Annotated in this window: 60 protein-coding genes (1 of these 60 cut by a window edge); 24 read left to right on the top strand and 36 right to left on the bottom strand. The window is 68.4% G+C overall.

Annotation, left to right across the window (positions count from 1 at the left end):
* Window positions 1-498: 498 nt before the first annotated feature.
* From GZH52_RS05290 to GZH52_RS05315, 6 genes are all read right to left on the bottom strand, one after another.
* Window positions 499-1,584, bottom strand: coding sequence for a TRAP transporter substrate-binding protein (locus tag GZH52_RS05290; RefSeq protein ID WP_163315449.1), 1,086 nt, complete (start codon window positions 1,582-1,584; stop codon window positions 499-501).
* Window positions 1,585-1,707: 123 nt separating this feature from the next.
* Entirely contained in the window at window positions 1,708-2,796 is a 1,089-nt protein-coding gene (locus GZH52_RS05295) for a TRAP transporter substrate-binding protein (protein ID WP_163315450.1), read from the bottom strand.
* Window positions 2,797-2,856: 60 nt separating this feature from the next.
* Window positions 2,857-4,386, bottom strand: coding sequence for a TRAP transporter large permease (locus GZH52_RS05300; protein WP_163315451.1), 1,530 nt, complete (start codon window positions 4,384-4,386; stop codon window positions 2,857-2,859).
* Window positions 4,383-4,937 carry a TRAP transporter small permease subunit gene (locus GZH52_RS05305; protein ID WP_163315452.1) on the bottom strand — a complete coding sequence of 185 codons (555 nt, stop codon included), beginning with the start codon at window positions 4,935-4,937 and terminating at the stop codon, window positions 4,383-4,385. The genes GZH52_RS05300 and GZH52_RS05305 overlap by 4 nt, the downstream gene beginning before the upstream one ends.
* A gap of 264 nt (window positions 4,938-5,201) precedes the next feature.
* On the bottom strand, window positions 5,202-5,702 hold the full coding sequence (locus GZH52_RS05310) for a C40 family peptidase (protein ID WP_163315453.1): 501 nt from the start codon (window positions 5,700-5,702) through the stop codon (window positions 5,202-5,204).
* A gap of 3 nt (window positions 5,703-5,705) precedes the next feature.
* Window positions 5,706-7,610 carry an ATP-binding cassette domain-containing protein gene (locus GZH52_RS05315; RefSeq protein ID WP_163315454.1) on the bottom strand — a complete coding sequence of 635 codons (1,905 nt, stop codon included), beginning with the start codon at window positions 7,608-7,610 and terminating at the stop codon, window positions 5,706-5,708.
* Between the two features lie 304 nt (window positions 7,611-7,914).
* On the opposite strand from GZH52_RS05315, the gene GZH52_RS05320 reads away from it, so the two are divergent.
* The 10 genes from GZH52_RS05320 (at window position 7,915) to ompA (ending at window position 18,748) form a co-directional block, all read left to right on the top strand.
* Window positions 7,915-8,271 (top strand): hypothetical protein, encoded by a 357-nt coding sequence (locus tag GZH52_RS05320; protein ID WP_163315455.1) that lies wholly within the window; start codon window positions 7,915-7,917, stop codon window positions 8,269-8,271.
* Between the two features lie 17 nt (window positions 8,272-8,288).
* The gene (locus GZH52_RS05325; protein WP_163315456.1) at window positions 8,289-8,726 is read left to right on the top strand and encodes a protein YgfX; all 438 of its coding nucleotides are present in this window, start codon (window positions 8,289-8,291) and stop codon (window positions 8,724-8,726) included.
* On the top strand, window positions 8,713-9,987 hold the full coding sequence (gene folC, locus GZH52_RS05330) for a bifunctional tetrahydrofolate synthase/dihydrofolate synthase (RefSeq protein WP_163315457.1): 1,275 nt from the start codon (window positions 8,713-8,715) through the stop codon (window positions 9,985-9,987). The genes GZH52_RS05325 and folC overlap by 14 nt, the downstream gene beginning before the upstream one ends.
* A 7-nt stretch (window positions 9,988-9,994) precedes the next feature.
* Window positions 9,995-10,810, top strand: coding sequence for an SPOR domain-containing protein (locus GZH52_RS05335; RefSeq protein ID WP_163315458.1), 816 nt, complete (start codon window positions 9,995-9,997; stop codon window positions 10,808-10,810).
* 1 nt (window position 10,811) lies between these two features.
* Window positions 10,812-11,297, top strand: coding sequence for a CvpA family protein (locus GZH52_RS05340; RefSeq protein ID WP_163315459.1), 486 nt, complete (start codon window positions 10,812-10,814; stop codon window positions 11,295-11,297).
* A 57-nt stretch (window positions 11,298-11,354) separates the two neighbouring features.
* On the top strand, window positions 11,355-12,881 hold the full coding sequence (gene purF / locus GZH52_RS05345) for an amidophosphoribosyltransferase (RefSeq protein WP_163315460.1): 1,527 nt from the start codon (window positions 11,355-11,357) through the stop codon (window positions 12,879-12,881).
* A gap of 109 nt (window positions 12,882-12,990) precedes the next feature.
* Window positions 12,991-14,163 (top strand): O-succinylhomoserine sulfhydrylase, encoded by a 1,173-nt coding sequence (locus tag GZH52_RS05350; RefSeq protein WP_163315461.1) that lies wholly within the window; start codon window positions 12,991-12,993, stop codon window positions 14,161-14,163.
* Window positions 14,164-14,343: 180 nt separating this feature from the next.
* Window positions 14,344-14,976: a TetR/AcrR family transcriptional regulator gene (locus GZH52_RS05355; RefSeq protein WP_163315462.1), complete on the top strand. Its 633-nt coding sequence runs from the start codon at window positions 14,344-14,346 to the stop codon at window positions 14,974-14,976.
* Between the two features lie 38 nt (window positions 14,977-15,014).
* A complete protein-coding gene (locus tag GZH52_RS05360; RefSeq protein ID WP_163315463.1) occupies window positions 15,015-17,468 on the top strand; it encodes an acyl-CoA dehydrogenase in 2,454 nt (817 codons plus the stop codon).
* A gap of 251 nt (window positions 17,469-17,719) precedes the next feature.
* Window positions 17,720-18,748 (top strand): porin OmpA, encoded by a 1,029-nt coding sequence (gene ompA / locus GZH52_RS05365; protein ID WP_163315464.1) that lies wholly within the window; start codon window positions 17,720-17,722, stop codon window positions 18,746-18,748.
* Window positions 18,749-18,803: 55 nt separating this feature from the next.
* On the opposite strand, the gene GZH52_RS05370 is transcribed toward ompA, so the two are convergent.
* A complete protein-coding gene (locus GZH52_RS05370; RefSeq protein ID WP_163315465.1) occupies window positions 18,804-19,103 on the bottom strand; it encodes a hypothetical protein in 300 nt (99 codons plus the stop codon).
* A gap of 213 nt (window positions 19,104-19,316) precedes the next feature.
* Here GZH52_RS05370 and GZH52_RS05375 point away from each other — a divergent pair, with 213 nt between their 5' ends.
* Entirely contained in the window at window positions 19,317-20,594 is a 1,278-nt protein-coding gene (locus GZH52_RS05375; RefSeq protein ID WP_163315466.1) for a ferredoxin reductase family protein, read from the top strand.
* A gap of 4 nt (window positions 20,595-20,598) precedes the next feature.
* Here GZH52_RS05375 and GZH52_RS05380 read toward each other — a convergent pair whose 3' ends face one another.
* From GZH52_RS05380 to GZH52_RS05455, 16 genes are all read right to left on the bottom strand, one after another.
* Entirely contained in the window at window positions 20,599-21,513 is a 915-nt protein-coding gene (locus tag GZH52_RS05380; protein WP_163315467.1) for a MerR family transcriptional regulator, read from the bottom strand.
* A gap of 10 nt (window positions 21,514-21,523) precedes the next feature.
* Window positions 21,524-21,934 carry a nuclear transport factor 2 family protein gene (locus GZH52_RS05385; RefSeq protein ID WP_163315468.1) on the bottom strand — a complete coding sequence of 137 codons (411 nt, stop codon included), beginning with the start codon at window positions 21,932-21,934 and terminating at the stop codon, window positions 21,524-21,526.
* Window positions 21,931-22,704, bottom strand: a complete 774-nt coding sequence (locus GZH52_RS05390; protein WP_163315469.1) for an SDR family NAD(P)-dependent oxidoreductase — start codon at window positions 22,702-22,704, stop codon at window positions 21,931-21,933. The genes GZH52_RS05385 and GZH52_RS05390 overlap by 4 nt, the downstream gene beginning before the upstream one ends.
* The gene (locus tag GZH52_RS05395; protein ID WP_203525635.1) at window positions 22,701-23,246 is read right to left on the bottom strand and encodes a DUF3833 domain-containing protein; all 546 of its coding nucleotides are present in this window, start codon (window positions 23,244-23,246) and stop codon (window positions 22,701-22,703) included. Before GZH52_RS05395 ends, GZH52_RS05390 begins: the two co-directional genes overlap by 4 nt.
* The gene (locus GZH52_RS05400) at window positions 23,243-24,478 is read right to left on the bottom strand and encodes an MFS transporter (RefSeq protein ID WP_163315470.1); all 1,236 of its coding nucleotides are present in this window, start codon (window positions 24,476-24,478) and stop codon (window positions 23,243-23,245) included. Before GZH52_RS05400 ends, GZH52_RS05395 begins: the two co-directional genes overlap by 4 nt.
* Before the next feature lies 1 nt (window position 24,479).
* Complete coding sequence (locus GZH52_RS05405) at window positions 24,480-25,007, bottom strand: chalcone isomerase family protein (RefSeq protein WP_163315471.1); 528 nt, start codon at window positions 25,005-25,007, stop codon at window positions 24,480-24,482.
* On the bottom strand, window positions 24,976-26,190 hold the full coding sequence (locus GZH52_RS05410) for an SAM-dependent methyltransferase (RefSeq protein ID WP_163315472.1): 1,215 nt from the start codon (window positions 26,188-26,190) through the stop codon (window positions 24,976-24,978). Before GZH52_RS05410 ends, GZH52_RS05405 begins: the two co-directional genes overlap by 32 nt.
* Entirely contained in the window at window positions 26,187-26,924 is a 738-nt protein-coding gene (locus GZH52_RS05415; RefSeq protein WP_163315473.1) for a DUF1365 domain-containing protein, read from the bottom strand. The genes GZH52_RS05410 and GZH52_RS05415 overlap by 4 nt, the downstream gene beginning before the upstream one ends.
* Window positions 26,921-28,234, bottom strand: coding sequence for an NAD(P)/FAD-dependent oxidoreductase (locus GZH52_RS05420; protein WP_163315474.1), 1,314 nt, complete (start codon window positions 28,232-28,234; stop codon window positions 26,921-26,923). The genes GZH52_RS05415 and GZH52_RS05420 overlap by 4 nt, the downstream gene beginning before the upstream one ends.
* A gap of 159 nt (window positions 28,235-28,393) precedes the next feature.
* Window positions 28,394-29,581 carry a DegT/DnrJ/EryC1/StrS family aminotransferase gene (locus GZH52_RS05425; RefSeq protein ID WP_163315475.1) on the bottom strand — a complete coding sequence of 396 codons (1,188 nt, stop codon included), beginning with the start codon at window positions 29,579-29,581 and terminating at the stop codon, window positions 28,394-28,396.
* A gap of 11 nt (window positions 29,582-29,592) precedes the next feature.
* Window positions 29,593-30,345: an SDR family NAD(P)-dependent oxidoreductase gene (locus GZH52_RS05430; protein ID WP_163315476.1), complete on the bottom strand. Its 753-nt coding sequence runs from the start codon at window positions 30,343-30,345 to the stop codon at window positions 29,593-29,595.
* Entirely contained in the window at window positions 30,342-31,379 is a 1,038-nt protein-coding gene (locus tag GZH52_RS05435; protein ID WP_163315477.1) for a ketopantoate reductase family protein, read from the bottom strand. The genes GZH52_RS05430 and GZH52_RS05435 overlap by 4 nt, the downstream gene beginning before the upstream one ends.
* Window positions 31,376-32,077 carry a creatininase family protein gene (locus GZH52_RS05440; RefSeq protein ID WP_163315478.1) on the bottom strand — a complete coding sequence of 234 codons (702 nt, stop codon included), beginning with the start codon at window positions 32,075-32,077 and terminating at the stop codon, window positions 31,376-31,378. Before GZH52_RS05440 ends, GZH52_RS05435 begins: the two co-directional genes overlap by 4 nt.
* A gap of 10 nt (window positions 32,078-32,087) precedes the next feature.
* On the bottom strand, window positions 32,088-33,035 hold the full coding sequence (locus GZH52_RS05445; protein WP_163315479.1) for an isoaspartyl peptidase/L-asparaginase family protein: 948 nt from the start codon (window positions 33,033-33,035) through the stop codon (window positions 32,088-32,090).
* Window positions 33,036-33,098: 63 nt separating this feature from the next.
* Window positions 33,099-34,586 carry a sodium:solute symporter family protein gene (locus GZH52_RS05450; RefSeq protein WP_163315480.1) on the bottom strand — a complete coding sequence of 496 codons (1,488 nt, stop codon included), beginning with the start codon at window positions 34,584-34,586 and terminating at the stop codon, window positions 33,099-33,101.
* On the bottom strand, window positions 34,583-34,834 hold the full coding sequence (locus tag GZH52_RS05455) for a hypothetical protein (protein WP_163315481.1): 252 nt from the start codon (window positions 34,832-34,834) through the stop codon (window positions 34,583-34,585). The genes GZH52_RS05450 and GZH52_RS05455 overlap by 4 nt, the downstream gene beginning before the upstream one ends.
* A gap of 380 nt (window positions 34,835-35,214) precedes the next feature.
* On the opposite strand from GZH52_RS05455, the gene GZH52_RS05460 reads away from it, so the two are divergent.
* Window positions 35,215-35,745, top strand: coding sequence for a Dps family protein (locus tag GZH52_RS05460; protein WP_163315482.1), 531 nt, complete (start codon window positions 35,215-35,217; stop codon window positions 35,743-35,745).
* A 59-nt stretch (window positions 35,746-35,804) separates the two neighbouring features.
* Here GZH52_RS05460 and GZH52_RS05465 read toward each other — a convergent pair whose 3' ends face one another.
* Window positions 35,805-35,966, bottom strand: a complete 162-nt coding sequence (locus tag GZH52_RS05465; RefSeq protein ID WP_163315483.1) for a hypothetical protein — start codon at window positions 35,964-35,966, stop codon at window positions 35,805-35,807.
* 15 nt (window positions 35,967-35,981) lie between these two features.
* Window positions 35,982-36,272 carry a hypothetical protein gene (locus tag GZH52_RS05470; RefSeq protein WP_163315484.1) on the bottom strand — a complete coding sequence of 97 codons (291 nt, stop codon included), beginning with the start codon at window positions 36,270-36,272 and terminating at the stop codon, window positions 35,982-35,984.
* A gap of 122 nt (window positions 36,273-36,394) precedes the next feature.
* On the opposite strand from GZH52_RS05470, the gene GZH52_RS05475 reads away from it, so the two are divergent.
* A complete protein-coding gene (locus GZH52_RS05475; protein WP_163315485.1) occupies window positions 36,395-38,371 on the top strand; it encodes a methyl-accepting chemotaxis protein in 1,977 nt (658 codons plus the stop codon).
* A 98-nt stretch (window positions 38,372-38,469) separates the two neighbouring features.
* Window positions 38,470-39,234 (top strand): HesA/MoeB/ThiF family protein, encoded by a 765-nt coding sequence (locus tag GZH52_RS05480; protein ID WP_163315486.1) that lies wholly within the window; start codon window positions 38,470-38,472, stop codon window positions 39,232-39,234.
* Here the strand turns inward: GZH52_RS05480 and GZH52_RS05485 are convergent.
* Window positions 39,210-39,971, bottom strand: a complete 762-nt coding sequence (locus GZH52_RS05485) for a sulfite exporter TauE/SafE family protein (protein WP_163315487.1) — start codon at window positions 39,969-39,971, stop codon at window positions 39,210-39,212. The two genes, GZH52_RS05480 and GZH52_RS05485, sit on opposite strands and share 25 nt — an antisense overlap.
* Window positions 39,972-40,044: 73 nt before the next feature.
* Here GZH52_RS05485 and mobB point away from each other — a divergent pair, with 73 nt between their 5' ends.
* The 6 genes from mobB to mog are packed head-to-tail and all read left to right on the top strand — an operon-like array spanning window position 40,045 to window position 43,663.
* A complete protein-coding gene (gene mobB / locus GZH52_RS05490) occupies window positions 40,045-40,566 on the top strand; it encodes a molybdopterin-guanine dinucleotide biosynthesis protein B (protein ID WP_163315488.1) in 522 nt (173 codons plus the stop codon).
* Entirely contained in the window at window positions 40,563-40,811 is a 249-nt protein-coding gene (locus GZH52_RS05495; RefSeq protein WP_163315489.1) for a MoaD/ThiS family protein, read from the top strand. Before mobB ends, GZH52_RS05495 begins: the two co-directional genes overlap by 4 nt.
* A gap of 4 nt (window positions 40,812-40,815) precedes the next feature.
* Window positions 40,816-41,283 carry a molybdenum cofactor biosynthesis protein MoaE gene (locus tag GZH52_RS05500; RefSeq protein WP_163315490.1) on the top strand — a complete coding sequence of 156 codons (468 nt, stop codon included), beginning with the start codon at window positions 40,816-40,818 and terminating at the stop codon, window positions 41,281-41,283.
* Window positions 41,280-41,873 (top strand): molybdenum cofactor guanylyltransferase MobA, encoded by a 594-nt coding sequence (mobA, locus tag GZH52_RS05505; protein ID WP_163315491.1) that lies wholly within the window; start codon window positions 41,280-41,282, stop codon window positions 41,871-41,873. Before GZH52_RS05500 ends, mobA begins: the two co-directional genes overlap by 4 nt.
* Before the next feature lie 9 nt (window positions 41,874-41,882).
* Window positions 41,883-43,085, top strand: coding sequence for a molybdopterin molybdotransferase MoeA (locus GZH52_RS05510; protein ID WP_163315492.1), 1,203 nt, complete (start codon window positions 41,883-41,885; stop codon window positions 43,083-43,085).
* Window positions 43,082-43,663 carry a molybdopterin adenylyltransferase gene (mog, locus tag GZH52_RS05515; protein ID WP_163315493.1) on the top strand — a complete coding sequence of 194 codons (582 nt, stop codon included), beginning with the start codon at window positions 43,082-43,084 and terminating at the stop codon, window positions 43,661-43,663. Before GZH52_RS05510 ends, mog begins: the two co-directional genes overlap by 4 nt.
* A 3-nt stretch (window positions 43,664-43,666) precedes the next feature.
* Here the strand turns inward: mog and GZH52_RS05520 are convergent, their stop codons facing one another.
* Window positions 43,667-43,915 carry a hypothetical protein gene (locus GZH52_RS05520; RefSeq protein WP_163315494.1) on the bottom strand — a complete coding sequence of 83 codons (249 nt, stop codon included), beginning with the start codon at window positions 43,913-43,915 and terminating at the stop codon, window positions 43,667-43,669.
* A 56-nt stretch (window positions 43,916-43,971) separates the two neighbouring features.
* Window positions 43,972-44,460, bottom strand: a complete 489-nt coding sequence (locus GZH52_RS05525) for a methyltransferase family protein (RefSeq protein WP_239058031.1) — start codon at window positions 44,458-44,460, stop codon at window positions 43,972-43,974.
* 26 nt (window positions 44,461-44,486) lie between these two features.
* Between GZH52_RS05525 and GZH52_RS05530 the strand changes: the two genes are divergently transcribed.
* Window positions 44,487-45,062 carry a cysteine hydrolase family protein gene (locus tag GZH52_RS05530; protein WP_163315495.1) on the top strand — a complete coding sequence of 192 codons (576 nt, stop codon included), beginning with the start codon at window positions 44,487-44,489 and terminating at the stop codon, window positions 45,060-45,062.
* A 39-nt stretch (window positions 45,063-45,101) separates the two neighbouring features.
* On the top strand, window positions 45,102-45,461 hold the full coding sequence (locus tag GZH52_RS05535; protein WP_163315496.1) for a cupin domain-containing protein: 360 nt from the start codon (window positions 45,102-45,104) through the stop codon (window positions 45,459-45,461).
* Here GZH52_RS05535 and GZH52_RS05540 read toward each other — a convergent pair.
* From GZH52_RS05540 to GZH52_RS05560, 5 genes are read right to left on the bottom strand one after another with little or no spacing between them, the layout of a single operon-like run.
* A complete protein-coding gene (locus GZH52_RS05540) occupies window positions 45,458-46,264 on the bottom strand; it encodes a hypothetical protein (protein WP_163315497.1) in 807 nt (268 codons plus the stop codon). The two genes, GZH52_RS05535 and GZH52_RS05540, sit on opposite strands and share 4 nt — an antisense overlap.
* A gap of 56 nt (window positions 46,265-46,320) precedes the next feature.
* Window positions 46,321-46,956: a histidine phosphatase family protein gene (locus GZH52_RS05545; RefSeq protein WP_163315498.1), complete on the bottom strand. Its 636-nt coding sequence runs from the start codon at window positions 46,954-46,956 to the stop codon at window positions 46,321-46,323.
* A gap of 18 nt (window positions 46,957-46,974) precedes the next feature.
* Window positions 46,975-47,847 carry an AEC family transporter gene (locus GZH52_RS05550; RefSeq protein WP_163315499.1) on the bottom strand — a complete coding sequence of 291 codons (873 nt, stop codon included), beginning with the start codon at window positions 47,845-47,847 and terminating at the stop codon, window positions 46,975-46,977.
* A 55-nt stretch (window positions 47,848-47,902) separates the two neighbouring features.
* Window positions 47,903-49,255, bottom strand: a complete 1,353-nt coding sequence (locus GZH52_RS05555) for a deoxyguanosinetriphosphate triphosphohydrolase (RefSeq protein ID WP_239058032.1) — start codon at window positions 49,253-49,255, stop codon at window positions 47,903-47,905.
* Window positions 49,256-49,296: 41 nt separating this feature from the next.
* Window positions 49,297-50,175: a hypothetical protein gene (locus GZH52_RS05560; protein WP_163315500.1), complete on the bottom strand. Its 879-nt coding sequence runs from the start codon at window positions 50,173-50,175 to the stop codon at window positions 49,297-49,299.
* Between the two features lie 144 nt (window positions 50,176-50,319).
* On the opposite strand from GZH52_RS05560, the gene GZH52_RS05565 reads away from it, so the two are divergent.
* The gene (locus GZH52_RS05565) at window positions 50,320-50,784 is read left to right on the top strand and encodes an AtaL-like protein (protein ID WP_163315501.1); all 465 of its coding nucleotides are present in this window, start codon (window positions 50,320-50,322) and stop codon (window positions 50,782-50,784) included.
* 113 nt (window positions 50,785-50,897) lie between these two features.
* Entirely contained in the window at window positions 50,898-51,464 is a 567-nt protein-coding gene (locus tag GZH52_RS05570) for a lysophospholipid acyltransferase family protein (RefSeq protein ID WP_163315502.1), read from the top strand.
* 104 nt (window positions 51,465-51,568) lie between these two features.
* On the opposite strand, the gene GZH52_RS05575 is transcribed toward GZH52_RS05570, so the two are convergent.
* The 3 genes in view from GZH52_RS05575 to pepT are tightly spaced (at most 37 nt apart) and all read right to left on the bottom strand, a layout consistent with a single transcriptional unit that may run on beyond the window.
* Entirely contained in the window at window positions 51,569-52,300 is a 732-nt protein-coding gene (locus GZH52_RS05575) for a hypothetical protein (RefSeq protein ID WP_163315503.1), read from the bottom strand.
* Window positions 52,290-52,877: an HD domain-containing protein gene (locus GZH52_RS05580; RefSeq protein ID WP_163315504.1), complete on the bottom strand. Its 588-nt coding sequence runs from the start codon at window positions 52,875-52,877 to the stop codon at window positions 52,290-52,292. The genes GZH52_RS05575 and GZH52_RS05580 overlap by 11 nt, the downstream gene beginning before the upstream one ends.
* Window positions 52,878-52,914: 37 nt before the next feature.
* Window positions 52,915-53,110: the 3' end of a tripeptide aminopeptidase PepT gene (gene pepT, locus GZH52_RS05585; RefSeq protein WP_163315505.1), read on the bottom strand. It continues 1,040 nt past the right edge of the window; 196 of the gene's 1,236 nt are visible here — the last part of the coding sequence; its start codon lies off the right edge, out of view — the gene reads right to left on this strand; its stop codon occupies window positions 52,915-52,917.

Here is a 53,110-nt window from a genome sequence, read left to right on the forward strand (position 1 = left end):
ACTGATGACGACAACCGGCCCACGGCCTGACGGACAACCTGATATCCACAACAGTCTTCAAGACTGAGGGGCTTTTGAGGACCGTCAGGAGCGGCTCACATCATGGATCGGGCATAGCTGCCCATCAGGAATCCGGATAGATTAGAGCAAGCCTTCCCTGTCATTGTTCATCACGATTCTGTCCTTGCAAAGTTCAGGCTGACCATAGATTGTGGCGACAAGCCCCTTGCATCCCAAGCGCCCCCGAAGGCTCGCGACTTCCCCGGCAACAAAGACGCTGGCGAGGCGCTGGCCAACTCGCGATTCGCTACCGTCGAATCGCTCGGACAAGGGCCAGCTTAAGACCTCGCCAGCGCCTTTGTTGCCGGCGCGAGCCTACGCGGGAGGGTGGCTGGCGCAAGGACGTCGCATCTTGGCGGCCGTCGTATCCGTATTTAATTACGACAGCGCCAAACAAAAAGGGCCGGCGCGCGGCCGGCCCTTGGCGTGGGGCTGGATTTACTTCTTGTTGGTGTACATGAAGGTTTCCATGCCCAGCTCGGCGAGGTTGAACCAGCCGTGCTCGAGCGCGCGGAATTTCTTCCACGGCGCGTAGATCTTGGCGAACGCCGGGTTCTTGGCCGCCTCTTCCTCGTACAGCTTGAACGCCTCGGTGTGCGCGGCCTTCATGATGTCTGCCGGGTACTTCTTCAGCTTGGTGCCCTTTTGCAGCAGCGACACCAGCGCCTGTGGGTTCTTCGCGTCGTACTCGGCGAGCATCAAGAGGTTCGCCTCGGCGGCGGCGGTTTCGAACGCGAGCTGGTAGTCCTTCGGCAGCTTCGCCCATTCCTTGCTGTTCACGTAGAACGACAGGTTCGGGCCCGGTTCCCAGAAGCCCGGGTAGTAGTAGAACTTGGCGACCTTGTAAAAGCCGAGCTTCTCGTCGTCGTACGGGCCGACCCATTCGGTCGCGTCGATGGTGCCTTTTTCCAGTGCCGGGTAGATGTCGCCGCCCGGGATGGACTGCGGGATCGCGCCGAGCTTGGCCATGATCTCGCCGCCGAAGCCCGGGATGCGCATCTTCAGGCCCTTGAGGTCGGCGAGCGACTTCACTTCATTACGGAACCAGCCGCCCATCTGGCAGCCGGTGTTGCCGCCCGGGAAGTTGACGATGTTGTACTGCGCGAACAGTTCGCGCATCAGCTTCATGCCGCCGCCGTAGTAGAGCCAGGCGTTCTGCTGGCGCGCGGTCAGGCCGAACGGCAAGGACGTATCGAAGGCGAACGCCTTGTTCTTGCCGACGTAGTAGTAGCTGGCGGTATGGCCGCACTCGACGGTGCCGTTCTGCACCACGTCGAGCACCTGGTTGCCCGGGGCGATCTCGCCGCCCGGGAATACGCGGATCTGGAACTTGCCGCCGGTCAGCTCGGCAACGCGTTTGGACAGTTGTTCGGCGCCGCCGTAGATGGTGTCGAGGCTCTTGGGGAAGCTCGACGCCATGCGCCAGCGTACGGTCGGGCCGTCGGCGGCCAAGGCGGGTGCGCTGACGGCGGCAGCGGTGGCGCCGGCGACACCGGCTTTCTTCAGGAAGGAACGTCTCTCCATGGTCTTCTCCTTTGGGGCTGCGCTCTGCTGGCGCTCTTTGTTGCCCGTTTTACGTTGCTGTCGGTGGTGCGGACGGGAGTGATTGCGACAAAAAAGCGGAGCCCGAGGGCCCCGCTGCCGGGTTTACTTCACGCGGTTGCTGTACATGAACGAATCCATGCCCAGTTCTGCGAGGTTGAACCAGCCATGCTCGAGCGCGCGGAACTTCTTCCACGGGCCGTAGATCTTGGCGAAGGTCGGGTTCTTCTTCGCCTCTTCCTCGTAGAGCTGGAACGCGATGGTCTGCGCGGCCTTCATGATGTCCGCCGGGTACTTCTTCAGCTTGACGCCCTTTTGCAGCAGGCGCACCAGGGCCTGCGGGTTCTGCGCGTCGTACTGGGCGAGCATGGTCAGGTTAGCTTCGGCTGCGGCCGCCTCGAACGCTTCCTTGTACAGCTTGGGCAGCTTTTCCCACTGCGCCTTGTTGACGATGAAGGACAGCGTCGGGCCCGGCTCCCAGAAGCCCGGGTAGTAGTAGTAAGGCGCGACCTTGTAAAAGCCGAGCTTCTCGTCGTCGTACGGGCCGACCCATTCGGTCGCGTCGATGGTGCCTTTTTCCAGCGCCGGGTAGATGTCGCCGGCCGGCAGCGACTGCGGGATCGCGCCCATCTTGGCCATGATCTCGCCGCCGAAGCCCGGGATGCGCATCTTCAGGCCCTTGAGGTCGGCGAGCGACTTCACTTCCTTGCGGAACCAGCCGCCCATCTGGCAGCCGGTGTTGCCGCCCGGGAAGTTCACGCAGCCATACTGCGCGTAGAGTTCACGCGTCGCCTTCAGGCCGCCGCCGTAGTAGAGCCACGCGTTCTGCTGGCGCGAAGTCAGGCCGAACGGCATCGAGGTGTCGAAGGCGAACGCCTTGTTCTTGCCGACGTAGTAGTAGCCGGCGGTGTGGCCGCACTCGACGGTGTTGTTCTGTACGACATCCAGCACCTGGTTGCCCGGGGCGATTTCGCCGGCCGGGAACACGCGGATCTGGAACTTGCCGCCGGTCAGCTCGGCGATGCGGCGGGACATGCGCTCGGCCGCGCCGTAGATGGTGTCGAGGCTCTTGGGGAAGCTCGACGCCAGGCGCCAGCGGATGGCCGGCAGGTCGGCCGCCAGCGCGGGTGCGCTGACAGTCGCGGCGGCAGCGCCGGCGACGCCGGCTTTCTTGAGGAAGGAACGTCTTTCCATGTTTTTCTCCTGGTTATGCAAAGCAGCGCGCAGGATGGGGCTGCGCGCTTGAATCGGGGCTTACTGGCCTGTCAGCGCCTTGAGGGCGGCGTCGCTCTCGTCGGGGGTGCTGGCGGTTGCGCCGCTGGCGTCGCCGCCTTCACCGGTCAGCGACGAGAGCGCGGCGGCGCTTTCGTCGGCCGCACCGGACGCGTCGCCGTAGCTCTCGCTGTCGGTCGAGAGCTGTTCGAGCACCATTTCGGCCTTGCTCTCGTCGACGACGATTTCCTTGTCACGCAGCGCGGTGGTCAGCTGCGGGAAGGCGATCACGATGCCGATCATCACGATCTGGATCAGCACGTAGGGGATGGCGCCCTTGTAGATGTTGCCGCTGCTGACTTCCTTGGGCGCGACGCTCCTGAGGAAGAACAGCGCGAAGCCGAACGGCGGGTGCATGAACGAGGTCTGCATGTTCACCGCGAGGATCACGCCGAACCAGACCAGGTCGATGCCGAGGCTCTCTGCAACCGGCGCCAACAGCGGCACCAGGATGAAGGCGATCTCGAAGAAGTCGAGGAAGAACGCGAGGAAGAACACCAGCACGTTGACCGCGATCAGGAAGCCGACCTCACCGCCTGGCAGCGAGGTCATCAGGTGTTCGACCCACTTGTCGCCGTCGACGCCCAAGAAGGCGATGCGGAAGACGCGCGCGCCGATCAGGATGAACACCACGAAGGTGGTCAGCTTCAGCGTCGAGTCCATCGCCTGCTTGAGCAGGCCCATGTCCAGCTTGCGGTTGATCACGGCGAGGATGATGGCGCCGACCGCGCCCATCGCACCGCCCTCGGTCGGGGTCGCGATGCCGAGGAAGATGGTGCCCAGCACCAGGAAGATCAGCAGCAGCGGCGGCACCATCACCAAGAGCACGCGGGCGAACAGTGCGCCGCCGCGCAGGGTGCGCGCCTCTTCCGGCAGGGCAGGCGCCCACTGCGGCTTCACCATGGTTACGCCGAAGATGAACATCGCGTAGAGCGCGCACAGGCCCAGACCCGGCAGCAGCGCGGCCGCGTACATGTCGCCGACCGAAGTGCCCAGCTGGTCGGCCAGCACGATCAGCACCAGGCTGGGCGGGATGATCTGCGCGAGCGTGCCGGAGGCGGCGATCACGCCGGTGGCGATCTTCTGGTCGTAGCCGTAGCGCAGCATGATGGGCAGCGAGATCAGGCCCATCGAGATCACCGACGCGGCGACCACGCCGGTGGTTGCGGCGAGCAGGGCGCCGACGAAGATCACCGCGTAGGCGATGCCGCCGCGCACGCGGCCGAACAGCTGGCCGATGGTCTCGAGCATCGCCTCGGCCATGCCGGAGCGCTCGAGGATCAGGCCCATGAAGGTGAAGAAGGGGATCGCCAGCAGCGTGTCGTTACGCATGATGTCGAACACCTGGCGCGGCAGGGCCTGCAGGAGTTCGGGGCGCAGCAGTTCAAAGTGGATGCCGACCCAGCTGAAAAACAGGCCGACCGCGGCGAGCGCGAAGGCAACCGGGTAGCCGATCAGCAGGAACAGGATCAGCGACCCGAACATGATTGGGGCCATCAATTCGAGGCTCATACGTGTTCATCCTCTTTCGGGTCGATTGCCTTGTCGAGCGGGTTGGGGGCGATGCCCGCCAAGAAGCCGACGCGCTTGATGATTTCGGAGACGCCCTGCAGGGTGAGCAGCGTGAAGCCGATGGGGATCAGCACCAGCACCGGCCAGCGGATCAGGCCGCCGTTGTCGGCCGACATCTCGCCGCTGATCCACGCGTCCATGAACATTGGCCAGCCGAAGTAGACGAGCAGGGTGCTAAAGGGCAGCAGGAACAGCACGGTGCACACGATGTCGAGCAGCGCCTGGCCGCGCGCCGACAGCTTGCTGGAGAGCAGGTCGATGCGGATGTGTTCGTTCTTCTGCAGCGTGTACGCGCCGGCGAACAGGAACATCGCCGAGAACAGATACCACTGGATTTCGAGGAAGCCGTTTGAGCTGACGTGGAATATTTTGCGGACGACGGCGTTGCCGGCGCTGATGAGCACGACAATCAGCACGATCCATGATGCGGACCGGCCTATGCGCGCGTTGATCGCGTCGATCAGACGCGACAGGGCGAGCAGGGTGTGCACGATTTCTCCTGAGTGTGGAAGGCCTGAGGCTTGTTATCGTTATCCGGGTATTATTCCGGATGACAAAATACTAATCCTTTGGCATTTCAGAAGAAAGGGTGCGCCCCTCAGGGATTCCCCGCATGGGCGGTAGAGCAGGAGGGCGTGCCTGCGCTTGCCCGGGCGGGGCGGGAGGCTTGCGCGGTTGGGAAGGGCTGCGTGTGTCGGCGGCTGGCGCGCACTGCTACGCCAGCATGAATGCGGCGTAGCAGTGCGCGCAGGCCCTTACTGGAACAGGGTGCGCCCGCCCTGGTAGCGGGCCTGGAACCAGGGGTTGCTCAGCGATTCGACGCGGATCTGGCTGTTGGTGCGCGGCGCGTGAACGAACTTGCCGTCGCCGATGTAGATCCCCATGTGGGAGAACGGGCGGTCCATGGTGTTGAAGAACACGAAGTCGCCGACGCGCAGCCGCGTGTCGGATACCGGACGGCTCGCTTCGGCGATTTGCGCGGCGGTGCGCGGCAGCTCGACTCCCAGCGCCTGCCGGTAGATGTAGCCAGCCATGCCGCTGCAGTCGAGCCCGGCCTCGGGGTTGCTGCCGCCGAAGCGGTAGTCGATGCCCAACAGGCTCATCGTCACCATCAGCACTTCGCGCCCCGCGCCTTCGGCCTTGAGCGAGGAGAGCGCGAGCGAAGGCCTGGGGCGCGGCGGCTTTTTCGGCGGCGTGCTCGAGCATGCCGCGATGAGCAGGATCAGGCCGAGGGTGGCAAGACGGTGGGTCTGCATGGCTTAGCCTTGTTTGGCTTCGAGTTCTTCCCAGCGCGCGAGCTTGTCGAGCAGCTCTTCCTCGATCGCCTCGATCCTGGCCTGCCACTGGCGCGCGTCCTGCGGCTTGTCGCGATAGACCGCCGGGTCGAGCAGCTGCTGGTTGAGCGTGGCCTGCTCGGCTTCCAGCGCGGCGATCGCGTCGGGCAGTGCGGCAAGCTCGCGCGTCTCGTTGAAGCTCAGCTTCTGCGCACGGTTTTTCTGGCGGTCGGCCTTGTTCTCGCGCGCGGCGGCCGGGGCGGCGGCCTTGGCGGCGGGGGCGAGCTCGGCCATGCGGGCCCTCGCGTCGACCCAGTCCTGGTAGCCGCCCGGGTATTCTTCCAGCTTGCCGTCGCCCTCGAACGCGACCACCTGGGTGACCACGTTGTCGAGGAAGGCACGGTCGTGGCTGACCAGGAATACGGTGCCCGCGTAGTCGGCGATCAGGTTTTCCAGGAGTTCGAGGGTGTCGATGTCCAGGTCGTTGGTCGGCTCGTCGAGCACCAGCACGTTGGCCGGACGCGTGAACAGGCGCGCGAGCAGCAGGCGGTTGCGCTCGCCGCCGGAGAGCGAGCGCACCGGGCTTCGGGCGCGGGCCGGGTCGAACAGGAAGTCCTCGAGGTAGCTCATCACGTGCTTGCGCAGGCCGCCGACTTCGACGTAGTCGTTGCCTTGGCCCAGCGTGTCGAACACCGTCTCGTCTTCGTTGAGGAGCTCGCGGAACTGGTCGAAGTAGGCAATTTCCAGGCGGGTGCCCTGGCGTACCGTGCCGCTGTCCGGCTGGATTTCGCCGAGGATCAGCTTGAGCAGCGTGGTCTTGCCGGCGCCGTTCGGCCCGATCAGGCCGATCTTGTCGCCGCGCAGGATGCGCGTGGTGAAGTCGCGGATCAGCACGCGACCGTCGTAGCCTTTGCTTACGTGCTCTAGCTCGGCGACCAGCTTGCCCGAGCGCTCGCCTGCGTCGAGCTGGAAGTTGACCTGGCCCACGCGGTTGCGCCGTGCGGCGCGTTCGCGGCGGATCGCCTCCAGCCGGCGTACCCGGCCTTCGTTGCGCGTGCGACGCGCCTCGATGCCCTTGCGGATCCACACTTCTTCCTGTGCGTGGAACTTGTCGAATACCCGGTTCTGCTCGGCCTCGATCGCGAGCTCCTCGGCCTTCTTCACCTGGTAGGCACCGAAGCTGCCCGGGTAGCTGCGCAGCACGCCGCGGTCCAGTTCGACGATGCGGGTGGCGACGTTGTCGAGGAAGCGGCGATCGTGGGTGATCAGCAGTACGGCGCCGGGGAAGGCCTTGAGCAGGCCCTCCAGCCACTCGATGGCGGCGACGTCCAGGTGGTTGGTCGGCTCGTCGAGCAGCAGCACGTCGGGGCGGGCGGCCAGCGCGCGCGCCAGCGCGACGCGCTTCTTCCAGCCGCCGGAGAGGCTGTCGACGCTGACGTCGGCGTCCAGGCCCAAGTGGGTGAGGGCGGTCGAGATCAGCGCGTCGAACGCCCAGCCGTCCTGTGCCTCGATCGCGTGCTGGATCTCGGTCAGGCGTGCCATCCGTGCGCTGTCGTCGCCATGGCCCAGCTCGCGGGTGAGCTTGTGGTACTCGGCGAGCGAGTCGCGCAGTTCGCCCAGGCCCTCGGCGACCGCGTCGAACACGGTCTGCCCGGCGGCGAACTGCGGCTCCTGCGGCACCCAGCCGACCGAGAGGTCGTTCTTCATGTTGATGCGGCCGTCGTCCAGGCGGATCTCGCCGGCGACAGCCTTGATCAGCGAGGACTTGCCTGCGCCGTTGCGGCCGATCAGGCCGACGACCTCGCCCGGCTCGAGGGCAAAGTCGACTTGGTCCAGCAATGCGTGGTGTCCGAAGGCGAGCGAGGCCTTCTCGACGGTAATCAGCGCCATGGGGTCGATATCGGTGAGAGCTTACAATGGCGCGTATTGTAGCAGGGACGGCCAGCCTGCCGTGCGCCTTGGGGCCTGTCACGATCTGCTGCGCGCGGGCGCAAGGCGTTTAAAACGGCCTCGAAGTGCAGGTGTTTCCGTGTGCATGCCGGTTTCCCAGCCGTTTTTGCCTTGTCTAGCCCTTGCCCGCGAGCGCGGGAACGCGCGCTTAGCGCGCCGGGCGCGCAGCATGTACAATGCGCGCGGGCGCAGGCCGTGCCTTGGCGGCCCGCATCATTTGCATCCCAGACCTGAAGGTGAGTCCATGTATTTCGTCGACCGTTCCGTAGCCATCATCAAGCCGCGCCAGCCCTTCCTCGACTGGCTGACCAGCGTCGCCGGGGACGATATGGTCGACCTCACCCTGGACAACCTGCGCGCCGACTGCACCGCCTTGCTGGTGCCCGAGTACGACGAGCCGGAAGAGGCGGTCGCCTGGATCGACGAGCGCGCCGAGCAGCTGTTCCGCCAGGAACTCGCCAGCTGGCACGAGGACGAGGCCGCCTGGCCGGCCGACCGTTCGCTGATGGTGTTCTGGCAGTGGTTCGACGTCGAGTTCCACTCGCTGGTGCTCGACTCGGTCGACGCGCCGATCGAGAACAGCCCGGCGCTCGACGCGTAAGCGCGGGCGCGCCGCTGGTGGCGATGCGCCCCTTCGTGCTGCTGGCGCGCCCCTCGCGCCTGGCACGCTTGCTCGCCACGTTGTTCGCGGCCGCCTTTGCCTTGGCTGTCTTTTTTTACGCGCTGCCGGTCTGGTTGCTGCCGGTCCTGTTTGCCGCGTGGCTGATGGTGCTGGCGAGCGAGGGCTATTTGCCCTGGCGGCGTCCGGTCATCGGCGTGCGCGTCGACGCCGCGGGCGGCCTTTACCTGCTGCCCGGCGGTGAAGGGCCCTGTATCGTGTCGGAGGCGTCGCTCGCCAGCCGCTACCTGACCGTGCTGGTGTGCCGCACCGCGCATCGCCGTTACCGGCTGGTGCTGTGGCCGGACAGTACCGACCCCGAATCCCTGCGCCGCCTGCGCGTGCATTTGCGCTGGCAACGCCCCCTGCTAGACGGAGATCCCGATGCACAAGCCTGACCGCCACGCGCCGCTCGTAGAGTGGCTTGCCTACCTGGAAGCCATCCACCCGGTCGTGATCGATATGGGGCTTAGCCGTGTCGACGCGGTCAGGCAGGCGATGGGCCTCTCGCCGGATTTTCCCGTGGTGCTGATCGGCGGCACCAACGGCAAGGGCTCGGTCGCGGCGATGGTGTCGACCATCCTCAAGTGTGCGGGCTACAAGGTCGGCACCTATACCTCGCCGCACATCCTGCATTACAACGAGCGGGTCGCCATCGACCTCACGCCGGCGGGCGACGCGACCATCGTCGACGGTTTGGCGGCGGTCGAGGCGGCGCGCGGCGACGTCTCGCTCACTTATTTCGAATATGGCACGCTGGCGGCGATGAAGACCTTCGTCGACGCGAAGGTCGACGTCGCGGTGCTCGAGGTGGGGCTGGGCGGTAGGCTCGACGCGACCAACGTGTTCGACGCCGACGTCAGCGCCGTGGTCAGTGTCGACCTCGACCACCAGGCCTTCCTCGGCGACACCCGGGAGGCGATCGGCTTCGAGAAGGCCGGCATCTACCGCGCAGGGCGCACCGCGATCTGCGCCGACCCCAACCCGCCCGCGTCGCTGGTCGCGCAGATCGGCAAGGTCGGTGCGCGTGCCATGCTGCTGGGGCAGGACTACCGCTACGAACGCCTGGACGCACAGTGGAACTTCCGCGCAGGCGAACGCGCACGCTTCGCGCTGCCGCTGCCGGCGCTGCGCGGCGCGTACCAGCTGGGCAACGCGGCGTGTGCGCTGGCGATCATCGACGCGCTGCGCGAACGCCTGCCGGTCGACCTGGGTGCCGTCAAGCGCGGCCTGTTGGAAGTGAGCTGGCCGGGGCGCTTCCAGGTGCTGCCCGGCCGCCCGCAGGTGGTGCTCGACGTCGGCCACAACCCGCACGCGGCACGCGCGCTGTCGGCCGGTCTGCGCCAGTTGCCGTTCGCGTCCCGTCGCATCGCGGTGTTCTCGATGCTCGCCGACAAGGACATGAAGACGGTGGTCGATACCCTGCGCGACGACTTCGACGCGTGGTACGTGGCGCCGCTGGAAGGCTCGCGTGCGCTCAGTGCAGAAGAACTCTCGGCGCGGCTCGCCGACAGCGGGGTCGACGGCGTGCGCCGTTTCCCCGACATTGCAAGCGCCTGGCATGCCGCCTTATCGGAGGCGGGCGACGATGGTAGAATCTGCGTCTTCGGATCGTTCCATACCGTCGCCGCCGTGATGGCGGCGCGCAGCGAGGCTTGAAATCGACATGGCAGGACTCTCCCAGCAGCAGGAACTCGTGCAGCTCAGGAAGCGTGCGCGCCGGCGTCTGGTCGGCGCGATCGTGCTGGTGCTGGTGTCGACCGCTGTGCTGTGGAACGTGGTCGGCGCGATCCCCGACCAGAAGATGAAGCCCGAGGCGATCGAGATCGTCGGTCTCGAAACCAGCCAGCCGGCCGCCGCGCCGGTGCCGGCGCAGCCGGCGTCCGCGCCGCAGGCGGATGCAGCCTCTGCGCCCCTCGAAGCCTTGCCGCCTGCCGGTGCGACCGAACTGCCGGCCGCGCTGCCCGAGGACGGCACGGTAGTGCCGCTGCCGGCGACGCCGGCGCCCGCCCAGCCTTCTGCCGCGGCCAAGCCCGTGCTGCCGCTGCCGTCAGTCACGGCGGCGGTCGCGCCACAGCCTGCCCCCAAGCCCGCGCCGAAACCCGAACCCAAGCCGGTGCCCAAGCCCGCACCGAAGCCCGAGCCCAAACCCAAGGCAGCGCCCGAGCGCGACCCCTTGGCCATCCTCGAGGGACGCGCGTCGTTCGACGAGCACAAAGCGCCCGCCAAGGCGGCCGAGGCAAGCCCGCAGGGCACGCGCTACATGGTGCAGCTGGCGGCACTGTCCGACCCGGCCAAGGTCGACGCGCTGCGCGCGCGCCTGGCCTCCAACGGCCTGTCGGCTAGCTTCAGCAAGGTCACCACCAGCAAGGGCGAGGTGGTACGGGTGCGCATGGGGCCGTTCGCCAGCCGGCAGGAAGCCGACGCGGCGCTCGCGCGCCTGTCGCGCGCCGGGGTGAGCGGCATCGTCGTGAGCAAATGACATGACGAGTTTCGATTACGTGATGCTGGCGATCGTCGCCGGCTCGATGCTGGTCGCGCTGATGCGCGGTCTGGTCGCAGAGATCCTGTCGCTGACCTCGTGGCTGGTCGCGTTGTGGGTCGCCAAGGAGTACGCGGCCGTCGCCGCGCCCTTTTTGCCCTTGCCGGGCGAGGGTCTGCAGCTTATCGGCGGCTTCGTCGTGCTCTTCTTCGGCTGCTGGCTCGCGACCGCGCTGTTGCGCACGACGCTCACCGGGGTGCTCGGCGCGACCGGGCTCTCCGGCGTCGACCGTTTTTTCGGCGTGATCTTCGGCCTAGTGCGCGGCCTGCTGCTCGCGACGGTACTCGTGCTCGTCGGCGGCCTGTCGACGCTGCCGCAACAGCCGGTGTGGCGGGATGCGGTGTTCGCCGAGCCCCTGCAGTCGGTCGCTCTCTCTCTCAGGCCCTGGCTGCCGCAGGCGCTCGCCAGCCGCATCCGTTACGGTTAAAGGCGGCGTTGCCGCCCGGATTACAACAAGCAGTACTTCAATCGGGGAAGTTTGAATATGTGTGGAATTCTCGGCGTCGTGGCGGCCTCGCCCGTCAACCAGCTCCTGTATGACGGGCTGCAGGTGCTGCAGCACCGCGGGCAGGACGCGGCGGGCATCGCGACGGCCCACGGCAAGACCTTTCACATGCACAAGGGCAGCGGGATGGTGCGCGACGTGTTCCGCACCCGCAACATGCGCTCCTTGCAGGGCAACGCCGGGATCGCGCACGTGCGCTACCCGACCGCGGGCTCGGCGTCCAACCTGGCCGAGGCGCAGCCCTTCTACGTCAACTCCCCGTTCGGCGTGGTGCTCGCGCATAACGGCAACCTGACCAATACCGAGGCGCTGAAGGCGGAGATGATCCGCCACGACCTGCGCCACATCAACACCAACTCCGATTCCGAAGTGCTGCTCAACGTGTTCGCGCACGAATTGTCACAGCGCGTGGTCGACTTCGAGCTGTCGGTCGACGCGATCTTCGACGCGGTCGCCGCCGTGCACCGTCGCGTCAAGGGTGCGTACGCGGTGGTCGCGATGATCGCCGGTTACGGCCTGGTCGCGTTCCGCGACCCCAACGGGATCCGTCCGCTGGTGATCGGCACCGCCGAGAACCACGGTCGCACCGAATACATGTTTGCCAGCGAGTCGGTCGCGCTCGACTGCTCGGGCTTCTCCATCCTGCGCGACGTTCAGCCCGGCGAGTGCGTGTACGTCGACTTTGCCGGAGACTTCAACGCGCGGGTGGTCACCCCGGGCCACGTGCACGCGCCTTGCCTGTTCGAATACGTGTATTTCGCGCGGCCGGACAGCGTGATCGACGGCGCGTCGGTCTACCAGGCGCGCCTGGTGATGGGTGACATGCTGGCCGACAAGGTCCGCCGCGCGCTGCCCGAACTCGACATCGACGTGGTGGTGCCCATCCCGGACACCAGCCGACCGAGCGCCCTGCAACTGGCGACCAGCCTCGGCCTGCCGTACCGCGAGGGCTTCATCAAGAACCGCTATATCGGCCGCACCTTCATCATGCCGGGGCAGGCGGTGCGCAAGAAGTCGGTGCGCCAGAAGCTCAACCCGGTCGCCTGCGAGTTCAAGGGCCGCAACGTGCTCTTGGTCGACGACTCCATCGTGCGCGGTACTACCTCCAAGGAGATCGTGCAGATGGCGCGCGACGCCGGCGCCAACAAGGTGTACTTCGCGTCGGCCGCGCCGGCGGTGCGTTTCCCCAACGTGTACGGCATCGACATGCCGACCCGCGCCGAACTGCTGGCGACCGGCCGCGACGAGCGCGAGATCGCCGCCGAGATCGGCGCCGACGCGGTGTTCTATCAGGACCTCGCCGCGCTGGAAGAGGCGGTGCACACAGTCAACGCGCAGCTGACCCGCTTCGAGAACTCCTGCTTCTCCGGCGAGTACGTGACCGGCGACATCGACGACGCCTACCTCGACCGCGTCGAGGCCGCCCGCAAGGCGGGCAAGGGTGCCGACGGCAGCGAGCAGATGCTCGACCTCAACCTGAATGTCGCCGAGCAGAACCTGATGTAAGCGCAGGTATGCGCCAAAGCCGGCCGCCGTCGTATGACGGCGGCCATTTTTTTGGTAAGTTGTCAGCGGCATGCGCGTGCGTGCCGCCTAGAACGACAAAGAGACTCCCATGAGCGAAGCCCAATACCACCCCCAGACGCTGGCGATCCGTGCCGGCCGCGAGACATCTGCCTTCGGCGAACACAGCCAGGCGCTGTTTTTGACCTCCAGCTTCACCTACGCGAACGCGGCCGAGGCCGCCGCGATGTTCTCGGGCGAGCAGGACGGCTACACCTATTCGCGTTTCACCAACCCGACCGTCGCCGCGTTCCAGGCGCGGCTGGCCGCGCTCGAGGGCGGCGAGCGCGCGCAGGCCACCTCCAGCGGTATGGCGGCGATCCAGGCGGTGATGCTGACTTTCCTCAAGTCAGGCGACCATGTCGTCGCCTCGCAAAGCCTGTTCGGCTCGACCACCAACCTGCTGCTCGGGCTGGCAAAGTTCGGCATCGAGGTGAGCTTCGTCGAGGGGGGGAGCGTGGACGCCTGGCGCGCGGCGGTGCGCCCGGCCACCCGCCTCTTTTTCCTCGAGACGCCGTCCAACCCGCTGACCGAGATCGTCGACATCGCGGCGGTCGCCGCGCTCGCGCGCGAAGCCGGGGCCTTGAGCGTGGTCGACAACTGCTTCTGTACGCCGGCGTTGCAGCGTCCGCTCGAACTGGGCGCGGACCTGGTCGTGCATTCGGCGACCAAGTCGCTAGACGGGCACGGCCGCGTACTGGGCGGCGCGGTGGTCGGCGCCGACGCGCTGGTCGAGCAGGTCTACCTGCATGTGCGCACCGCGGGGCCGACGCTCTCGCCGTTTAACGCGTGGGTGCTGCTGTCGGGCCTGGAGACGCTTCATGTGCGGATGGCGCAGCAGTGCGCGAGCGCGCTTGAGCTGGCGCGCTACCTGGAGACGGTGCCGGGCGTCGAGCGCGTGTATTACCCGGGCCTCGAAAGCCACCCGCAGCACGCGCTGGCCGCGCGGCAGCAGTCGGGCGGCGGCGCGGTGGTGTCCTTCGTGGTGGCGGGCGGCCGCGCCGCGGCGTGGGCGGTGTACGACGCGTGCCGCCTGATTTCTCGTACCGCGAACCTGGGCGACGTGAAGACGACGATCACCCACCCGGCGTCGACCACGCACGCGCGCATCAGCGCCGAAGCGCGCGAGAAGGCGGGGATAGGCGAGGGTCTGCTGCGCGTCGCGGTCGGCCTCGAACACGTGGACGACCTGAAGGCCGACCTTGCGCGGGGTTTGCTGGGGTAGAACGATTGCTCGAAAAACATACGTTCTTATCAAACGGCAGCTAGAATGGCTGCCGTTTCCAGTTATGCGATGTGCAAAATGCTTGACATCATTCAAGGCAAAACGTATGTTTCAAACGCCTGTTCGAAAGCCCGCAAGGACTTCGCGGACCGGGCATCCCACAACAAAGGCCAGAAAAACATGGAAGCGAATCGCCCGGATACCGCCAGCCGCATACTCGAGGTTTCCGAACTCCTGTTCGTGGAGCACGGCTTCGAGGCGACTTCGCTGCGCATGATCACCCAGCAGGCGGGGGTCAACCTCGCGGCGGTGAACTATCACTTCGGCTCCAAGGACGCGTTGTTCGAGTCGGTGTTCATGCGGCGCTTCACGCCGCTGATCGCCGCCTGCCTGTCCGAGCTCGAAGCAGTCGAAGGCAGGGGGGAGGGCGACAAGATCGAGGCGGTGGTGATGACCTTCATCCGCCCCTGCCTTGCCTTGTCTCGCGACCCCAGCGGCGGCGGCGCGCTGTTCGTGCGGCTGCTCTCGCGCGCGCTGGTGGAAAACCACCGCCTGCTGCGCGAGGCGCTGTCGCGCGAGTACAGCCAGTTCGTCGAGCGCTACACGCGGGCGTTTTCGCGCGCGCTGCCCGGCCTCTCCGAGCAGGAGCTGTCCTGGCGGATGCACTTCGCGTTCAGCCTGATGTTCAACGCCTTCGCCGGCAACGACGTCCTCAAGATCTTCCGCAAGAGCCAGGTGGTGACTGCGCGCGACCCCGAGGCGATCGTCCGCCATCTGCTGCCCTTTGTCGTGGCGGGCCTGGTCCAGTCCTGAGACGGGCGTAAACGGGGTTAACACGAGGAAAAAACCCTATGCTATACGCCATTTCCCTGATCCTGGCCGTCGGCGTGCTCGCCTACTGGCGCGCGCCGGTGCTGCTGTGGACGATCGCGCTCGGCCTGTGGCTCGCAGCGCTTGAGTTCATCGGCGGCTGTGCCGTTCCGGTCGCCGTGTGGGCGGTGTTCGCGGCCGTCGCGGCCGTGCTCAACGTCGCGCCCTTGCGCCGCCTGGTGTTCACCGGCCCGGTGTTCGCCATCTTCAAGAAAATCACCCCGGCGATGAGCCAGACCGAGCAGGAGGCGATCAACGCCGGCACCGTCTGGTGGGACCGCGACCTGTTCTCGGGCAAGCCTGACTTCAAGCGCCTGCTGTCCTTCCCCGCGCCCAAGCTCTCGGCCGAAGAGCAGGCCTTCATCGACGGGCCGACCGAACAGCTGTGCCGGATGATCGACGACTGGAAGATCACCCACGAACTGAAGGACCTGCCGCCGGAAGTGTGGCAGTTCATCAAGGACCAGGGCTTCCTCGGCATGATCGTCAAGAAGCGCTACGGCGGCCTCGAGTTCTCCAACTACGCGCACGCCAAGGTGGTCACCAAGATCGCGACCCGCGGCGGCTCGGCGGCCGTGTCGGTGATGGTGCCCAACTCCCTGGGCCCGGGCGAGCTGTTGCAGCACTACGGCACCGAAGAACAGAAGGACTACTACCTGCCGCGCCTGGCCAAGGGCCTGGAGATTCCGTGCTTCGCGCTGACCAGCCCGTCGGCAGGGTCGGATGCGGGTTCGATCCCGGACTACGGCGTCGTCTGCCGCGGCAGCTACACCCACCCGCGCACCGGCGAGCGCCATGAGAATGTGCTGGGTATCCGTGTCAGCTGGGAGAAACGCTGGATCACGCTGGCGCCGGTGGCGACCATCCTCGGCCTCGCGTTCAAGATGTACGACCCGGACCACCTGCTGGGCGAGCAGGAAGAGCTGGGCATCACCTGCGCGCTGGTGCCGACCGAGCACGAGGGCGTTTCGATTGGCCGCCGCCACTACCCGGGCGGTGCCGTGTTCATGAACGGCCCGACCTGGGGCCGCGACGTGTTCATCCCGATGGACTGGATCATCGGCGGGCAGGCGATGGCCGGCAAGGGCTGGCGCATGCTGGTCGAATGCCTGTCGGTCGGCCGCTGCATCTCGCTGCCGGCGATGTCGGTGGCGACCGGCAAGTTCACCTCGTTCACCACCGGCGCGTTCGCCCGCGTGCGCGACCAGTTCGGCCTGCCGATCGGCAAGTTCGAGGGCGTCGACGAGGCGATGGCACGCATCGGCGGTTACACCTACCAGATGGAAGCCGCGCAGGACCTGGCGCTAGTCGGCCTCGACACCGGTGAGAAGCCATCGGTGCTGTCGGCGGTGCTGAAATACCACAATACCGAGCGCATGCGCAAAGTGCTGAACGACGCGATGGACGTGCACGGCGGCAAGGCCGTAGTGCTCGGGCCGCGCAACTACCTGGGCCGTGCCTACCAGGCGATCCCGATCGGCATCACCGTCGAGGGCGCCAACATCCTGACCCGTTCGATGATCATCTACGGCCAGGGCGCGATCCGTTGCCATCCCTTCGTGCTGCGCGAGATGAAGGCGTCGATGGCGAACGACGCGCGCGAGTTCGACGACGCGTTCACCGGCCATATCGGCTTCGTGCTGAGCAATGTGGTGCGTTCGCTGTGGCTGGGCGCGACCGGCGCCCGCTTTACCGGCAGCCCGAAGGGCCGCGAGGTGGCGGCCTACTACCGGCAGGTGACCCGCCTCTCCAGCGCGTTCGCGCTGCTCTCTGACATGGCGATGTTCAGCCTCGGCGGCACGCTCAAGTTCCGCGAGAAGCTGTCGGCCCGTCTGGGCGACATGCTCTCCGGCCTCTATATCGCCACCGCTTCGCTCAAGCACTACGAAGACCAGGGGGCGCAGAAGGACGACCTGCCGCTCGTGCGCTTTGCCGCCGGCAACGCGCTTTATGATGTGCAGCAGGCGATGGACGGCTTCCTCTCCAACCTGCCCAGCCGGCCGCTTGCCTGGGTGCTGCGTCGCGTGATCTTCCCGTGGGGCCTGACGCTTGCTCCGGCCTCCGACAAGGACGGCACCCGCATCGCCCGCTTGCTGATGACCCCGGGCGGCAGCCGCGACCGCCTGGTGCACGGCGTGTTCAAGCCCGAAGACGCGCGCGACGCGGTTGGTGTACTCGAGCCTGCGATGCGCGCGATCATCGAGACCGAGCCGCTGGAGGGCAAGCTCAAGAAGCTCGCCCGCGAGGGTCGCTTCAAGACGATCACCGCGCGCGAACGCCTCGCCGAAGCGCTCGCAGGCGGCTTGATCAGCCAGGCCGAGCACGACGAGCTCGAGACGGCACGCCGCCTCAAGCGCGAGGTGATCATGGTCGACGACTTCGACTTCCCGCTTCGCGAGCACGACGACAAGATGCTCGAGCGCGTGGTGTTCTGAGCCTCACCGCCAGCGTGTAAGCAAAAGCCGCCCTTCGGGGCGGCTTTGTTGCATTTGGGCAACGGTTTTTACGTGGAAGGCGGGGGTTGGGCAGATGTTTTGCATTTTTTTGGCATCGGCCGGCTGCTTTTCGCGGTTTGGGCAACACAAAGGCGGCAAACCCGCATGCGGTGTGCCATTACTGGTACTGAGGTGCGCGCAAATCATTTTCCGGCGCTGCCCGCGTTCCCCTTATCTTGTGGAGACTAAAAATGAAACATCCCCTGCGTTCCCTGCTTGCCGTCGCAGTCGCTGCAGCGCTGCCCGCCATCGTCCACGCGGCCAATGTCGACGAGCCGTGGTACGTCGGCGGCAAGGTGGGCTGGTCCGACTTCTACAGCAAGGACTATGCAAAAGACTTTGGTTCGGCAGACACCAGCAACGGTGACAAGGTCGGCGCCGGCGCCTTTGTCGGCTACCAGTTCAACGACTGGTTCGCGCTGGAAGGCGGCTACGACTGGCTGGGCAAGGAAGGCATCCGCAACGCCTTGGGCGAGGAAGGCAAGCAGCGCTTCCAGGGCATCCAGCTCTCCGGTAAGTTCAGCACCCCGGTCACCGACAAGCTTGATGCCTATGCGCGTCTGGGCGTGATGGGCTACCGCGCGAGCGGCTTTGGCGACAAGCACGACGGTGCCGCACCGTTGGCCGCCCTCGGCCTTGAGTACAACATCGACCGCAACTGGTCGACCCGCTTCGAATACCAGTACACCAATCACCTGGGCAAGACCGGCGACAACGGTTTGCGCGCCGACAACGGCCTGCTGTCGCTGGGTGTCGCCTACCACTTCGGCGGCGCGCCGGCACCGGTGCCGGTCGCCCAGCCCGCGCCAGCGCCGGTACCGGCTGCACCGCAGGTGATGGAGTTCAAGCTCAACGGTGACGTGCTCTTCGCGTTCAACAGCGCCAAGCTCAACGACGCGGGCCAGGCCGAGCTTGCGACCATCGTCCAGCAGATCAAGACCGCGCAGCCGCAGCAGGCCGCGATCAATATCGCCGGCTACACCGACCGCATCGGCTCGGACGCGTACAACATGAAGCTCTCCAAGGAGCGTGCGGCGTCGGTCGGCGACTTCCTGGTCAGCCAGGGCATCCCGGCTAGCATCATCACCGCCGAAGGCTTCGGCAAGGCCGACCCGGTGGTCGCATGCGACAACGTGGCACCGCGTGCCGAGCTGATCAAGTGCCTGCAGCCGAACCGCCGCGTGGTCATCCGCGCCGTTGGCCAGGCCGTGCAGCAGTAAGCCCGGGCTTGCCCGATAAAATGCCCGCCTAGGCGGGCATTTTTGTTGGTGGGCGTCAGGCCAGTTGTGCCGCGAGGTTTGCGCGCTGTTGCTGGCCTGCGAGGGTGATTTTCAGCGTCCCCCCGCACTCGGCGATCAGTCCCTGCGCGGTGAGTTCCGAGAGGAAGCGTCCGGCGTCGGGTGGGCGCAGCCCGTAAGGCGTGCACGCGTTGATGAACAGGGTGGCGGGCATGCCGTGGACGGCGCACTCGTCGAGTGCCTCGAGCAGGGCAAGGGTGAACTTCTGGCGGCGCAGCCGCGTCGCTTCGTCCGGGCGCTGTTGCCCGGCGATCAGGGTGTCAACGAAGTAGGGCATGCCAGCTTCTCCGGCAAGGATTGCGCATGTCATTGTACGCGCGCACCCAGGCGTGCGTCATCCGGCAGTCCCGAGGACCCGCGCCGACCAAATCATTAACGGATGTTAGCGACTGGGCAAAATTCAACAGATTGCAACGGCTGTGCGCTGGCGGCGCGAATTTGGAACAAGTGTCAGGTGTGTAATGGGCGGGTCGCCATCCGGGAGCCTGCCATGAAGAAATATCCGTTGACCCTCACCCTGCTGCTGGGCGTACTTGTGCCGCTTGCTTGCTGGTTTGCCGTGAAGGGGGTGCCTGCCGACTACTGGGCCTGGCGCCGCGCTATCGTGATGGTCAGCGGTGTCGGGCTCGCCGCGCTGATCGGAGTGTGTGTCTTGCTGGCGGTCAGGCCCGGCTGGCTGGAGCGCGGCCTGGGCGGTCTCGACAAGCTCTACGTGCTGCACAAGCGCTTCGGCATCGCCTGCGCGCTGATGCTCGGCGTGCACTGGCTCGCCGAACTCTCGCCCAAACTGTTTCTCGCGCTCGAGTGGGCAGCGCCCAAGGTGCGCCAAGCGGGCGGCGTGAAGGATCCGCTCGTCTCGCTGGCCAAGGACATGGGCGAATGGGCAGCGTGGGGGATGCTTGCGATGGTGCTGGTCGCGCTTTTGAGCGCCATCCCGTACCGCTGGTGGCGGCCCAGCCACCGCCTGTTCGCGCCCCTGGTGCTGATGGGCGCGTGGCACAGCCTGATGCTGTTCGACGAGCGCCTGTGGGCCGGGCCGGCCGGCGTGCTGCTTGCCGCCATCCTGGCCGTTTCCGTGTATGCCGCGCTGCTGTCCTTGTTCGGGCTGATCGGCCGCAAGCGCCGGCATCCGGGGAAGATCGTCTCGCTCGAACGCCTGCCAGGCGGCGCACTGGAGATCCTGTGCAAGGCCGAAGGCTGGCCCGGGCACGCCGCCGGCCAGTTCGCGCTGCTGACTTTCGACAGGCTCGAGGGCGCGCACCCGTTCACCATCGCCAGCGCGCCGCGCCCGGGGGGCGAGCTGCGCTTCATCGTCAAGGCGCTGGGTGACTACACCTCGACGCTGGCGGACACGCTGCAGGCAGGCGATGCGCTGCTCGTCGAGGGGCCGTACGGCGGCTTTGTCGCCGGACAGGGGCAGGGCCGGAGTGCCTGGGTCGCCGGCGGCATCGGTGTGACGCCGTTTTTGGCTTGGCTGGAAGCGCGCGAACGCGCCGGCGGCACGGGCGAGGTCGATTTCTACTATTGCGTGAAAAGCGCCGGCGAGGCGGCCACCTTGGAAGAAGTGCGCGAGCGCGCCTGCGCTTCCGGCGTGCGCCTGCACCTAGTCGAGAGTGCGCAAGGCCAGCGCTTCGACCCGGCCTGTCTGGCGGACGAGTGCGACGTGTATTTTTGCGGGCCGCAAGGGCTGGGCGACGCGATCGAAGCCGCGCTCAAGGCCCGTGGCCGCGCGGCGCACTTCCACCACGAGGCGTTCGCGATGCGCTAGCGCATCAGCCGTGTTCGGCGCGCCAGCGCGCGATGAGGGCTGGCAGTGCCGCGAGCGTCAAGCCGGTGTGGACACGAGGCGCATCAAGCGCCGCGCGGCTGCCCGCGCCGCCGACCCACAGCTCGCAGTTGCCGGGCAAGGCGGCGATCAGCGGGGGCAACTCGCGCTCGGGCGCGCCTGTGTAGGCGGCCGAGAACGACAGGCACAGCACGTCGATGCGGTGCTCGGCGCAGGCGGCGGCCATCTCGGCGAAGGGCATCGACACGCCGAAGGGGACGATCTGGCAGCCTTGCAGCCGCAGCTGTGTCTCGGCGAGCATCAGCCCCAGCGCGTGTGCTTCGCCCGGTGCGGTAGTCAGCATTACCCTCGGCGGCGCGCTCCCTTCGGGCAAGAGCGCCATCGCTTCGCGCAGCACGCGGCCGACGTGCTCGCTATAGAGGTGCTCGTGGCGCACGCCCAGCAAGCCGCGCGCCCACGCGTCGCCGACCTGGTAGCCGGTATGCGGCAGGTAGTCGCCGGCGAAGCGCGCCAGACCCAGCTCGGCCAGGCGGCGGCGCAACAGCGCGCGCAAGGCTGGCGCGTCGTGCGCGGCGAGCACGGGCAAGAGCTCGGTCTCGTCGTTCTCCTGGATGCGCGGCGCGGGCAGCGTGTCCTCGACCAGCGCGTCGAGTTCGGCGGCGGTCAGGGCGACGATGCGGCCCGGGCGCAGGCCCAGGTCGAGTAGACGGCGGATCTGGCGCAGGCGTTCGACCTGCTCGGGCGGGTAGACGCGGTCGCCGTGCGCGTCGCGCAGCGGCGAGGGGAAGCCGTAACGGCGTTCCCACATGCGCAACAAGTCGCGCGGCACGCCGGTTTCGCGTTCGACTGCGGCGATCGGCAGCCCGTGCGGAGGGAGACTCTGGCTCGTTTGCGTATTCATTGGGCGCGGATTATGCCATGCGCCGCTTGATCAGGCGCAGCAGGGAGCCGACCAGCGGCAGGGGGGCGAGCGCGTCGGCGCTGTCCCAGTAGTCTTGCTGGTGCGCGATCAGGCCGGCGTCGTCCATGTCCAGCACGCTTGCGCCGTCAAAGCCAAACGCTCGGCCGCGGTAGCGGTAGTCGAAACGCCACGCGACGAAGGCGCTGTCGCCCTCGGCGATCACGCGGTTGATGGTGAAGCGCGGTGTCTCCAGCGTGTCGAACATGCGCGCGTAGAGCACCTGAATCGCGTCGCGGCCGGTGAGCGCGTGCACCGGGTCGGCAAAGCGGGCGTTGGCCGCGTAAACCGTTTCGATGCGCGCGAGTGTCGAGAGCGTCAGGCCCGAGAACCACGCGAGGTGCTGTTCAAGTGGTGTGTTCATAGTCCGGTCGTCTTGTGCATCAGCCAGAACCAAGCGCGCCTGGGCAAGAGGGCGGCGAGTTTGAGCACCGTGGTGAAGCGGCGCGGGAAGTGGATGTCGAAGGCGCCTTGCGCGAACCCTGCGACGATGGCGTCGGCGGCCTCCTCGGGCGAGATCAGCGCGGGCATCGAAAAGTCGTTGCCGGCGGTTAGCCGGGTGCGCACGAAACCGGGGTTGATCACCCACACGCCGACGCCCAACGGCGCGAGGTCTAGGTAGAGCGTCTGCGCGAGGTGGTTGACGGCGGCCTTGGTCGCGCCGTACACGGTGGCCTTGGGCATGCCGCCGACGCCGGCGACGCTGCCGGTCAGCGCGATGCCGCCCTTGCCGCGTTGCCTGAAGATCGGCGCGCACGCGGCGACCAGGTAAAACGCCGCCATCAGGTTGACGTCGGTGAGCGCGCGCGCGGCCTCGGGCGTGACTTCCCAAGCGCGCAGCGGCCGGTAGTCGCCGGCGAGCAGCACCACCAGGTCGACGCCGCCCTGTGCGTCTAGCCGCGCTGCCACGTCTTGCCAGGCGGCGTCGTCGGTCGCGTCGAACGGCTCGCAGTGCGCTTGCCCCCCGCAGCGCGCCGCCACCGCCTGCAGCGCGTCCGCGTTGCGCCCGGACAGGGTGAGGCGCGCGCCAAGCTTGGCAAGCTTCACCGCCAGCGCTTCGCCGATGCCGTGCCCGGCGCCGACCAGCCACACATGCTTGCCCTGCCACTGCCTGATCGGCGTGTTGGCGCTCATGGCGCGCGCCCCTGTTTTTGCAAGAGCAGGGTAATGTCGCCGACGCGGACGCCGAATTTCTTCATTTCCGAGCGGTTGATCAGGTTGTTGTCGTCGACCAGATACATCCAGTCGTCGATGGTCAAATCGATTTCGCGGCCGTCGATGGGCACCTTCAGCGTGTACCCGAAGTTGAACGCGTAGCCCGCGCCGCGCCCTTGCGCTTCGCCGACCACGTCGTGCGCGCGGCCGGTATAGCTGCCGTTGGCCTCACGCGTCAGCGTCCACACCCTGCGCTGGCGCTCGCCGTCGTCGAACACGAAGTGCTCGTCCAGCGTGCCGGTGCTGCCTGCCCAGCGCGCGTCGATGTCGACGACGAAGCGGCGCAACACCTTGCCAGAGCGGTCCTGCACCGTGCCCCAGCCCTTGAGCGGCCCGTCGAAGAAGCGTTCGAGCGCGAGGGCGGGTTTGCCGCCCTGATAGGTATCGACGCCGGGGGTCGAGCAGGCGGCGAGCAGCATGGCGAGGCAGGCGACGAAAGTTCGGGTCAGGGTGCGGGTCATGGTGCGTCCTCCAGAAGCGGGCGCACGCGTGCGAGCAGCGCCCAGGCAAACAGCTTGAACAGGCAAGGCAGGCCGGCGTACATCAGGGTGAGCGCGGCCAGCCCTTCATCGCCGCCGGGCACATAGCCCGCGGCCGCCGCGAGCGGCAGGGCGACGCCGGCGCCCAGCGCCAGCGCGAGCTTGTTGACGAGGCTGACCCCGCCGAAATAGCTGCCGCCGTCTTCCTCCACGCCGTGGCCGATCACGTCGGCGATCAGCGCGGTCGAATACGCGAGGTCGGCGCCCAGTGCCGCGCCGGTGGCGACGCACACCAGATAGAACCAGTAGGCGTTGGCAGGCGAGAGCCAGGGCACCAGCACGAAGCCGGCGAGCGCGAGCGCCATGCCGGCGTACCACGCGCGCACCCGGCCCAGCCTTCGGGCAAGCACAAGCCACGCCGGCAAGGACAGCAGCGCCGCGCCGAAGTAGGCGAGCAGCCAGGGGCCGATCAGGCCCGGCGCACCCAGCGCGTCGGCGGCGAAGAAGTTGAACAGCGTCGCCGGCAGCGCCATCGCCAAGGAGTTTACGAGCACTACGGCGAGCAGCGCGAGGTAGCGGCGGTCGGCCAGGACGCGGCGCCAGTTGCCGCGCGCGATGCGGGCAGGCGGTGCTGCCGGCGCACGCGTGAACAGCAGCAGGCTTGCGACGGTGAGTGCGGCGAACAGCGCAAAAAACAGCGCGAGCCCGTGCTGCTGGCCGAGCGCGTCGGAGAGCAGCGGCGGCAGCGCGGCGGCGAGCATCACGCCGACCACGCCGAGCGCTTCGCGGCTGGCGACCACGCGGCCGCGTTCGTCGACGTCCTGGCTTAGCGCCGCGCCGTAACGCAGCAGTGCGATGCCAAGCCAGCCGTGCGCGGTGAAGATGAGCGCGAGCGTCGCGCCCAGTTGCCAGGTGAGCGGCAAGCCTTGCACGGGCAGCAGCAAGAAGTAAAACGCGGCGGCGCCGACGACAGCGAGGGCGACGCTGAGTGAGCGCAGGACGCTTGGGCTGCAGTGGTCCTGCAGGTAGCCGATGAGCGGGTCCTGCGCGGTGTCGTACAGCCTAGCAAACAGCAGGATGGCACCGACCGTCGACAGCGGCAGGCCGTAGCCGGCGGTGTAAAGCGCGGGGGTGAGCACGTAGACGGGCAGCGCGACCATCGCCAGCGGCAGGGCGGGGCTGGCGGCCAGCCATAAGGCGCGCGTGCCGGGCATGCTAGCGGCCCTCGCCGATCAGCGCGCGGCGCAGCGCGGGCTCGCGCGTGGTCGGCGCAAGCCAGATGTCGAAGAAGCGCCGCGCGAACAGCGCGTCGGCTATGCGCCCCACCGGGCGGCCGTTGTGCCAGAAACTGGCGCCGCCGTCTGCCAGGCGTGCGCCGACGATCACGTCGCCCGCCGCCACATCCGGGAACACCCCGCGCAACACTTCGACGTAGCGCTCGATATCCGCTGGCGGCACGCCCTGACGCGCCATCTCGTCGCCGCTCGAGCGCGCGAGCGCCTCGCCTTCGAAGGCGCGCGCGTAGCGCAGCTCCAGCGCGTACGGCGCGCCGGCCTGCCACGGCGCACCGGCCGGCGTAAAGAGCGCCGCGTCGTACAGCTTGAGGCCGAACCAGCGCATGGTGCCGCGGCCGAGCGCCTCGAGGGCGGGGGTTTGCGCCAGCGCCGGCGGCAGTGCGTGGGCGAGCCCGGTCATCAGCGCAAGGCAGGCACTAAGGACGAACGAATTGAATTTGGCAGACATCGGTGCGCTCCGTTTCAAAGCCGGCGATGCAGTAGTCGAGGTAAAAGCGCCAGATCCGCTGGAAGGGCGCGTCAAAACGCGCGTCCAGCATCGGCAGCGCGGCCGAAAAGCGGTGGCGCCACGCGCGCAGCGTCAACGCGTAGTCGCGGCCGAAGCGGAACACGTCGTCCATGCTAAGGCCGGCGGCGCGGCTTTCCTCTTCCAGCCTTTGCAGGCTCGGCAGCATGCCGCCGGGGAAGATGTACTGCTGGATGAAGTCGGTGCCGCGCCGGTAGCGCGCGAAGTGCGCGTCATCGATGGTGATCACCTGCACCAGCGCCTTGCCGCCGGGTTTGAGCCTGTCGCGCAGCGTCGCGAAGTAGGTCGGCCACCAGCGCTCGCCGACCGCCTCGAGCATCTCGATCGACACGATATGGTCGAACTGTCCCTTGATGTCGCGGTAGTCGGTCAGCGTGAGCGACGCTTGCCCTGCGAGGCCCGCGCGTGCGAGCCGTGCCTGTGCGTAGGCGAGCTGTTCGGTGGAGAGGGTGACGCCGGTCACGTGCACGCCGCGGGTGCGGATCGCGTATTCGGCAAAGCCGCCCCAGCCGCAGCCGATCTCGAGCAGGCGCTCGCCGCGCGCGGGGTTCAGCCTTTGCAGGATGCGTTCGTACTTGGCGGTTTGCGCGTCTTCCAGCGTGCGCGTGGCGTCTCCGTCAAACAGCGCGGCGGAGTAGGTCATGCCCTTGTCCAGCCACAGCCGGTAAAAGTCGTTGCCCAGGTCGTAGTGGGCCTGGATGTTGCGGCGGCTGCCTGCGCGGGTATTGGCGTTGAAGAGGTGGCGCAGCCAGTAAAGCAGGGTGCCGGCGACGCTGCCGTGCACCGCGCGCTCGAGCGCCGCCTCGTTGGCGAGCGCGAGCCGGATCAGCGCGACCGCGTCCTGCGTATGCGCACGCTCGTCGCGCAGCGCCTCGGCCAGCGCGATGTCGCCGCCCTTGGCGATCCTGGCGAGCACCTCCCAGTCCCGGATCGCAAGGTGGGCGCTCGGCCCGGCGGCCTGGCCGTGGAAGAGTCGCGCGCTGCCGTCCGGGCATTCGAGCAGCAGGCTGCCCGCCTGCAGCTTTTCCAGCGCGCTGATCAGCGTGCGCGCCAACAGCGGCGGGCGCGGCGCCATCAGCGTGCGGGTGGGGCTGTGTCCGTTCATGTCGTGCTCCTGTCGTCGAATCCCTGTGTGCGGGGGCGGCCGTCACGGCCAAAGAAGGGTGCGCCGCGGCGCCAGAGCCGCCACGCCTGCAAGTGGATGTGCAGCCACACGCCGAAGCCCAATAGCCAGTGGCGCGCACCGCTCGCGAGCCAGTCGGTGCTGCGTGCGCGGGCGCTTAGGCCGTCGAGCCCGGCGGTGAAAACGCGGGTGCCGTCCGGGTCCAGGTAATCGATGCGCACGGCAAAACGATCCTTGTCCGCGACGTCGAACGCGAAGCGGTAGCCGCCCTCGACCTTGAAGAACGGCGAGACGTGCAGCGCCTTGGCGATCTCGGTGTCGCTCGCAGGCGGGACGAAGTAGTCGTGCCGCTCGCCGAAGGTATTGCGCACCTCGACCCAGAAACCGAGCAGCGCGCCTTGCTCGCCGCGCACCACGTAGAAACTCGCCGGGTTGAACACCCTGCCCAGTACGCAGGGCAGGGTGTGCAGTTCGGCCGACAGCGCGCCGGTTACGCCGTGCTGGGCGAGCCTCGCTTGAAGCCACGGCAGCAGCGCGCTGCCGTCTTCGGCGCCGTGGCGCTTGCGCTGCCAGGCGACCATAGGCGCCAGGTGCACGCTGGGCCGGTCGCACTCGGGCAGTGGCAGCGCCAGCCACGCGTGCGGGTAGGCGAAGCGGTGTTCGACGGGCGCGTGCCGCGCGTGCCACACGCGGCCGACGAAGCGGCGCGCGCTCATGCCGGGCACGCCTGGGCCGGCGAGGGCGCTGGCCGCGCAACGGGGGCGACGCCATGTGCCCACGGCACCGTGGCGCCCAGCGCAAGGGCGACGCGCATGCCGGCCTTTAGGCCGTCCTCGTGGAAGCCGTAGCCGCACCACGCGCCGGCGAGCCATACGCCGCCTTGTCCCTGCACGCCGTCGAGCGCGTTTTGCGCCGCGATGGCGGCGGCGTCGAGCCGCGGGTGCGCGTAGTCAAAGCGCGCGATCAACTGGTCGGGTTCCTGCGCAGGGTTGAGGCTGACGATGACCGGCGCCTTGAACGGCAAGGGCTGCAGGCGGTTGATCAGGTAGTGCACCGATACCGGCGCCTCGCCCGCCTCGCCCGCTTCGGCACGGTAGTTCCACGCCGACCACAGCGCGCGGCGCCGGGGCAGCACGCGCGCGTCGCTGTGCAGGTAGGCGCGGTTGGGCGTGTAGCCGATCTGCCCCAGCAGCGTGCGCGCCGCGTGGTGGCACTCGCCCAGCATGGCGCGGGCTTCGTCACTATGGCAGGCGAGCACCACCTGGTCGTGCCGGCTGACCCCGTGCGCGTGATGCAGCTCGACGCCACCGCCGGCGCTCTCGCGGATGGCGTGCACCGGGCAGCCGTAGCGCACGTCGTTAAGGGTTTCCAGCATCGTGCGCACGTACTCGCGCGAGCCGCCGACAACGGTGCGCCACTGCGGACGGTCGGTGACCTGCATCAACCCGTGGTTGGCGCAGAACTCGAAGAAGGTGGCCGCCGGGAAGTCCAGCATGTCGCGGGTGGAGGTCGACCAGATCGCCGCGCCCATCGGCAGCAGGTACCAGCGCATGAGTGCCTCGCCAAAGCCGTGCCGCGCGAGCGCTCCGCCCAGCGTGTCGCCGCGGACGCGAGCTTCGGTAAGGATCGCGGGGGCGAGCCTGTGCAGGCGGTGGATGTCGGCGAGCATGCGCCAGAAGCGGGGGCGCACCAGGTTGCGTTTCTGCCCGAACAGCGTGGCGACGCTGCTGCCGGCCCACTCCAGATCATCGGCCTCGCTCGCAACCGAAAAGGTCATCTCGCTGTCGCAGGTCCTGACGCCGAGTGTTTCAAAGAGGGCGATCAGGTTGGGGTAGGTGCGTGCGTTGTGCACCAGAAAACCGGTGTCGACCGGGTGGCGCACGCCTTCGAGTTCGACGTCGACGGTATGGCTGTGCCCGCCCGCGCGGTGCGCCTTCTCGTACACGGTGACCCGGTGGCCGCTGCGCGCGAGCAACCACGCAGAGGAGAGGCCGGCGATGCCGGTGCCGACGACGGCGATGTTCATGACGTGCACTCCTGGGCAAGGTGATGTCCGTCGAACTATTGTTTATCGCAGTGAATCTGTCAACTATTTGTACAGTACAAAACATGAACGAAATGGCGGCCTTTCCGGGACGGTCCGGCCGAAGGGGCGGGGTGCAGGCGGGCGGATGCCCGCCCGGGGTCAAGCGGCGGCGTGCGGGTGGTGCGCGGGGAGGAGGGTGGGCAGATTGACGATGCGGCAGCAGGCATCCATGCCGCGCGGGCAGTGCGCTTCGCTGCGGGCGACCGGGTGGGCGGGGGTGGTGAACCAGACGCCGACTTCGACGTCGAGCGCGTCTTCCAGCGCGTGGCGGTCGGCCTTGAGCGCGGGGTCGACCCACAGCGGGAAGCGCAGCCACGCAGGCTCGCTGCCGTCGATGGCGTCGAGGTGCCCGATGCCGCGCGCCCCGGCCCAATCTTGCCAGTACGCGGCCTGCGCGCGGCGGCGGGCCAGCACCGCGTCCAGCCGGTCCAGTTGCGCGTCGGCGATGCGGGCAATGGCCGAGGGCATGCGCTGGCCGTAGCGCGGCGGCACCGAAATGCCGAACTCTTCCGGCCACATCTGCGGCAGCACCCGCTCGCCCCACAGCGCGCGGGCGCGTTCGGCGCCGGCCGCGTCACCGCTTGCGCGCACCCAGTAGTCGTGCATCACGCTGATCAGTTGCGCGTCGATCTCGTCCGCATCCGGCAGCGGCGCCGCCTCGGCGAGCGCCGACAGCCGCTCGGCCGCTTCCGCGTCGTTGGCGAGCGCGACGCCGCCGTGGATGGTGGTCAGCACCTTGCTGCGCTCGAAGCTGTATACCGCGACGTCGCCGTACACGCCAAGCGGCAGGCCGCGGTGGCGCGCACCCAGCGCGTGCGCGCAGTCTTCGATCACCTTCAGGTTGTGCTCGTGCGCAAGTTGCAGGATCGCCTCGAAGTCGCGGCCGACGAGGCCGAAGCTGTGCTGGATCATGACCGCGCGGGTGGCCGGCGTGATCGCCTGGCGCACCGCATCGACGTCTAGGCCGAGGCCGGCGTGCTCGATGTCCGCGTATTGCGGCTGTGCGCCGGCGAAGGCAAGCGCGTTGAGCACGCACTGGCAGGTGAACGCCGGCACGACAACGCCGGCGTTGTCCCCCAGGTCCAGCGCGCGGACAGCCATCGCCAGCGCGGCACGCCCGCCCATGAAGGCGCGGGCGTGGCCGTGGCCGACCCACGTCTCGAAACGCCGCTCGAAGGCGCGTGTCGCGTGGGTGTCCATCGCCTCGGGCAGCCGCTCGCGCAGCGCGCGCGCGAGCTCCAGTTCGCGCGCGGTGAGGGTGGTACTGAGCAGGGGGGCTAGTGGCATCGCTGTGCTCCTTACTTGCCGCCGTCGACCGAAAGCACCTGGCCGCTGATCCAGCCGGCCTCGCTGCTGGCGAAAAACAGCACCGCGTGCGCGATATCGGCAGGCTCACCCGGCCGGCGCAGCGCGATGCCGTCCATCAGTCGCGCCTGGCCGGTTTCGCCCATCGCCTGCCACTGGCGCTCGGTGCTCGGGTTGGAGCGAATGAAGCCCGGCGCGACGCTGTTGACGGTGATGCCGAAGGGGCCAAGCTCGTGGCCGAGCTGGCGCGCGAGCGAAATCTCGGCCGCCTTGGCCGCTGCGTACGCCTGGATGCCGGTCAGGCTGACGCCCAGGCCCGCGCCGCTGGAAATCAGCACGATGCGCCCGCGCCCCTTCGCCTTCATGCCCGGCGCCACCGCCTGCGCGCACCAGAACGCGCCGTCGGTGTTGACCGCGAAGATGCGCCGCCAGTCGGCCTCGGTGATGGTTTCCAGCGGGCGGCCGGCCTGGCCGCACACGCCGCCCGCGCTGTGCACCAGCACGTCGACGGCGCCGGTGGCGGCGATCAGCGCGTGCACGGCGGCGCGGTCAGTCACGTCGAGCCGCCGCGCCTCGCACTGCCCGCCGCAAGCCGCGACGGTTTCGGCGAGCGTGTCGCCGTCGATGTCGGCGGCGATCACCCGGGCGCCGGCTGCGGCAAAGCGGCGGCAGATCTCGCGGCCGATGCCTTGCGCGGCGCCGGTGACGAGCACGGTCTGTCCCGTGTAGTCGTAGGCAAGGTTCATGCTGTCGCTCCTTGCGGCATGGCCGCGCGCACCGATTCGAGCAGCTCGAGCCCGAGCGGCACACCGCCTTCGGCCGCGTGTACCGCGCGTACCAAGGCGTCGGTCAGCGGGGTCGGCACGCCGTGTTCACGGCCGATGTGCGCGATCGGCGCGATGATCTCGTCGACCTCGGTCTTGCGCTTGTGTACCGACAGGTCGCGCCAGATGCCAGCGTGCTTCTTGGCCGAGCGCCGGTTATGCGCAGCCAGCCGGTCGAGCGACGCGTACGCGCCGCCCAGGGGCGCATCCGGTGCGAAGGCGGCCGGCTCGAAGCCGTCGAAACCCTCGAGCGCGACGCCGTGCGCGCGCGCCACCAGACACACCTCGCGCGCGAGCGCGACCAGCAGCGGGCGGTAGCGGTCGTTTTCCAGCACGCCGGCGATGCCCTCGTCAGTCAGCGCGGTGGCGAACAGCAGGCTGCCGTAGACGAGCTTGCCCCACAGGTAGCCGTGGATATTGGTGGTGAGTAGCGCGTCGGGGTTAAAGAGGGAGAACAGCGCGTGGATGTCGCGCGCACGCTCGGTGAGGCCGCCGTCGATCTCGCCGAGTACGGTCGCGCCCCAGCCGCCGAACATCACCTCGCCCGGCGCCATCAGGTCGGCGCCGAAGTTGACGAAGCAGCCGAAGGTGCGGGGCGCACCGAGTTCCTCGGCGATCACCGCCTCGTTCAGCCCGTTCTGCACGCTGACCACTACGCCGTCGTCGGTGAGATGGGCGGCGAGCATGCGGCAGGCGGCGCGGGTGTGCAGCGCCTTGGTGGCGAGCAGGATCAGCGGGTAGCGCCCGGCAAGCGTCTCCGGTGTGCACGCCGGCACCCGGAAGCGGCCCTCGAGGATGGGGCCGGTCAGCGTGAGGCCGTTTGCGTTGAGCGCGGCGACGTGGGCGGCGTTGTTGTCGACGAGCAGCACTTCGCGGCCGGCGCGCACGAAATGGGCGGCGAGTGTCGCGCCCATCGCGCCGGCGCCCCAGATCAGGATCGGTTCGCCGGCTGTCATCGCCACGGCCCCTCGATCAGCGCGCGCGTCTCCTCGACGGCGATCTGCCACATCCGCTCGGTGTCGCCCTCCGGCCGGGTGTAGGCGCCGCCGAAGTTGCCGTCGCCGATATAGTCGCGCACAAGTTCAGGGTTCAGCACCGCGTAGCGCGCGAAGTCGATCAGCGGCTTGGCACCTGCAGGCGGGGTCGCGCCGGCGACGCGGGTGAACGGCAGGCTCTCCATCCACGACGCGTGCGAGCTGTCGGCGTCGCACGCCTTGACGAAGGCAAGCGTGCGCGGCGCGTTCCACCAGTTGTGGAACTTCACCTGCACGTGCGGGTTTTCGGCCATCCACTCGGTGGCGAGCGCCGAGGCCGGCGCGTTGCCGCCGTGGCCGTTGACGATCACGATGCACCTGAAGCCCTGTCGGGCCAGGCTGTCCAACAGGTCGCGCACCAGCGCGAGGTAGGTGCCGGTTTTCAGCGTGACGGTGCCGGGGAAGGCGGAAAAATACGGCGCGAGGCCGTAGCTTTGCACCGGGAACACCGGCACGCCCAAGGGTTCGGCCGCGTCCAGCGCGACCTGCTCGGCGAGCAGCGCGTCGGTGGCGAGGCTCAGGTAGGCGTGCTGCTCGACGCTGCCCAAAGGCAGCACGCAGCGGTCGTCGTGCTGCAGGTAGCTTTCCACCTGCATCCAGTTCATGTCGGCAATCTTCATGGTGTCGTCCTCAGTCGCGGTAGATGGCGACGTCGATCTCGCCGCCGGCGACCACCTGGCCGCGGTACATGCCTTCGGTGTTGAAGGGCAGGCTGATCCGGCCCTGGGCGTCGACCACGATCAGGCCGCCCTGGCCGCCCATTGCGCCCAGTTCCGCCATCACGGCGGTGGCGGCGGTGGCCGCGTCCTCGTGCAGGAAACGCATGCGCGCGGTGATTTCGTGCGCGGCGCACGCGCGCAGGAACACTTCGCCGGTGCCGGTGGCGGAGATGGCGACCTCGGTGTCGGCCCAGGTGCCGGCGCCGATCACCGGGCTGTCGCCGACGCGGCCCCAGCGCTTGTTGGTCAGTCCGCCGGTGGAGGTGGCGGCGGCAAGCCCGCCGTGCCTGTCCAGCGCGACGGCGCCGACGGTGCCGAACTTCTTGTCGGCGAAGGCGAGCTTGTGCGCGCCGTCGTGGTCGAGCACCGCGGCGCTGCTGTCGCGCACCGCCAAAAGCTGCCGGTAGCGCGCTTCGGTGTGGAAGTAGTCGGCCGGCGCGGTCTCCAGGCCCACGCTTTCGGCAAACGCGCGCGCACCGTCGCCGGCGAGCAGCACGTGGTTGGATTTTTCCATCACCGCGCGCGCCGCGAGCACGGGGTTCCTGATGCCAGTGAGCTGGCAGACGGCGCCGGCGTCGCGGCCCGCGCCGACCATTACCGCCGCGTCCATCTCGTTGCGGCCCTCGTGGGTGAACACCGCGCCGCGCCCGGCGTTAAAGAGCGGGCTGTCTTCCATCACCGCGACTGCCGCGCACACCGCGTCGAGCGCGCTCTGGCCGGCGGCGAGGCAGGCTTGCCCGGCGATCAGGGCGTCGGTCAGCGCGGCGCGGTACTCGGCTTCCTGCGCCGGGGTCATGGTGCTGCGGGTGAGGGTGCCGGCGCCGCCGTGGATGGCCAGCGCGAATTCCGGTCTTTGCATGTCTCTGTCCTTGTTATCTTTTTGCTGGAAGGCCCGCCGGCGCAAACCGGCGGGCCTGGTCACTCAGGCGAAGGCGAAATGGCGGCCAAGCACCTCGCGCTTGACCGGCTGGGTGAACAGGCTGACCACAACCATCAGCACCATGGTCACGCTCCAGCTGACGATCAGCGGGTCAAAGCCCAGCGTCAGGCCCTGGCCCCACAGCGCCAGCGACACGTACAGCGCGCCACCGACGATGGCGGCCGCGAAGGCGGCGCTGGTGGTCGCGCGCTTCCAGTACATGCCGAGGATCACCGGTGCGACCCAGATGCCGAGGCCGCCGAAGGAGAAGCGGATCAGCTCGAAGATCGACGCCGGCTTGGTGATGCCCACCACGATGCCGGCGACGCCGATGATCACGGTCACATAGCGCGACAGGCGGAAGATCTCCTCGTCGCTGGCCTTGGGGTTGAAGCCGTGCTGGTAGATGTCGCGGGTGATGCCGCCGGTGGCGACCACCAGCAGCGCGTCGATGGTCGACATGCCGGCCGAGACGATGCCGGCGATCAGGATGGCGGCGAGATACGGGTTGAGGTTCTGCTGCAACAGCATCGGCACGATGAAGTCGGTTTCCTTGCCGGTAAGGCCCGGCAGGCTGACGATGCCCATCACGCCCGACCACTCGATCATGGTCGCCGAGATCAGCATGCCCAGCGTGCCCAGGATCACCGCCTTGAACATGGTGCGGTAGTCGCGCATCGCGTAGAACTTGGTGAACAGCGTCGGCTGGCCGATGGTGAAGAAGCTCCACATCACGATCATCGAGAAGTACGCGCTCCACGGGTACTTGGCGGCGGCACCCGGGTGCGACAGGAACTGTTCACCCTTGGCCAAGAGTTGCGCGTTGATGTTCTCTAGTCCGCCGCCGGCGTCGACCGATACGATGAAGGTCACGGTCGCGGTGATCACCATCAGGCTGCCTTGCAGCACGTCGGTCAGCATCGCGCCCTTCATGCCGCCGGCCATGCAATAGAGGATCACGATGATGCCCATGCCGACCACGCCGACCCACTCGGGCAGGCCGGTGAAGGTGTGGACGATCACGCCGGCGCCGACCGTCTGCGCGCCGATCATGCCGATCAGGAAGATCACCATCATGGTCGCGTGCAGGATGCCCAGCTTGCGCGAGTCGTAGCGGCTGACCAGATAGTCAGTCATGGTCAGGAGGCCGTGGGTGTGCGAGAGCTGCATCAGCTTGCGGCCGACCAGGAGCGCCGGGATGATCATCGAGAAGGCAAGGCCCGGCACCGAAATGGTCAGGCCGGCGTAGCCGTTGGCGTAGGCCACCGCCGGCACGCCCATGAAGGTGCTCATCGAGTACTGCGTCGCGAAGTAGGCGATGCCGCTGACCACCGCGCCGGCCTTGCCGCCGAGCACGAAGAAGTCCTTGAGGTTCTTGGTGTTGCGCGCGGCGTACCAGCCGATGCCGCCGATCACCAGGAAGTACAGCGCCAGCGTCACGAAGAAGGGGACGGGCGTCGGTGCGATCAGTTGCGAGACGGGCGAACTCATGCTTCACCTCCTTCGCTGTCCAAGCTCTGGTACTCGGGGCGCGCCAGGCACTGGCGCGCGAAGAGGGCGATTGCGACCAGCACGGCGAAGCCGTGGCCGATCCAGCCCCACAGGAACATCGGTACGCCCAGCGGACCGGGCAGGTAGCTCTCGTTGTAATACCAGGGCAGCGGCAACATGATCAGCCCATAGAGGGCGAAAAAGATGGCGGCCCATCGCCGCTCGAAGGCATTGCTCAGACAGTGCATGGGTAGGGTCCTTTGTAGGGTGTTGTCGCCTTGAATATCGGCAACTACTTATATAAAAAGCATTTTTAATGCCTTTTAATTACTTCACGGGATGGGTATTGCACGCATTGATTGATATCAAGCGCTTTCGTTATTGGTGGACGAGCATCCGTGCGTAATCCGCAAACGTGGATTGCGGTAGCGGGCCTGTGACGAACGTCTTGTGTGCGGATATGACGTCTTCGTGGCATGCCCCGGATCGGCTGCTATAACGCAAGCACTCACCGGTGACGCGTGGCAGCGCTTGTCGCAGGTCTGTGCGGCCTTGCTGCGCGGCGCCGGTACCGGTCTGGATTCAACTGGCCGCAGCAAGGCGCTGCGGTGGCACACTGGAGGTCGAGATGGACAAGAAAATTGGGGAACAGGAACTCATCGCCGCAATCACTACGCCCAACGCGCTGGGCGAGGACGCCAGACGGGACATCAGCGCCGCGCTGAACCTCCTGCTGGCCGACGTGTTCGCGATGTATCTGAAGACCAAGAATTTTCACTGGCATCTGAGCGGGCCGCATTTTCGCGACTACCACCTGATGCTGGACGAGCATGGTGACGAACTGTACGCGATGACCGACGTGATCGCCGAACGCGTGCGCAAGGTCGGCGGCCGCACGCTGACGTCGATCGGCGCGATCGCGCGCAACCAGCGCGTACTCGACAACGACGCGCCGTTCGTGCAGGCGGCCGACATGCTGGCCGAGTTGTGCGAGGACAACAAGAATCTGGCCCAGCGCCTGCGCGAAGCGCACAGCGTGTGCGACGAGTACGGCGACGTGGCCGGCGCGAGCCTCCTGGAAAACTGGATCGACGAAGCCGAGCGTCGCACCTGGTTCCTGTTCGAGGCGAGCCGCCGCGGTGACGGTACCGGCCACTAAGGCTTTTGGTCTTCCGCCAGACAACGCCCGCGTCTTCTGACGCGGGCGTTTTTGCGTGCCTAGCCCCCAGGCGACGGTAACTGGCCGATCAGGCGCAAGGTCGCGCGCTGCAGGGCGGCCACGCTGTCGTCCGGCAGGGGCTCGGCCGCCTGCCAGGCGTCCGCTGCGGGTTGTGCTGTGGCCGGCCGGGCGTCCAGCGTCAGCGTGCGGCGAACGCGCATTTCGCGCGGGTAGCCTCACGGCGCGTAGCCGCCACCCCACGCGCCCCAGCCGTCGTGGCCGTAGCCGATGCCCGCGTACGGCACCATCACCACCTCACGTGTTTCTTCCTTGCTGAGGCAGACCGACCACCGGCCGCCCGACGGCAGCAGGGTGCGGCCGTTCAGGGCGAGCGCGTCGGCGACCCACGCCGCGGACAGCCCTGCCGGCAGCGGGCAATCCAGCGAGACGGTGGCGGGCGGCTGTGCGGCCGCGAGTGCGGGCAGTGCCAGCACGAGGGTGAACGGGGCAGGGGGGAGTCGTTTCATGGTTTTTGCCATCTGATTGTTTGAGCATAGGCGGTGTGCACGGCAGTACAGGAGGCATGCTGTTGTATAAAAATAAATGGCTATACAATGACGTGGTCAATAATAAACACGGCGCGCAATCCATGCTCAAACGTCTCAGTGTCGGCAGCAAGCTTGTCTTGCTGTTGTTGCCTCCCCTGTTGATCGCGCTGGGATTGTCGGGCTGGCTGCTTGCCAAGCGCTACGAGGCGATGCAGGGCTACCAGTCGGCGCAGGCGCTGGTTTCTGTGTCGCAGGTGGCGAGCAACCTGATGCACACCCTGCAGGCTGAACGGGGGCTGACTAACGGCTATCTGGCAAGCCAGGCGCCGCTGTCCGGCGCGTTGAAGGAGGCGAGGGCGAAGAGCGATGAGGTGCGCGACGCGTTCGATCAGCATGTGGCCACCGTCGGGGACGCGGCGCTGCGCGCCGAGGCCGACGCGGTCAAGGCCAAGGTGGCCGCCCTCGCCGGCGCGCGTGCGCAGGTCGACGGCCGCCAGGTCGATGCGAAGGCTGCGTTCGCCGCCTATTCGCAGGCGGTGGCGGACTTGCTGGAGCTGGTGCGCAAGACCGTCGGTGTCAGCAGCGACGCCGCGCTGATGCAGCGTGGCCTGGTGCTCGTCAACCTGCTCGAGCTCAAGGAAAGCGCGGGCAAGGAGCGCGGCTTTATCAACGGCCCGTTGGCCGCCGGCGTGCTGATGGCGGACCAGCAACTGCAGGCCAGGGCGTTCGCTGCCCAGCAGGATGCGTATTTCGGTGCGATGCTCAAGCTGGCCGACCCGGTTACATCTGGGCGGCTGGAGGCTTTTGCCAAGGCGCCCGAAAACCTGGCGCTGCTCGAGGAGCGAGCGCTGGTGCTGGCCCTGCTGCCCGGCGAGCCGATTTCGATGCCGGCCGAGGTTTGGTTCAAGAAGGCATCGGCCAGGCTGGGCTTGCTAAAGGCGGAGCAGGACGCTCAGCTTGCCTCGCTGGCCGTCTACGTGGACGAGGCGCTTGAACGCTCTCGCGAGCTGTTCTGGCTGAACATCGGCTTGAGCGTCGTGGTGGCGCTGGCCATCTGCCTGTTCGCGTGGAGGGTGTGGCTGAACATCGAGCGACCCTTGCTCAAGCTCGAACGCCTGATGGTGCAGATGAGCGCCGACTTCGACCTGACCCGCCGCGCGCAGATCGACGGTAGCGACGAGCTCGCCCGCATGGGCCGCGCGTTCGATTGCCTCGCCGAGTCGTTTGGCACCACGCTGCGCGCGGTGATGAACCAGAGCCAGACGCTGCAACAGGCGGCCGAGGCACTCAAGGGGGTCTCGCAGCGGGCGGCGCACGCGGCCGAGTTGCAGCGCGACTCGGCGGGCCAGATCGCCGCGGCGGTCGAGGAAATGTCGGAGGGCATCGCGCAGGTCAGCGAGAACGCACAGTGCGCGCTGGCGGACGCCGGCCACATGCGCGAGAGCGTCGAATCCGACCGCGGCCGCATGCAGCGAACCAGCGACGCGATCCGCACCACCGCTGACTCGCTCGAGTCGACTGCCGAGGTGGTGCAGACGCTGACCGAGCGCTCGCAGGAAATCAACCGCATCATCACCGCGATCCGCGAGATCGCCGACCAGACCAACCTGCTCGCGCTGAACGCCGCGATCGAGGCGGCGCGCGCGGGCGAAGCCGGCCGCGGCTTCGCGGTGGTCGCCGACGAAGTGAGGAAGCTCGCCGAGCGCACCGGCCGCGAGACGGTCGAGATCACCCGCCTGGTCGGTGCGATCGGCGAGGGCACGCAGACGGCGAGCGAACGGATGGTCGACGCACGCCAGTCGATGCGTGAGGGCACTGTGTTGGTCGACGAGAGTGCGGCAGGCCTTGAAGAGATCCGCCTTAACGTCGCGGACTCCGCGCAAAAGAGCGCCGAGACGGCGGAGGCGATGCGCCAGCAGTCGGCGGCGAGCACCGAGGTCGCGGTCAATATCAGCAAGATCGCTTCGCTGGCCGAGGACAACGCGGCCATCGTGCAGGAGGCGGCCGTGCTTTCCGGGCGGCTGACCGACGCTTCGCGTGCCCTCTCCGAGGAGGTCAGCCACTTCCGGGTGGCCTAGTACGCTTCCGTCCCTTGGCGTATTGCCGGGGCGGAGGTCCTCGTGGACAATCGGGCGGCCTTCACGCGAAGGCCGCTTTTTCTTATGGGACCGACCGCATGAACGACAATCAGCTGCTGCGCTACAGCCGCCACCTGCTCCTGAAAGAGGTCGACCTGGCCGGCCAGGAGCGCCTTGCGCGCGCGCGCGTGCTGGTGGTCGGCTGCGGGGGGCTGGGCGCCGCCGCGATTCCTTATCTCGCCGCGGCCGGGGTGGGGGAGTTGTGGCTTGCCGACGACGACGCGGTCGAGCTCTCCAACCTGCAGCGGCAGGTCGCGTACGGTGAGGTCGACCTTGGCAGGCCCAAGGTCGACGCCGCGGCCGACGCGGTGCACCGCATCGACCCGGCCGTGAACGTGCGTACCTTCGCCGAGCGGCTGCACGAGGCGCGGCTGGCGGCGCTCGCGCGGGAAGTCGACGTGCTGCTCGACTGCTCGGACAACTACCCGACGCGCCAGGCGGTCAACCGCGCGGCGCTGGCCGCCGGCCGGCCGCTGGTGGTCGGCGCGGCGGTGCGCTTTGACGGGCAATTGCTGGTAGTCGACCCGCGCCGGGCGGGCACGCCCTGCTACCACTGCCTGTTCGGCGGGAGCGAGGCGAGCGACGGTGCTTGCGCGACCTTTGGCGTGTTCTCGCCGCTGGTCGGCGTGATCGGCGCACAGCAGGCACTCGAGGCGCTGAAGCTCATCATCGGCATCGGCGAGGCGCCCATCGGGCGGCTGATCAGCTACGACGCGCTGTCCGGCGCGTGGCGCGAGCTTGGTTTCGGGCGCGACCCCGAGTGCACGAGTTGCGCGCCTTACGCGAGGATGGACCAGCCGTAACGGGCGATCTCGACCACCAGCACGCCGATGAACAGCAGGCGGATCAGGTGGCTGTCGCCTTTCTCCGCCAGCTTGAGGCCGACGAAGGAGCCGGCGATCGAGCACGCGCCCATCAGCAACGCGACCTCGTACAGGCATTGGCCGTGGGCGAGGAACCACAGCATCGCCGCCGCGTTACAGGTGTTGACGAAAAGCTGCGCGTTGCCGACCGCACGCGCGAACGCCATGCCGCGCGCGCGCACCAGCGCGAGCGTGGTGAAACTGATCGCCGCAGGGCCGAACATGCCCTGGTAGAGGCCGAGCAGCGCGCCGCCGGCGGCGCCGGCGACCGGTGCCGCGCGGTCGGGCACGGCAGGGGCAGACTCCGTTTCGCCCAATTGCTTGTGGGTGAGGATGTAGCCGGCGATCAGCACCAGCACCACCAGCAGCACCGGCTTGAACCAGGCTTCGTTGATCTTGCCGATCAGCGACGCGCCGAACACCGAGGCGGCGACGCCGACGACAAGCGCGGGCAGCAGCAGCGGCCACTCGATGCGGGTGGTTTGCAGGTAGCGGCGCACGTTGTTGGCGCCGCTCAAGGCGAAGATCAGCTTGTTGGTGCCGAGAATGAACGGTAGCGGGCTGCCGGGGAAGGCGTTCAGCAGCGCCGGCAACTGGACGAGCCCCGCGCCGCCGACCGTCGCGCCGGCGACGCCACCGATAAAGGCGACCGCTGCGAGGTAGAAGTATTCGGTCATCCTGTAAAATGGGTGCGGACAATGTCCAAAGTATAGGTGGCCGGCGCGAGCCTGCCGCCAAAGTGGAGGGGATATGCCCAAGGTGCTGGGGGTGGCCGGTTTTTCCGGCTGCGGCAAGACGACGCTGATCGAGGCCTTGCTGCCTGGCCTGGCTGCGCGCGGCCTGACGGTGTCGGTCATCAAGCACAGCCACCATGTGCTCGAAATCGACGTGCCGGGCAAGGACAGCGACCGCCACCGCAGGGCAGGTGCCAGCCAGGTGCTGCTGCTGGGCGACGCGCGCTACGCGCTGACGGCAGAGCTTGCCGCGCCGCTCGATCTTACCGCGCAGCTCGCGCTGCTCTCGCCGTGCGACCTGGTGCTGCTTGAGGGGCAGAAGTGGGCCGACGTCGACAAGGTCGAGGTGTGGCGCCCCGCGCTGGGCAAGCCGCGGCTGGCCGCTTCGCGCGTGATCGCGCTGGCCAGTGACACGGCAAGCGGGTTCGACGCGGGCGATCTGCCATTGCTGGACCTGAACGACATTCCTGCCATCACCGAATTCATCGCCGCCTGGCTTGCGCGCCAGCGCGGCCACGACAAGGAAACCGCCGCATGATCCGCATTCTTTATTTCGGCTTTTTGCGCGAGGCGCTTGGCCGCGACAGCGAGACGCTCGCCTGGGACGGCGGCGACAGCGACGCGCTGCTCGCCTTGCTGCGCGAGCGCGGCGACAACTGGGCCGCCGCGCTCGCGCCGGACAAGGTGTTCCGCGTCGTCGTCGACCGCGAGGTGCGCCGCGGCGTGGTGGCCATCCCGGACGGGGCCGAGGTCGGCATCCTGCCGCCGGTGACCGGGGGCTGACGCGATGTGGTTAGACATCACCGTACGCGAGGCGCCGTTCGTCGTTGCCTTTGAAGAAGAACGCCTGCTCGCCGAAGCGGGCGACGCCGGCGCCGTGGTCACCTTCCAGGGGCGGGTGCGCGGGCACGATGGCGAATTGCCGCTGGCCGCGCTGCACCTCGAACACTACCCCGGCGTCACCGAAGACGAGATCGCGCGCATCGCCCGCGACGCTCAAACGCGCTGGCCGCTCACTGCCTGCCGCGTGCTGCACCGGGTCGGCCGCCTCGCGGTCGGCGAGGGCATCGTGCTCTTGATGGTCGCCAGCCGCCACCGCGCCGCCGCGTTTGCCGCCGCCGAGTACCTGATGGACTACCTGAAGACCGAGGCGCCGTTCTGGAAGCGCGAGGAATTCGTCGACGGCAGCTGCCGCTGGGTCGACGCGAAAACGAGCGACGACGAGGCTGCCCGCCGCTGGGAGGCGGACGCTTGATCGCCGGGCTGATCCTTGCCGGCGGCGAGGGCTCGCGCATGGGCGGCGCCGACAAGGGCGCGTGCCAGCTCGCGGGTGAGCCGCTCGCCTGCCATGTCGCGCGCCGCTTCGCGCCGCAGGTGGACGCCTTGTGGGTGAGCGCCAACCGCGGCGAGGCGCTGTACCGCACGCTGGGCGAGGTGGTGCCCGACCTTGCCGCGTACACCTCGATGGGGCCGCTCGCCGGCATCGCAAGTTGTGCTCAGAGACTGCCCGCCGGCGCGCTGCTCGCCGTGGCGCCGTGCGACACGCCGTGTTTGCCTGACGACCTTGTCGCGCGGCTCGCGGCCGGTCTTGCCGCGCAGCCGGCAGCAGGCGCTGCCTACGCGGTGGCGCCGGCCGGCCCCCACTACGCGCTGCTGCTCGCGCGCGAGCGCGCACTGGCCGCCTTGCCCGTCTACCTTGCGCGCGGCGGGCGCGCAATCCGCCACTGGCTCGCCACCGTTCACGCGATTGCCGTGCCGTTCGACGACGACGCGGCGTTTGCCAACGCCAACGACGCGGCGGCGCTTGCCGCGCTCGCCGCGCGGCTTGATGCCGCCAAACCCTGAAAGACCGACATGCTCGACTACCATGACGCGCTTGCGACGCTGCTCGCAGGCCTGACGCCTCCCGCAGATGACGAGACGCTGCCACTGTCCGCCGCCGCAAACCGGACGCTCGCGCGCGCGCTGCCGGCGCGCTTTGACACCCCGTCGTTCGACAACAGCGCGATGGACGGCTACGCGCTGTGCGACCCATCCGGTACCTGCACGACCTTTGGCGTGACCGTGCGTGTCGCCGCAGGCGACAACGCGGCGGGCGTTGCCCTGCAGCCGGGCGAGGCTGCGCGCATCTTCACGGGCGCGCCGTTGCCGGCGGGGGCGACGGCGGTGGTGGCGCAGGAAGACACCCGCCGCGACGGGGACAGGCTGCAGCTGGAGCGCCCCGCGCGCGCCGGCGCGCACATCCGCCGCCGCGCCGAGGAATACGCGGCGGGCGGCGCGCTGCTGGAAGCCGGCGCGAGGCTCACGCCGGCGGCGGTCGCGCTGGCGGCAAGCCAAGGCTACGCGGCCGTGCCGGTGAAGCCCAGGTTAAAGGTGACGGTGTTCTCCAGCGGCAACGAACTGGTCGAACCGGGCGCGGTGCCGCAGCCCGGGCAGATCTTCGACGCCAACCGCTACCAGCTTGTCGCCTGGCTCGCCGGCTTCGATGTGGATGTGCGCGACGGCGGCATCCTGCCCGATGACGCCGCGCATACCCGCGCCGCGCTCGCCGAGGCGTCGCTAGCAAACGACGTGATCCTGACCTCGGGCGGGGTGTCGGTCGGCGAGGAAGACCATGTGCGCGCCGCGCTCGAATCCATCGGCACGCTCACCGCGTGGAAGCTCGCGATCAAGCCGGGCAAGCCCTTCGCGTGGGGGCAGGCCGGCCGTGCGCGGGTGTTCATGCTGCCGGGCAACCCGGTGGCGACCTTCGTCACCTTCTTCCTGCTGGTCGTGCCGGCGCTGCGCGCATTGTCGGGGCAAGCGGATGCCATGCCGCGCGCGCTGCCGGTACGTGCCGCGTTTGTAAAAAACAAGGTCGAGCCGCGCCGCGAGTTCCTGCGCGCGCGATTGCGGGCGGAGGATGGCGCACTATTGGCGGACCTCATGGCCGGGCAGGGTTCGGCCATGCTCTCGGCGTGCGCCGGCGCCGACGCGCTGGTCGAGATTCCGCCCGCGACGACCGTCGCCGAGGGAGACCTGCTTAACGCCTACCTGATCAACGGAGCCTTCCAGTGAAAGAAACCAACAACAGCGTGCGCATCGGCCTGGTGTCGGTCAGCGACCGCGCGAGCAGCGGCGTGTACGTCGACGAGGGCCTGCCCGCGCTGCGCGAGTGGCTAGCGGCGGCGATTGTCGAGCCGACCGAATTTGTCGAGGCGCTGATCCCCGACGAGCAGCCGCTGATCGAGGCGACGCTCAAGCGGCTGGTCGACGAGGAGGGCTGCGCGCTGGTGCTGACCACCGGCGGCACCGGCCCCGCGCCGCGCGACGTGACCCCCGACGCGACGCTCGCCGTCGCCGACCGCGAAATGCCGGGCTTCGGCGAGCAGATGCGCCAGGTCTCGCTCTACTACGTGCCCACGGCGATCCTGTCGCGCCAGGTCGGCGTGATCCGCGGACAGAGCCTGATCCTCAACCTGCCGGGACGCCCAAAGTCCATCCGCGAGACGCTGGAAGGCGTGCGCGGCGAGGACGGGGAAGTGCGGGTGCACGGCGTGTTCTCGGCCGTGCCGTACTGCGTCGAGCTGATCGGCGGGCCGGTGTTCGACACCCGCCCTGAAGTGGTGCGCGCGTTCCGCCCGAAGAAGAAGTGAGGCTCAGGCGCCGAGCATGGCGGCGTCGACCGTGAAGTCGTTGCCGTGCCGGCGCACGAGCCGAGTCAGTGCCGGGCCGAGCTCTGCCCAGTGCGCCGCCAGCGCGGCGGCCGGGTCGGCGAGCGCCGACTGCCCCAGACGCAGCGCCAGCGCCTGCGGGTCGATATGGAAGAAGGCCGGGTAGCCGTCGAGGCGGCCGTTGACCAGCAACAAACGGCTGCGGTCGATACGCGCGGCGAGCAATACCAGCATGGTCAGGCTCCGCTCAAAAGGCGCGAGTGTGCGCGAGCCGACGGGCGCTGGCAAGCCTACAGCCAGCGCCTCACCTTGCGGCAATACACCGCGTACGCGTCGCCGAAACGTGAAATCAAAGCCGCTTCCTCGACGCGGATCTGGAAGCGGTTCATCCACCACACGAATAGCGGCACCGGCAGCCACGCGGCCCAGTTGCCGAGCTTGAGCGCCCACGCGACCAGCAGCAGCAGGTCGGCGAGATACATCGGGTTGCGGCTAAAACGGTACAGTCCGCTCGTCACCAGCGTGTTCGCCTTCTTCGGGTGGCGCGGGTCGATGGTGGTGCCCGCGTGCAAAAAGCCCAGCACGGCGACGCCGATGATCAGCACGGCGACGACCGCGACGGCGCGTGCGGCGCCGTGCGCGCCGGGCAGGGTGTAGGCGAGCGCGGGCAGCCACTCGGCGGCGCCGTACATCAGCGTGCCGGCGGCCACCACGAGGACGGGGGGCGGAAGTTTCAGCTCGAGCAGCATGCGTGTCGGATAGCGGGTCGGGCCGACCATGCTGCCTTCAAGTGCAGGAGGAAGCAATGTCTACCGCTTTTGTCGGCCTCGATTACATCGTCGACGTGATGGGCGAGGGCGGCCATCCGGCGCGCTGCCAGGCCGAGGCCGCGCGGCGCGAGGTGGTCCGCCACGCCAACCAGGCCGCCGCTTTTTGCCGCGCGCGCGGCTGGCCGGTGATCTGGGTGAGGGTCGGTTTCTCGCCGGGCTACCCCGAGTGGCCGGCCGCATCGCCCTTGTTCGGCGGCGCGCGCGACGCCGGCGCCTTCTTGCTCGGCGCGCCCGGCACCGCCTTTGTGCCGGAGCTTGCCGTGCAGGCGGGCGACGTGGTGCTCGCCAAGCCCAGGGTCAGCGGCTTTTACGGCACCGCGCTCGAGGCGGTGCTGCGCGCGCGCGGCGTTACCCGGCTGATTGTCTCCGGGGTGAGCACCAGCCTTGCGGTGTCGTCGACGGTGCGCGACGCGCACGACCGCGACTACGCGGTGTACCTGCTGGAAGACGCGTGCGCGGCGGCGAGCGAGGCCGAGCACTCGGCGGGGCTGCTGCCGCTGCCCGCGATCGCCCGCATCATCCGCTGCGGCACGCTCGCGTCGTTGGCCTGAGCAGGTACAATGCGCGCGTCACCCACCGGAGCCTTGCCCATGCACGCTGCCATCGTCCGCGTCGAACCCGTCCACGCACCCGCCATCGACTACCCGCGCGAGGACAGGTTGGTAGAGGGGCGGCCGCGCCGCCAGACCTGGACGGCCTGCGAGACGCAGGGCGTCGCCTGCGGCATCTGGTCGTGCGAGGCGGGCGCGTGGAAGATCCGCTTCGCCGACAACCGCCAGGAATTCTTCTGCGTGATCAGCGGGCGGGTGGTGCTGACCGACGAGGCGGGCCGCGCCGAGGTGTTCGGCGCGGGCGAGGCGGGGGTGATCCCGCCGGGCTTTGTCGGCGAGTTCCGCGTGCTCGAGCCGGTGTCCAAGTACTTCGTGGTCGCCGACGCGAAGCCGGACTAAGCGCCCTCGATCTCGCGGATCGCCTGCTCGATCTCGCGGATTGCCTTGTCGGTGTCCGCGTCCTGGTCGCCACGGGCGCCCTGCTTGAGCTGGGCAAGCAGCTGCTTGAGCTTGGCGACCATCTCCTGCAGCGCCGGGTCGGCCTGCTCTTCCTGCCGGATGCCCTGACTGGCGTCCTTCGCCTGTTCGCCCGGCGTCGTCTCTTCCGCTGGCGTCTTGCCGTCTGCGCCCTCTGTCCATCCTGCCTGCGTGCCGCTTTGGGAGGCAGCCTGGCTGTCGGCTGGCGGCGTGGGTGTCTCCTGCAGCGCCTGCGTGGCATCTGTTCCGGCTACCGACTGCGCGCTGGCGCCAGCCTCGGCGTCGCTCGCGGGCGGCGCGGCCTGGCCGGCCTCTGGCGGTGGCGCGCCCGCCGCCTCGCCCAGCGCCTTCAATTCGCGCGCGACCTGCGCGAGCTGCTGCGCGATCGCGCGGCGGCTGCCGGCGTCGTTGCCGGCGAGCGCCATCATCTTGCGCAGCATCTCCAGTTTTTCCTTGAGCATCGCCTTCTGCCAGCCCTGCGCCATGTCGCTCGCCGCGCTACGTGCGGGCAGCTTGGGCTTGTCCATGCGTTCGCGCATCGCGCGCAGCGCGTCGGAGAGCGACTGGGAAAGCGCCTGCTCGGGCGTGGTGTCGGCGTTGGCGTGGGTTGGCAGCGGCGCGGCCGCTGGAGTGGGCGACGCTGCCTTGCCGGCGGAGGCGGGGCCGGCCTCGCGTGCGCCGGTGCGCGGCGAAAGGCTGGCCCAGGGGGAGGCCTGGATTTTCATGTTGTTCGCTTCCGGGTGCTTTTTATTTGTATCGGCCGCCCGGCGCGAACCTTGAGTCAGAGCTCGTCGAGCGCGCCGTCCAGGTGTTCGAGCGACGCCCAGTTGTCTACCTGCCAGCGCCCGGCGCGGTGGCTGAGCGTATTGAGCGCGGCGTTGGGGATGGCTACCTTGCGCGGGGTATCCAGCGGCTCTGCGCTGGCGATCCGCCACACGATGTCGAGCACGCCGCCGTGGCACACTACCAGCACGCGGCGCCCGGCGTGGCCGCGCTCGACGCCTTCGAGCGCGGCGTGGACCCGCCCGGCAAAGTCCGCCAGCGACTCGCCGCCTTCGAGCGGGTGCGCGATCTCGCGCTCGCGGTAGGCGCGCCAGGGCTCCGGTGCGAGCGATGGGGCCTCGTCCAGCGTCAACCCCTGCAGCGCGCCGTAGTGGCGCTCGCGCCAGTGCGCGTCGAGGCTGATAGGCAGGCCGAGCGCCGCCGAGAGCGGCGCGGCGGTCTGCCGGGTGCGCGCAAGGTCCGACGCGACGAGGGCGTCGAAGCGTTGGCCCTTCAGCGCGTCGGCAAGCCGGGCCGCCTGCGCGTGGCCGTTGGCGTTGAGCGGGATGTCGAGGTGGCCTTGCAGGCGGCGCTCGACGTTCCAGTCGGTCTCGCCGTGGCGGACCAGGCAGACGGTGGTGGTGGCGGTTTGCATGGCGCTAGGCTGCGGGGTTTACAGGGCGAGCGCAAGCCCCAGCGGCACGAAGGCGATGCTGGCGAGGTTGCCCACCAGCACCATCGCCGCCATCCGTTCGGGCTCCTGCCGGTAGTGTTCGGCCATCAGGAAGTTGAGCACGGCAGGCGGCAGCGCGCCGAACAGGATCAGCAACTGCGCCTGCGCGGGGGGCAGGTCGATCAGCCACAGCGCGATGTACGCGCCGATGAGCCCGCCTATCGGGCAGGCCAGCGCGCCGATGACGCCGGCGCCCAGCGCGGCGCGGCCGACGCTGACCATGCGCACGCCAAGCGCGAACAGCATCAGCGGGATGGTCGCGTCCCCCAGCATCTTGAGGCCGGTGAGCATGGGTGCGGGCGGGTGCAGGTCCAAGAGGCTCGCGGCGACGCCGAGCGCGGACGCGATCACGATGGGATTGCGGGCGAGGCCCGCGATGCGGGTGCGCGGGCTGAAGATGTACGCGCCCAGCGTGAAGTGCAGCAGGTTGGAGATGACGAACAGTACGACAAAGCCGGCGAAACCCTCCGGCCCGAAGGCCAACAGCGCGAGCGGCAGCCCCATGTTGCCGCTGTTGTTGAACATGGCGGCGGGCAAGAGCGTGCGCGCGTTAACGCCGAGGGCGCGCGCCACCGGCCATGCGATGAGGCCGGAGACGAGGATCACCAGCGTCGCGGCCGGCACCAGGCGCCACTGGGCGGCGAGGTCGAAGCCGCGGTCGGCCAGCGCCGAGAACACCAGTAGCGGCACGCACACGTCCATGTTGACGCGGTTGAGCGCACGCATGTCGGGTTTGACCGTGCGGCCGTACCACCAGCCGATGGCGACGATGACGATGACGGGAAGGATGGTGGCGACAATACGGTCCAGCATGGCGGTGTGCTCGTTTGTTTCTTGCAAGCATGCCGCCATCTTGCCGCTTTGGCTATCAGTGTATACCCAGCCCCGACACCTCGCGCGCGAGCGCCGCCGCCGCGTTGTCGGTCAGCGCGCCGACGTAGTCGAGGATCTTCATGTAGGCAAGGTAGGGGCCGTCGGTGGCGTCGATGCGCCCGTCGATCAGCGCGAGGTGCAGCTGCTCGCGGGTGCTGAGGGGGCGGCCGGTCGTCAGCGCGTGCGCGGCGGGGACCAGGATGTCGAGCAGCGCGCCCATGCACGGGTAAGCGGCGATTTCGGTGACCAGCTTGGCGCGGTGGCGGTAGATGCGCTGGCTCGCCAGCGACTTGGCGCCGGTGACGGTGTCGCGCACCGCCGGCGCGCATACCTCGATCAGGTCGCGCGCGGGGAAGCACCCTTCGAGCAGTTCGCGCTCGAAGGCCATGCAGCGGTCGGCTACCTCGGCGACGCACTTGCCGACGGCCGAGCCGCGCAGCGCCGAGCAGCGCTGGCGCGGGTCGGTGATCGGCCACGCCTTCTCGACCTCGACCAGCGGGCCTAGTGCCTCCTCGAATTCGGTGACGTCCAGCATGCCGATCTCGACCGCGTCCTCCAGGTCGAGGATGGCGTAGCAGATGTCGTCGGCTGCCTCCATCAGGTAGGAGAGCGGGTGGCGTGCCCATTCGGTGTCGCCGCGGCGCAGCAGGCCCAGCTCGCTGGCGACCGCCTCGAACATCGCAAGCTCGGTGCGGTAGACGTTGAACTTGCCGCGCGCGGGGTAGGTGTCGGACGTCCACGGGTACTTGACCAGCGCGCCCAGCGCCGCCGAGGTCAGCCGCATGCCGCCTTCGCCGACGTAAAGCTCGAGCGAGGCGACCGTGCGCAGCCCGTGTGCGTTGCCTTCGTAGGTCTGGATGTCGGCGCGCTCTTCCGCGGTTAGCGGCGCGAGCCAGGTGGCGTTGCGCGGCGCGCGGAACCAGTCGCGCAGCGCGTCCTCGCCGGTGTGGCCGAACGGCGGGTTGCCGATGTCGTGGGCGAGGCAGGCCACCTGCACCACCGCGCCGATGTCGAAGGGGGTGACACCGGCGGGCAGGCGGGAGGTGGCGGCGAGCATCGCGCCGACGCGGTTGCCCAGGCTGCGCCCGACGCTGGCCACCTCGACGCTGTGGGTGAGCCGGTTGTGGGTGTGGTCGTTCGGCGCGAGCGGGTGGACCTGCGTCTTGCGGCCGAGCCTTCGGAACGCGCTGGAGAACACCAGGCGGTCGTGGTCGACGTGGAAGTCGGTGCGCAGGCCGGCGCCGCTGTCGCCGGCGGCCAGCGCGCGTGCCGGCACGACGCAGCCGTCCTTGAGCTTGAAGCGGCGCGTCGACATCAGCGCCGGCCAGTGCATGGTCGCCTCGGGCATGGGGCCTCCTGGTTGGGTAGGCTCCCAGTATGCCCGATGGCTTACAGGTAGTGGAACGCCGGCGTCCTGCGCTCGTCGGTCGGGATCTCGTAGCCCAGCATAAAGAGCGCCGCCTCGACGCGGTCGGCAGCGTCGTCGTGGGCGAGCCACGACGCGTCGCACTTGGCGACCGCGTCGCGGATCAGCCAGCTGGCGCGGATCATCCATTCGGCGTGGAAGGCGCCGCGGTTGGAGAGCTGGCGGAAGTGGTAGCGCTCGTCGCTCGGGTTGCGGTTCATCGACGAGGCACCCGGCGCCCACGGGAAACCCAGCAGCTCGGGCAGGTCGATGCGCGCGCGCCAGCAGTGCTGGCGGGCGAGCAGGCCGAGTGCGGCGCCGACCCGGCCGTCGTACATGGTCAGGCGGCGGCTTGCCAGCGCGTACACCTTGGTGAAGCCGACGTTCATGCGCAACGTCTCGTTGAACGCGGTGACGTCGGGCGTGTCCGACTCCAGCACGGCCAGCGCGTCGCCCAACAGGCGCGGCAACTGTGCGCGGTTGGCTTCGGCCCATTCGGCGTTCAGCGAGTAGAGCTTGATGCCCTTGCCGCCGGTGCTCCAGCGTAGCGCGGCGTCGACCGCTGCGAGCAGGGCGTCGGCGTCGCCCTTGGCGAGGGCGGACGACAAGGCTGCGCGCAGGGCGTGGCGCGCGCGCGCGTTTTCTTCGTAATCGAGGCCGTTCCAGTGGTAGTGGCCGAAGCACTCCTCGAGGCGGGTGACGGTGAATTCGCGCGGCGCGTCTTCCGGCAGCGTCTTGTCACGCAGGCGGAACGGGTGGGCGGCGATGGCCTCGCCGCCGAACCAGCGTGCGAGGCGCTGGCTGAACGCCGCGACGGCCGGGTCTGCGAGATAGCTTTGTTTGTCCTGGAAGGGAGCTTGCACGCGATTACTCCAATAGATTCCGCTTGCCGGTCTTGTTTAATCAAAATAGATATATAGCCAAAAAATGCCGGACTGGCGAGCCGGGGATGCTTTGCCGCGGCCGGCGGTGTAGACTCGCCGACCGAAAAACGACAGGAGGACGCCATGCAATTCGAACATCTGGTCGCCGTCAACCAGCCCGGCAACCCGGGCCTGCGCGCGCTGACCCGCGACGAGCTGTGGCGCGGCCTGCTCAGGCGCGCGCTGTCCGCACTCGACTTTGTCGAGTCGCTGGAGACCGATATCGAGCACGAAGCTGGCGAGGGCTACAGCGAGCGCAGCTGGGGCTACGGCAACTTCGAGGTGCGGGTGCGCATCGAGCACGCGGCGCCGGATACCATCGTCGTGCGCACCCACCCGCTGCCCGATGACGAAGGCGGCCGGCTGACCATTACGGTCGAAGAGCCCGAGGCGGGCCACCTTTTCGTGCGTTTCGCCTACCAGACCCCGTTGCCGGAGGGCGTGGTCGACGGCGTCGACGTCGCCGCCTACCTGCGCTCGGCGTACCGCGACACCGACGTGGCGATCATCCGCCGCATCCGCGAGATGGTCGAAGCGGGCGAGCTGTAAGTCAAAAGTGCCGTTTGCTGCGTTGCCGCAAGCGGCGCTTTGCGCTAGAGTGCGCGCTCCATAAATCGCGGGCGGCCAGCCCGCGCAACGCCGCAAGAGCGCCTCCATACCCCATGCAGACCACCATCTTCGATACCAACTTGCCCCGCCGGGCGCTGGCCTGGCTGTCCTGCCGCCTGATGAAGCTCGCCGGCTGGCGCGTCGAGGGGCAGTTTCCGTCCATCAAGCGTTGCGTGATGATCGCCGCGCCGCATTCGACCAACTGGGACTTCCCGCTGGCCCTGGCGGCGACCTTCATCCGTGGCGGGCGCATCTACTGGATGGGCAAGCACACGCTGTTCTGGGGCCCGCTGGGCCCGGTGATGCGCTTTCTGGGCGGCATCCCGGTCAACCGTGGCCGCGCCGGTTCGCTGGTCGGCCAGATCGTCGACGCGTACGGCCGTGCCGACGAACTGGTGGTGGTGGTGCCGCCGGAGGGGACGCGCGCCAAGGTGCGCGAGTGGAAGACCGGCTTTTACCGCATCGCCTGCGGCGCGCAGGTGCCGATCGTGCTCGCCTATATCGACTTTCCGAGCCGTACCGTCGGCTTCGGCCCGGTGTTCGAGCCTTGCGGCGACATCGACGTGGACATGCCGAAGATCCGCGACTTCTACAGCGGCTACCGCGGCAAGTACGACTGAGGCCGGGTTCGCGACCGCGAACCCGCGCAAGGCAAAACGGCTGGAAATGCGGCACGTACAAACGGTACGTGGGCATCCCGGCCGTTTTTCACGTGGATGCGGCTTCAGGGCAGGGCGGGGAGCGCGCTCAAGGGCAGCAGCAGGGTCGAGGTCGCCACGGCCTGGGCGCCGCCGATCGCGCTGCGCCGCAGGTGTTCGCCGCTGACGGTCGCCATCAGGAGCGTGCGCCCTATCATCTGCCCGAACTCCCGCTCGAAGCTGAGGTTGACCGTATCGGCCGTGCGCTCGTTGGCGACGAGCAGCGGGCGGCCGGTTGTGTCCGTACGGTGGTTGACGAGCCACGCGGCGACTTCGATGTTGTAGGCGGCGTTGGCGAGCTTTTGCGCGTTGACGGCGTCGGTCAGCGTCGGCGAGCGCTCGCCCTCCCACGCGTCCATCAGCATGCTGCCCAGCCCGTAGGCGAGGGCGCCGGCGCGGTCGCCCTCGAAGGCCGGCTCGAACGCGGTCGCGATCGCGTCTTGTGCGCGCACCTTGCCAAGCGGGGCGAGCGGCAGCCGGCTCTTGATCGCGAACATCACTTCGCCACTCGCCGCCTCGGCGCTGGCGTAGCCGCCCGCGCGCCAGGCTGCGGGGTTGCGCAGGTAGAGCTTGGCGAGCAACCGCTCCAGACTTTGCAGGTTTTCGGCCATCACCAGTGTCGCCAGCCGTTGCGTCGGCGTCTGGATCAGCTCGCGCGCGTCGAACGCGTGTTCGGGTACCGCCTTCCTGGCCGGCACCCACGCGCAGCCGGCGAGGCTGAGCATGAGCGCGCCCGAGAGCAGGGCGCTAGCGCGCAAAGTAGCCCCGCGCCTCGGCGTTTTCCAGCGCGTCTGCCAGCCAGCGCCCGGCGTCCGGGCAGCCCGCGTCGACCTGGCTTGCCGCGCGGCTGCGCACATCGGATGCGCGCACGCCGTTCTCGCGCCAGCTCTGCCCCTCGCGGTTGAGGTTGAGCAGGATGGGCATCAGCCGGTCCATCGCCCGCGCGAAGCGCGCCTCGGCGCTTTGCGCGGCCTCGAATTCTTCCCATAGCGCGAACATCTCTTCTGCCTGCGCCGGCGGCAGCAAGGAAAAGATACGCCGTGCGCCCTCGGCTTCCTCAGCCTTGTCCTCGGCGCTCGCCGCGTAAAACAGGGTGTCGCCGCTGTCGATCTCGCCGATGTCGTGTACCAGCAAGAGGCGGATCACCCGTTCGATGTCGAGCGCCACCGGCGCGTGCGGTGCAAGGGTGAGCGCGAGCAGCGCGACCTGCCAGCTGTGTTCGGCGGCGTTCTCGTAACGCTCGAGGGTGACCGGCTTGTTCTTGCGCAGCACGCCCTTGAGCTTGTCGATCTCGACGATGAAGGCGATGCGCCGGGCGAATTCTGTCTGATGCATGGTGATGGGGGCGTTGTGGTGGTTGGACGCTCGGATTCTAGCGCGATGGCGCCGCCTCGCGCGCGGCGCGGTACGCGATCGCCTCCAGCACGTCGACCGCGCGTTCCATCGCCTGCACGCTGACGCACTCGCGCGTGCTGCCCACGTTGAAGCCGCCGGCGAAGAGGCCGGGGCAGGGCAGGCCGATCCTGGCGCCGAGGCTGCAGTCGCGCAGTTGCGCCGGGCGTGCGGTG

Source organism: Crenobacter caeni, assembly GCF_010435965.1.
Taxonomy (GTDB): Bacteria; Pseudomonadota; Gammaproteobacteria; order Burkholderiales; family Chromobacteriaceae; genus Craterilacuibacter; species Craterilacuibacter caeni.

Bases quoted from the DNA above. Each gene is read 5' to 3' on its own strand.
- GZH52_RS05405 (WP_163315471.1), bottom strand. From the start codon at position 25,007: ATGTCTGCCAAATTCAATTCGTTCGTCCTTAGTGCCTGCCTTGCGCTG.
- GZH52_RS05465 (WP_163315483.1), bottom strand. From the start codon at position 35,966: ATGCGCGTTCGCCGCACGCTGACGCTGGACGCCCGGCCGGCCACAGCA.
- GZH52_RS05425 (WP_163315475.1), bottom strand. From the start codon at position 29,581: ATGCCACTAGCCCCCCTGCTCAGTACCACCCTCACCGCGCGCGAACTG.
- GZH52_RS05410 (WP_163315472.1), bottom strand. From the start codon at position 26,190: ATGAACGGACACAGCCCCACCCGCACGCTGATGGCGCCGCGCCCGCCG.
- GZH52_RS05535 (WP_163315496.1), top strand. From the start codon at position 45,102: ATGCACGCTGCCATCGTCCGCGTCGAACCCGTCCACGCACCCGCCATC.
- folC (WP_163315457.1), top strand. From the start codon at position 8,713: ATGCACAAGCCTGACCGCCACGCGCCGCTCGTAGAGTGGCTTGCCTAC.
- GZH52_RS05385 (WP_163315468.1), bottom strand. From the start codon at position 21,934: ATGAACACACCACTTGAACAGCACCTCGCGTGGTTCTCGGGCCTGACG.
- GZH52_RS05470 (WP_163315484.1), bottom strand. From the start codon at position 36,272: ATGAAACGACTCCCCCCTGCCCCGTTCACCCTCGTGCTGGCACTGCCC.
- GZH52_RS05320 (WP_163315455.1), top strand. From the start codon at position 7,915: ATGTATTTCGTCGACCGTTCCGTAGCCATCATCAAGCCGCGCCAGCCC.
- GZH52_RS05485 (WP_163315487.1), bottom strand. From the start codon at position 39,971: ATGACCGAATACTTCTACCTCGCAGCGGTCGCCTTTATCGGTGGCGTC.
- GZH52_RS05525 (WP_239058031.1), bottom strand. From the start codon at position 44,460: ATGGTCGGCCCGACCCGCTATCCGACACGCATGCTGCTCGAGCTGAAA.
- purF (WP_163315460.1), top strand. From the start codon at position 11,355: ATGTGTGGAATTCTCGGCGTCGTGGCGGCCTCGCCCGTCAACCAGCTC.
- GZH52_RS05530 (WP_163315495.1), top strand. From the start codon at position 44,487: ATGTCTACCGCTTTTGTCGGCCTCGATTACATCGTCGACGTGATGGGC.
- GZH52_RS05370 (WP_163315465.1), bottom strand. From the start codon at position 19,103: ATGCCCTACTTCGTTGACACCCTGATCGCCGGGCAACAGCGCCCGGAC.
- GZH52_RS05335 (WP_163315458.1), top strand. From the start codon at position 9,995: ATGGCAGGACTCTCCCAGCAGCAGGAACTCGTGCAGCTCAGGAAGCGT.
- GZH52_RS05480 (WP_163315486.1), top strand. From the start codon at position 38,470: ATGAACGACAATCAGCTGCTGCGCTACAGCCGCCACCTGCTCCTGAAA.
- GZH52_RS05540 (WP_163315497.1), bottom strand. From the start codon at position 46,264: ATGAAAATCCAGGCCTCCCCCTGGGCCAGCCTTTCGCCGCGCACCGGC.
- GZH52_RS05375 (WP_163315466.1), top strand. From the start codon at position 19,317: ATGAAGAAATATCCGTTGACCCTCACCCTGCTGCTGGGCGTACTTGTG.
- GZH52_RS05545 (WP_163315498.1), bottom strand. From the start codon at position 46,956: ATGCAAACCGCCACCACCACCGTCTGCCTGGTCCGCCACGGCGAGACC.
- GZH52_RS05415 (WP_163315473.1), bottom strand. From the start codon at position 26,924: ATGAGCGCGCGCCGCTTCGTCGGCCGCGTGTGGCACGCGCGGCACGCG.
- GZH52_RS05295 (WP_163315450.1), bottom strand. From the start codon at position 2,796: ATGGAAAGACGTTCCTTCCTCAAGAAAGCCGGCGTCGCCGGCGCTGCC.
- ompA (WP_163315464.1), top strand. From the start codon at position 17,720: ATGAAACATCCCCTGCGTTCCCTGCTTGCCGTCGCAGTCGCTGCAGCG.
- GZH52_RS05450 (WP_163315480.1), bottom strand. From the start codon at position 34,586: ATGAGTTCGCCCGTCTCGCAACTGATCGCACCGACGCCCGTCCCCTTC.
- GZH52_RS05380 (WP_163315467.1), bottom strand. From the start codon at position 21,513: ATGAATACGCAAACGAGCCAGAGTCTCCCTCCGCACGGGCTGCCGATC.
- GZH52_RS05430 (WP_163315476.1), bottom strand. From the start codon at position 30,345: ATGAACCTTGCCTACGACTACACGGGACAGACCGTGCTCGTCACCGGC.
- GZH52_RS05520 (WP_163315494.1), bottom strand. From the start codon at position 43,915: ATGCTGGTATTGCTCGCCGCGCGTATCGACCGCAGCCGTTTGTTGCTG.
- GZH52_RS05390 (WP_163315469.1), bottom strand. From the start codon at position 22,704: ATGAGCGCCAACACGCCGATCAGGCAGTGGCAGGGCAAGCATGTGTGG.
- GZH52_RS05300 (WP_163315451.1), bottom strand. From the start codon at position 4,386: ATGAGCCTCGAATTGATGGCCCCAATCATGTTCGGGTCGCTGATCCTG.
- GZH52_RS05550 (WP_163315499.1), bottom strand. From the start codon at position 47,847: ATGCTGGACCGTATTGTCGCCACCATCCTTCCCGTCATCGTCATCGTC.
- GZH52_RS05580 (WP_163315504.1), bottom strand. From the start codon at position 52,877: ATGCATCAGACAGAATTCGCCCGGCGCATCGCCTTCATCGTCGAGATC.
- GZH52_RS05355 (WP_163315462.1), top strand. From the start codon at position 14,344: ATGGAAGCGAATCGCCCGGATACCGCCAGCCGCATACTCGAGGTTTCC.
- GZH52_RS05455 (WP_163315481.1), bottom strand. From the start codon at position 34,834: ATGCACTGTCTGAGCAATGCCTTCGAGCGGCGATGGGCCGCCATCTTT.
- GZH52_RS05400 (WP_163315470.1), bottom strand. From the start codon at position 24,478: ATGCCCGGCACGCGCGCCTTATGGCTGGCCGCCAGCCCCGCCCTGCCG.
- GZH52_RS05440 (WP_163315478.1), bottom strand. From the start codon at position 32,077: ATGAAGATTGCCGACATGAACTGGATGCAGGTGGAAAGCTACCTGCAG.
- GZH52_RS05340 (WP_163315459.1), top strand. From the start codon at position 10,812: ATGACGAGTTTCGATTACGTGATGCTGGCGATCGTCGCCGGCTCGATG.
- GZH52_RS05310 (WP_163315453.1), bottom strand. From the start codon at position 5,702: ATGCAGACCCACCGTCTTGCCACCCTCGGCCTGATCCTGCTCATCGCG.
- GZH52_RS05290 (WP_163315449.1), bottom strand. From the start codon at position 1,584: ATGGAGAGACGTTCCTTCCTGAAGAAAGCCGGTGTCGCCGGCGCCACC.
- GZH52_RS05510 (WP_163315492.1), top strand. From the start codon at position 41,883: ATGCTCGACTACCATGACGCGCTTGCGACGCTGCTCGCAGGCCTGACG.
- GZH52_RS05475 (WP_163315485.1), top strand. From the start codon at position 36,395: ATGCTCAAACGTCTCAGTGTCGGCAGCAAGCTTGTCTTGCTGTTGTTG.
- GZH52_RS05445 (WP_163315479.1), bottom strand. From the start codon at position 33,035: ATGCAAAGACCGGAATTCGCGCTGGCCATCCACGGCGGCGCCGGCACC.
- GZH52_RS05555 (WP_239058032.1), bottom strand. From the start codon at position 49,255: ATGCCCGAGGCGACCATGCACTGGCCGGCGCTGATGTCGACGCGCCGC.
- GZH52_RS05395 (WP_203525635.1), bottom strand. From the start codon at position 23,246: ATGACCCGCACCCTGACCCGAACTTTCGTCGCCTGCCTCGCCATGCTG.
- GZH52_RS05315 (WP_163315454.1), bottom strand. From the start codon at position 7,610: ATGGCGCTGATTACCGTCGAGAAGGCCTCGCTCGCCTTCGGACACCAC.
- GZH52_RS05500 (WP_163315490.1), top strand. From the start codon at position 40,816: ATGTGGTTAGACATCACCGTACGCGAGGCGCCGTTCGTCGTTGCCTTT.
- GZH52_RS05360 (WP_163315463.1), top strand. From the start codon at position 15,015: ATGCTATACGCCATTTCCCTGATCCTGGCCGTCGGCGTGCTCGCCTAC.
- GZH52_RS05420 (WP_163315474.1), bottom strand. From the start codon at position 28,234: ATGAACATCGCCGTCGTCGGCACCGGCATCGCCGGCCTCTCCTCTGCG.
- GZH52_RS05495 (WP_163315489.1), top strand. From the start codon at position 40,563: ATGATCCGCATTCTTTATTTCGGCTTTTTGCGCGAGGCGCTTGGCCGC.
- GZH52_RS05435 (WP_163315477.1), bottom strand. From the start codon at position 31,379: ATGACAGCCGGCGAACCGATCCTGATCTGGGGCGCCGGCGCGATGGGC.
- GZH52_RS05460 (WP_163315482.1), top strand. From the start codon at position 35,215: ATGGACAAGAAAATTGGGGAACAGGAACTCATCGCCGCAATCACTACG.
- GZH52_RS05565 (WP_163315501.1), top strand. From the start codon at position 50,320: ATGCAATTCGAACATCTGGTCGCCGTCAACCAGCCCGGCAACCCGGGC.
- GZH52_RS05350 (WP_163315461.1), top strand. From the start codon at position 12,991: ATGAGCGAAGCCCAATACCACCCCCAGACGCTGGCGATCCGTGCCGGC.
- mobB (WP_163315488.1), top strand. From the start codon at position 40,045: ATGCCCAAGGTGCTGGGGGTGGCCGGTTTTTCCGGCTGCGGCAAGACG.
- GZH52_RS05570 (WP_163315502.1), top strand. From the start codon at position 50,898: ATGCAGACCACCATCTTCGATACCAACTTGCCCCGCCGGGCGCTGGCC.